Origin of the sequence: Nocardioides panacisoli (assembly GCF_019448235.1) — a bacterium.
In the GTDB taxonomy this organism is placed as follows: domain Bacteria; phylum Actinomycetota; class Actinomycetes; order Propionibacteriales; family Nocardioidaceae; genus Nocardioides; species Nocardioides panacisoli_A.
This window is the reverse complement of the sequence record NZ_CP080409.1, coordinates 2657049-2711293: the sequence shown is the minus strand read 5'-3', so window position 1 is coordinate 2711293 and position 54245 is coordinate 2657049. Positions and strand designations below refer to the sequence as shown.

Annotated in this window: 56 protein-coding genes and 1 tRNA gene (2 of these 57 cut by a window edge); 29 read left to right on the top strand and 28 right to left on the bottom strand. The window is 71.8% G+C overall.

What is annotated here, in order from left to right; all coding sequences use genetic code 11:
- Positions 1 to 1010: the 5' portion of a Na+/H+ antiporter NhaC family protein gene (locus KUV85_RS13105; protein ID WP_219960342.1), read on the bottom strand. 595 nt of this gene lie to the left of the window's left edge; 1010 of the gene's 1605 nt are visible here — the first part of the coding sequence; its start codon is at positions 1008 to 1010; the stop codon falls past the left edge of the window.
- 284 nt (positions 1011 to 1294) lie between these two features.
- Between KUV85_RS13105 and KUV85_RS13100 the strand changes: the two genes are divergently transcribed.
- The gene (locus KUV85_RS13100) at positions 1295 to 2671 is read left to right on the top strand and encodes a hemolysin family protein (protein ID WP_219960341.1); all 1377 of its coding nucleotides are present in this window, start codon (positions 1295 to 1297) and stop codon (positions 2669 to 2671) included.
- Complete coding sequence (locus tag KUV85_RS13095; protein ID WP_219960340.1) at positions 2671 to 3702, top strand: CNNM domain-containing protein; 1032 nt, start codon at positions 2671 to 2673, stop codon at positions 3700 to 3702. The genes KUV85_RS13100 and KUV85_RS13095 overlap by 1 nt, the downstream gene beginning before the upstream one ends.
- A gap of 80 nt (positions 3703 to 3782) precedes the next feature.
- On the opposite strand, the gene KUV85_RS13090 is transcribed toward KUV85_RS13095, so the two are convergent.
- Positions 3783 to 4661 carry a formate/nitrite transporter family protein gene (locus tag KUV85_RS13090; RefSeq protein ID WP_219960339.1) on the bottom strand — a complete coding sequence of 293 codons (879 nt, stop codon included), beginning with the start codon at positions 4659 to 4661 and terminating at the stop codon, positions 3783 to 3785.
- A gap of 250 nt (positions 4662 to 4911) precedes the next feature.
- Between KUV85_RS13090 and cynS the strand changes: the two genes are divergently transcribed.
- The 4 genes from cynS (at position 4912) to KUV85_RS13070 (ending at position 7921) form a co-directional block, all read left to right on the top strand.
- A complete protein-coding gene (gene cynS, locus KUV85_RS13085) occupies positions 4912 to 5361 on the top strand; it encodes a cyanase (protein WP_219960338.1) in 450 nt (149 codons plus the stop codon).
- Positions 5362 to 5395: 34 nt separating this feature from the next.
- Entirely contained in the window at positions 5396 to 6235 is an 840-nt protein-coding gene (locus KUV85_RS13080) for an SDR family oxidoreductase (protein WP_219960337.1), read from the top strand.
- A 71-nt stretch (positions 6236 to 6306) separates the two neighbouring features.
- Positions 6307 to 6579, top strand: coding sequence for a hypothetical protein (locus tag KUV85_RS13075; protein WP_219960336.1), 273 nt, complete (start codon positions 6307 to 6309; stop codon positions 6577 to 6579).
- Between the two features lie 73 nt (positions 6580 to 6652).
- The gene (locus KUV85_RS13070) at positions 6653 to 7921 is read left to right on the top strand and encodes an Nramp family divalent metal transporter (protein WP_219960335.1); all 1269 of its coding nucleotides are present in this window, start codon (positions 6653 to 6655) and stop codon (positions 7919 to 7921) included.
- A 62-nt stretch (positions 7922 to 7983) separates the two neighbouring features.
- Here KUV85_RS13070 and KUV85_RS13065 read toward each other — a convergent pair whose 3' ends face one another.
- The 3 genes from KUV85_RS13065 to KUV85_RS13055 all read right to left on the bottom strand — a co-directional run bounded on the left by KUV85_RS13065 (position 7984) and on the right by KUV85_RS13055 (position 10213).
- Positions 7984 to 8865 (bottom strand): FHA domain-containing protein, encoded by an 882-nt coding sequence (locus KUV85_RS13065; protein WP_219960334.1) that lies wholly within the window; start codon positions 8863 to 8865, stop codon positions 7984 to 7986.
- 14 nt (positions 8866 to 8879) lie between these two features.
- Positions 8880 to 9110: a hypothetical protein gene (locus tag KUV85_RS13060; protein WP_219960333.1), complete on the bottom strand. Its 231-nt coding sequence runs from the start codon at positions 9108 to 9110 to the stop codon at positions 8880 to 8882.
- A gap of 218 nt (positions 9111 to 9328) precedes the next feature.
- The gene (locus KUV85_RS13055) at positions 9329 to 10213 is read right to left on the bottom strand and encodes a cobalamin-binding protein (RefSeq protein ID WP_219960332.1); all 885 of its coding nucleotides are present in this window, start codon (positions 10211 to 10213) and stop codon (positions 9329 to 9331) included.
- 172 nt (positions 10214 to 10385) lie between these two features.
- Here KUV85_RS13055 and KUV85_RS13050 point away from each other — a divergent pair, with 172 nt between their 5' ends.
- Both KUV85_RS13050 and KUV85_RS13045 read left to right on the top strand, forming a co-directional pair.
- A complete protein-coding gene (locus tag KUV85_RS13050; RefSeq protein WP_219960331.1) occupies positions 10386 to 11828 on the top strand; it encodes a PepSY-associated TM helix domain-containing protein in 1443 nt (480 codons plus the stop codon).
- 41 nt (positions 11829 to 11869) lie between these two features.
- On the top strand, positions 11870 to 12679 hold the full coding sequence (locus KUV85_RS13045) for a siderophore-interacting protein (protein ID WP_219960330.1): 810 nt from the start codon (positions 11870 to 11872) through the stop codon (positions 12677 to 12679).
- Here the strand turns inward: KUV85_RS13045 and KUV85_RS13040 are convergent.
- Positions 12676 to 14028 (bottom strand): flavin monoamine oxidase family protein, encoded by a 1353-nt coding sequence (locus KUV85_RS13040; protein ID WP_219960329.1) that lies wholly within the window; start codon positions 14026 to 14028, stop codon positions 12676 to 12678. The genes KUV85_RS13045 and KUV85_RS13040 overlap by 4 nt on opposite strands.
- Positions 14029 to 14140: 112 nt before the next feature.
- Here KUV85_RS13040 and KUV85_RS13035 point away from each other — a divergent pair, with 112 nt between their 5' ends.
- Positions 14141 to 14740 carry a TetR/AcrR family transcriptional regulator gene (locus tag KUV85_RS13035; RefSeq protein ID WP_219960328.1) on the top strand — a complete coding sequence of 200 codons (600 nt, stop codon included), beginning with the start codon at positions 14141 to 14143 and terminating at the stop codon, positions 14738 to 14740.
- 15 nt (positions 14741 to 14755) lie between these two features.
- On the opposite strand, the gene KUV85_RS13030 is transcribed toward KUV85_RS13035, so the two are convergent.
- From KUV85_RS13030 to KUV85_RS13020, 3 genes are read right to left on the bottom strand one after another with little or no spacing between them, the layout of a single operon-like run.
- Entirely contained in the window at positions 14756 to 15427 is a 672-nt protein-coding gene (locus KUV85_RS13030) for a potassium channel family protein (RefSeq protein ID WP_219960327.1), read from the bottom strand.
- A complete protein-coding gene (locus KUV85_RS13025; protein WP_219960326.1) occupies positions 15420 to 16793 on the bottom strand; it encodes a TrkH family potassium uptake protein in 1374 nt (457 codons plus the stop codon). The genes KUV85_RS13030 and KUV85_RS13025 overlap by 8 nt, the downstream gene beginning before the upstream one ends.
- Positions 16790 to 16960, bottom strand: coding sequence for a hypothetical protein (locus KUV85_RS13020; protein ID WP_219960325.1), 171 nt, complete (start codon positions 16958 to 16960; stop codon positions 16790 to 16792). The genes KUV85_RS13025 and KUV85_RS13020 overlap by 4 nt, the downstream gene beginning before the upstream one ends.
- A gap of 113 nt (positions 16961 to 17073) precedes the next feature.
- Between KUV85_RS13020 and KUV85_RS13015 the strand changes: the two genes are divergently transcribed.
- The 3 genes from KUV85_RS13015 to KUV85_RS13005 are packed head-to-tail and all read left to right on the top strand — an operon-like array spanning position 17074 to position 19824.
- On the top strand, positions 17074 to 18150 hold the full coding sequence (locus tag KUV85_RS13015; protein WP_219960324.1) for a sensor histidine kinase: 1077 nt from the start codon (positions 17074 to 17076) through the stop codon (positions 18148 to 18150).
- On the top strand, positions 18147 to 18830 hold the full coding sequence (locus tag KUV85_RS13010; protein ID WP_337926629.1) for a response regulator: 684 nt from the start codon (positions 18147 to 18149) through the stop codon (positions 18828 to 18830). Before KUV85_RS13015 ends, KUV85_RS13010 begins: the two co-directional genes overlap by 4 nt.
- 31 nt (positions 18831 to 18861) lie before the next feature.
- Positions 18862 to 19824 carry a hypothetical protein gene (locus KUV85_RS13005; RefSeq protein ID WP_219960323.1) on the top strand — a complete coding sequence of 321 codons (963 nt, stop codon included), beginning with the start codon at positions 18862 to 18864 and terminating at the stop codon, positions 19822 to 19824.
- A 573-nt stretch (positions 19825 to 20397) separates the two neighbouring features.
- Here KUV85_RS13005 and KUV85_RS13000 read toward each other — a convergent pair.
- Positions 20398 to 20727, bottom strand: coding sequence for a TraR/DksA family transcriptional regulator (locus KUV85_RS13000; protein WP_219960322.1), 330 nt, complete (start codon positions 20725 to 20727; stop codon positions 20398 to 20400).
- A gap of 121 nt (positions 20728 to 20848) precedes the next feature.
- Between KUV85_RS13000 and arfB the strand changes: the two genes are divergently transcribed.
- Positions 20849 to 21250 (top strand): alternative ribosome rescue aminoacyl-tRNA hydrolase ArfB, encoded by a 402-nt coding sequence (gene arfB, locus KUV85_RS12995; RefSeq protein ID WP_219960321.1) that lies wholly within the window; start codon positions 20849 to 20851, stop codon positions 21248 to 21250.
- Between the two features lie 363 nt (positions 21251 to 21613).
- A complete protein-coding gene (locus tag KUV85_RS12990; protein ID WP_219960320.1) occupies positions 21614 to 23029 on the top strand; it encodes a DUF2971 domain-containing protein in 1416 nt (471 codons plus the stop codon).
- Between the two features lie 70 nt (positions 23030 to 23099).
- Here the strand turns inward: KUV85_RS12990 and KUV85_RS12985 are convergent, their stop codons facing one another.
- Entirely contained in the window at positions 23100 to 24461 is a 1362-nt protein-coding gene (locus KUV85_RS12985) for a short-chain fatty acid transporter (protein WP_219960319.1), read from the bottom strand.
- Positions 24462 to 24505: 44 nt separating this feature from the next.
- Positions 24506 to 26068, bottom strand: a complete 1563-nt coding sequence (locus KUV85_RS12980; protein WP_219960318.1) for a class I adenylate-forming enzyme family protein — start codon at positions 26066 to 26068, stop codon at positions 24506 to 24508.
- Between the two features lie 124 nt (positions 26069 to 26192).
- Between KUV85_RS12980 and KUV85_RS12975 the strand changes: the two genes are divergently transcribed.
- The 3 genes from KUV85_RS12975 (at position 26193) to KUV85_RS12965 (ending at position 28373) form a co-directional block, all read left to right on the top strand.
- The gene (locus tag KUV85_RS12975) at positions 26193 to 26819 is read left to right on the top strand and encodes a TetR/AcrR family transcriptional regulator (protein WP_219960317.1); all 627 of its coding nucleotides are present in this window, start codon (positions 26193 to 26195) and stop codon (positions 26817 to 26819) included.
- Positions 26820 to 27170: 351 nt separating this feature from the next.
- Positions 27171 to 28016: an SURF1 family protein gene (locus tag KUV85_RS12970; RefSeq protein WP_219960316.1), complete on the top strand. Its 846-nt coding sequence runs from the start codon at positions 27171 to 27173 to the stop codon at positions 28014 to 28016.
- Positions 28017 to 28025: 9 nt separating this feature from the next.
- Positions 28026 to 28373 carry a DUF3817 domain-containing protein gene (locus tag KUV85_RS12965; protein ID WP_219960315.1) on the top strand — a complete coding sequence of 116 codons (348 nt, stop codon included), beginning with the start codon at positions 28026 to 28028 and terminating at the stop codon, positions 28371 to 28373.
- 46 nt (positions 28374 to 28419) lie between these two features.
- On the opposite strand, the gene KUV85_RS12960 is transcribed toward KUV85_RS12965, so the two are convergent.
- The 3 genes from KUV85_RS12960 to KUV85_RS12950 all read right to left on the bottom strand — a co-directional run bounded on the left by KUV85_RS12960 (position 28420) and on the right by KUV85_RS12950 (position 30829).
- Entirely contained in the window at positions 28420 to 28965 is a 546-nt protein-coding gene (locus KUV85_RS12960; protein WP_219960314.1) for a hemerythrin domain-containing protein, read from the bottom strand.
- Positions 28966 to 29244: 279 nt separating this feature from the next.
- Positions 29245 to 30141 (bottom strand): phosphatase PAP2 family protein, encoded by an 897-nt coding sequence (locus tag KUV85_RS12955; RefSeq protein ID WP_219960313.1) that lies wholly within the window; start codon positions 30139 to 30141, stop codon positions 29245 to 29247.
- Between the two features lie 46 nt (positions 30142 to 30187).
- A complete protein-coding gene (locus KUV85_RS12950; protein WP_219960312.1) occupies positions 30188 to 30829 on the bottom strand; it encodes a hypothetical protein in 642 nt (213 codons plus the stop codon).
- Positions 30830 to 30954: 125 nt separating this feature from the next.
- Between KUV85_RS12950 and KUV85_RS12945 the strand changes: the two genes are divergently transcribed.
- Both KUV85_RS12945 and KUV85_RS12940 read left to right on the top strand, forming a co-directional pair.
- Complete coding sequence (locus KUV85_RS12945) at positions 30955 to 31464, top strand: peptidylprolyl isomerase (protein WP_219960311.1); 510 nt, start codon at positions 30955 to 30957, stop codon at positions 31462 to 31464.
- A 20-nt stretch (positions 31465 to 31484) separates the two neighbouring features.
- Positions 31485 to 32420, top strand: coding sequence for a rhomboid family intramembrane serine protease (locus tag KUV85_RS12940; RefSeq protein ID WP_219960310.1), 936 nt, complete (start codon positions 31485 to 31487; stop codon positions 32418 to 32420).
- Between the two features lie 251 nt (positions 32421 to 32671).
- Here KUV85_RS12940 and KUV85_RS12935 read toward each other — a convergent pair whose 3' ends face one another.
- Positions 32672 to 33190 (bottom strand): cell division protein CrgA, encoded by a 519-nt coding sequence (locus KUV85_RS12935; protein ID WP_219960309.1) that lies wholly within the window; start codon positions 33188 to 33190, stop codon positions 32672 to 32674.
- Between the two features lie 73 nt (positions 33191 to 33263).
- Between KUV85_RS12935 and KUV85_RS12930 the strand changes: the two genes are divergently transcribed.
- Positions 33264 to 34058, top strand: a complete 795-nt coding sequence (locus KUV85_RS12930; RefSeq protein WP_219960308.1) for a DUF881 domain-containing protein — start codon at positions 33264 to 33266, stop codon at positions 34056 to 34058.
- A gap of 119 nt (positions 34059 to 34177) precedes the next feature.
- Here the strand turns inward: KUV85_RS12930 and pknB are convergent, their stop codons facing one another.
- The 8 genes from pknB to KUV85_RS12890 all read right to left on the bottom strand — a co-directional run bounded on the left by pknB (position 34178) and on the right by KUV85_RS12890 (position 45015).
- Positions 34178 to 36091 (bottom strand): Stk1 family PASTA domain-containing Ser/Thr kinase, encoded by a 1914-nt coding sequence (gene pknB, locus KUV85_RS12925; RefSeq protein ID WP_337926641.1) that lies wholly within the window; start codon positions 36089 to 36091, stop codon positions 34178 to 34180.
- A 23-nt stretch (positions 36092 to 36114) separates the two neighbouring features.
- On the bottom strand, positions 36115 to 37605 hold the full coding sequence (locus KUV85_RS12920) for a serine/threonine-protein kinase (RefSeq protein ID WP_219960306.1): 1491 nt from the start codon (positions 37603 to 37605) through the stop codon (positions 36115 to 36117).
- Between the two features lie 5 nt (positions 37606 to 37610).
- Complete coding sequence (locus KUV85_RS12915) at positions 37611 to 39140, bottom strand: peptidoglycan D,D-transpeptidase FtsI family protein (RefSeq protein WP_219960305.1); 1530 nt, start codon at positions 39138 to 39140, stop codon at positions 37611 to 37613.
- A complete protein-coding gene (locus tag KUV85_RS12910; RefSeq protein WP_337926628.1) occupies positions 39137 to 40585 on the bottom strand; it encodes an FtsW/RodA/SpoVE family cell cycle protein in 1449 nt (482 codons plus the stop codon). Before KUV85_RS12910 ends, KUV85_RS12915 begins: the two co-directional genes overlap by 4 nt.
- A gap of 10 nt (positions 40586 to 40595) precedes the next feature.
- On the bottom strand, positions 40596 to 41885 hold the full coding sequence (locus KUV85_RS12905; protein WP_219960304.1) for a PP2C family protein-serine/threonine phosphatase: 1290 nt from the start codon (positions 41883 to 41885) through the stop codon (positions 40596 to 40598).
- On the bottom strand, positions 41882 to 42349 hold the full coding sequence (locus KUV85_RS12900) for an FHA domain-containing protein FhaB/FipA (RefSeq protein ID WP_219960303.1): 468 nt from the start codon (positions 42347 to 42349) through the stop codon (positions 41882 to 41884). The genes KUV85_RS12905 and KUV85_RS12900 overlap by 4 nt, the downstream gene beginning before the upstream one ends.
- Positions 42342 to 43058, bottom strand: coding sequence for an FhaA domain-containing protein (locus KUV85_RS12895; RefSeq protein ID WP_219960302.1), 717 nt, complete (start codon positions 43056 to 43058; stop codon positions 42342 to 42344). The genes KUV85_RS12900 and KUV85_RS12895 overlap by 8 nt, the downstream gene beginning before the upstream one ends.
- A 172-nt stretch (positions 43059 to 43230) precedes the next feature.
- Positions 43231 to 45015, bottom strand: a complete 1785-nt coding sequence (locus tag KUV85_RS12890; RefSeq protein WP_219960301.1) for a TIGR03767 family metallophosphoesterase — start codon at positions 45013 to 45015, stop codon at positions 43231 to 43233.
- A 17-nt stretch (positions 45016 to 45032) separates the two neighbouring features.
- Here KUV85_RS12890 and KUV85_RS12885 point away from each other — a divergent pair, with 17 nt between their 5' ends.
- The gene (locus KUV85_RS12885) at positions 45033 to 46229 is read left to right on the top strand and encodes a hypothetical protein (RefSeq protein ID WP_219960300.1); all 1197 of its coding nucleotides are present in this window, start codon (positions 45033 to 45035) and stop codon (positions 46227 to 46229) included.
- 55 nt (positions 46230 to 46284) lie between these two features.
- A tRNA-Leu gene (locus KUV85_RS12880) sits at positions 46285 to 46371 on the top strand.
- 47 nt (positions 46372 to 46418) lie between these two features.
- On the opposite strand, the gene KUV85_RS12875 is transcribed toward KUV85_RS12880, so the two are convergent.
- The gene (locus tag KUV85_RS12875) at positions 46419 to 46790 is read right to left on the bottom strand and encodes a DoxX family protein (RefSeq protein WP_219960299.1); all 372 of its coding nucleotides are present in this window, start codon (positions 46788 to 46790) and stop codon (positions 46419 to 46421) included.
- A gap of 88 nt (positions 46791 to 46878) precedes the next feature.
- Between KUV85_RS12875 and KUV85_RS12870 the strand changes: the two genes are divergently transcribed.
- The gene (locus KUV85_RS12870; protein WP_219960298.1) at positions 46879 to 47361 is read left to right on the top strand and encodes a MarR family winged helix-turn-helix transcriptional regulator; all 483 of its coding nucleotides are present in this window, start codon (positions 46879 to 46881) and stop codon (positions 47359 to 47361) included.
- Positions 47362 to 47675: 314 nt separating this feature from the next.
- The gene (locus tag KUV85_RS12865) at positions 47676 to 47816 is read left to right on the top strand and encodes a hypothetical protein (protein WP_219960297.1); all 141 of its coding nucleotides are present in this window, start codon (positions 47676 to 47678) and stop codon (positions 47814 to 47816) included.
- Positions 47817 to 47880: 64 nt separating this feature from the next.
- Here the strand turns inward: KUV85_RS12865 and KUV85_RS12860 are convergent, their stop codons facing one another.
- Together KUV85_RS12860 and KUV85_RS12855 are read right to left on the bottom strand one after the other, a co-directional pair.
- Positions 47881 to 48576, bottom strand: a complete 696-nt coding sequence (locus KUV85_RS12860) for a spermidine synthase (RefSeq protein ID WP_219960296.1) — start codon at positions 48574 to 48576, stop codon at positions 47881 to 47883.
- Positions 48577 to 48607: 31 nt separating this feature from the next.
- Positions 48608 to 49504, bottom strand: a complete 897-nt coding sequence (locus KUV85_RS12855) for a LysR family transcriptional regulator (RefSeq protein WP_219960295.1) — start codon at positions 49502 to 49504, stop codon at positions 48608 to 48610.
- Between the two features lie 133 nt (positions 49505 to 49637).
- On the opposite strand from KUV85_RS12855, the gene KUV85_RS12850 reads away from it, so the two are divergent.
- The 3 genes from KUV85_RS12850 (at position 49638) to KUV85_RS12840 (ending at position 52145) form a co-directional block, all read left to right on the top strand.
- The gene (locus KUV85_RS12850; protein WP_219960294.1) at positions 49638 to 50621 is read left to right on the top strand and encodes a YeiH family protein; all 984 of its coding nucleotides are present in this window, start codon (positions 49638 to 49640) and stop codon (positions 50619 to 50621) included.
- 64 nt (positions 50622 to 50685) lie between these two features.
- A complete protein-coding gene (locus tag KUV85_RS12845; protein WP_219960293.1) occupies positions 50686 to 51420 on the top strand; it encodes a FadR/GntR family transcriptional regulator in 735 nt (244 codons plus the stop codon).
- On the top strand, positions 51417 to 52145 hold the full coding sequence (locus KUV85_RS12840; protein WP_219960292.1) for a sterol desaturase family protein: 729 nt from the start codon (positions 51417 to 51419) through the stop codon (positions 52143 to 52145). Before KUV85_RS12845 ends, KUV85_RS12840 begins: the two co-directional genes overlap by 4 nt.
- A 48-nt stretch (positions 52146 to 52193) precedes the next feature.
- Here KUV85_RS12840 and KUV85_RS12835 read toward each other — a convergent pair whose 3' ends face one another.
- Entirely contained in the window at positions 52194 to 52988 is a 795-nt protein-coding gene (locus tag KUV85_RS12835; RefSeq protein ID WP_219960291.1) for a trypsin-like serine protease, read from the bottom strand.
- Positions 52989 to 53135: 147 nt separating this feature from the next.
- Between KUV85_RS12835 and KUV85_RS12830 the strand changes: the two genes are divergently transcribed.
- Positions 53136 to 53600: a nuclear transport factor 2 family protein gene (locus tag KUV85_RS12830; protein ID WP_219960290.1), complete on the top strand. Its 465-nt coding sequence runs from the start codon at positions 53136 to 53138 to the stop codon at positions 53598 to 53600.
- A gap of 25 nt (positions 53601 to 53625) precedes the next feature.
- Positions 53626 to 54245 carry the 5' portion of an L-2-hydroxyglutarate oxidase gene (gene lhgO / locus KUV85_RS12825; protein ID WP_425299349.1) on the top strand. It continues 580 nt past the right edge of the window, so 620 of the gene's 1200 nt are visible here — the first part of the coding sequence; its start codon is at positions 53626 to 53628; the stop codon falls past the right edge of the window.

Below are 54245 nucleotides of genomic sequence, written 5' to 3'. Positions count from 1 at the left end.
CGGCCCAGCACGCCGCGGTCGAAGTCCTCGTCGGGCGTGGTGTAGCGGAAGTAGTAGTAGAACGCGGACACCAGACCCAGCGCGGCGCCGATGATCAGCGCCAGCGTCACGTCGGCGTTGGCGAGCACGTCCAGCACCGACCACGACGAGCCCTCGGCGGTGCCGCCGCTCCACACCATGCCACCGACCACGCCGACGACCAGCGCGACGAACGGCACCACCAGCGCCCGCTTGTGGCCGGGCTCGTGCATCGGCAGGTCCTCAGTGAGCTCACCCGGCACCGTCTCGGCGCTGTCGAAGGTCTCGCCCTCGGCGATCGCGCGACGCTCCTCCCGCCGCATCGGCCCCAGGTCCAGCTGCAACGCGACCACCAGGCCGACGGTGAGCAGCGCCGCGATCGCGTAGTAGTTGTGCCCCGCCGAGAGGACGAAGACCTCGACGTCGCTGCGGTCCAGCGCCGCCTCGGCGATGATCGGGCTCATCAGCGTGATGATGTAGGCGCCCCAGCTCGAGAACGGCGCCAGCACCGCCACCGGCGCCGACGTCGAGTCGATCAGGTAGGCCAGCTTGGCGCGCGCCACGTGCATCCGGTCGGTGACCGGGCGGGCCACCTGGCCCACCGCGAGGGCGTTGAAGTAGTCGTCGATGAAGATCGCCAGCCCCAGCCCGCCGGCCATCCCCTGCGCACCCCGACGGCTCCGCACCCGCCGCGACGCCCACTCGGAGAACGCCGAGCTGCCGCCGCTCATCAGGATCACCGAGGCGATCACGCCCAGCGCCAGGGTGAAGAGCAGGATGTAGACCTTGCCGGTGTTGACCGCCCCGTCGACCCAGAACAGCTCCGCGAACGAGGCCCACACCAGCTCCAGCGTCCCCAGCGGGGCGTAGTCGGCCACGATGAACGCAGCACTGAGCACGCCGAGCCCGAGACTCAGCACCACCTGCCGGGTGGCGATCACGAGCGTGATCGCCAGCAGCGGTGGGATGACGGTGATGATCGAGTCGTCCATGGCGTCCTTCCCGAGACGAGACGCACGAGCCTAGTACCGGCGTACGGCGGCCGTCACCACGTGAGGCCCGCCCCACGGCCGCCGGGGACCGGGGACGTCGTGGACGGCCGGCTGGTGTCGCTCACGTACGCTGATGCTCCCGCCACCGTGGCGGCGACCACCGGACCAAGGAAGGGCTGCTGTCCTCGGATGGAGTACGACAGACCCTGGGTGGCGTCGCGCCGCCCACGCACTGACCTGATCCCGCGCCCCGGCAGCGGGTCCGCACCGCAGGAGGCGCGGCGATGACGGTGCTCATGCTGCTCGTCGGGATCCTCGCGATCCTGACCATCATCGCGGCGAACGGCTACTTCGTGGCCCAGGAGTTCGCCTACATGTCGGTGGACCGCTCCCGCCTCGGCGCGAGCGCCGACGCCGGTGACGCCACGGCACGGCGTGCGCTCGCGATCACCGACCGCACCTCGTTCATGCTCTCGGGCGCCCAGCTCGGCATCACCGTCACCGGCCTGCTCATCGGGTACGTCGCCGAGCCGCTCGTCGGCAGCGCCCTCGGCGAGCTCCTCGGCGGCGTCGGCGTCCCCACCGCGGTCGGCGTCTCGGTCGGCACCATCACCGCCCTCGCGGTCTCGACGATCGTGCAGATGATCGTCGGGGAGCTCTATCCCAAGAACCTGGCGATCGCCAACGCCGAGCCGATGGCCCGCGGCCTGGCCCGGTCCACGCAGATCTACCTCGCGGCGTTCGGCTGGCTCATCACCGTCTTCGACCACGCCGCCAACGCGCTGCTCAAGCTGGTCCGCATCGAGCCGGTCCACGACGTCGACTCCACCGCCACCCCGCAGGACCTCGAGCACATCGTCGCCGACTCCCGTGAGAGCGGCGACCTGCCCGAGGAGCTGTCGATGCTGCTCGACCGGATCCTCGACTTCCCCGACCAGGACGTCGAGCACGCGATGGTGCCGCACTCCCAGGTCGGCACCGTCCACAGCAGTACGACGATCGCGGAGGTCCGCGAGCGGATGGCCGTCGAGCACACCCGCTACCCCGTCGTGGATGACGACGGCGTGGCCGTCGGGCTGGTCGAGCTCGCCGACCTGCTCGCCAGCGACCTCCCCGACGAGGCCCCCGCCGAGCAGCTGATGCGCGAACCGGTGCTGGTGCCGACCGCGATGGCGCTGCCCGACGCGCTCGACCAGCTCGTCGAGGCCCGCACCGAGCTGGCCTGCGTCATCGACGAGTACGGCGGCCTGGCCGGCGTCCTCACCGTCGAGGACATGGCCGAGGAACTCATCGGCGAGGTCACCGACGAGCACGACCACGAGGCACCGCCGACCGTCGTCGCCGAGGACGAGCACACCTGGGTCGTCGACGGCGACGTCCCGGTCGACGAGGTCGAGCGCGCCATCGGCCACGACCTGCCCGCCGGGGACTACGAGACCATCACCGGGCTGCTGCTCGACGTCCGCGGCGACCTCCTCGAGGAGGGCGAGCAGGTCGAGGTCGAGCTGCCGCAGGACCCGGCCGAGCTGGCCGAGGACGAACCCACGCCCCGCACGCTGGTGGCCGAGGTGGTCGCCGTCGAGCGGCACGTGCCGTCCCGGCTCCGGCTCCACCTCACCGAGCAACCCGCGACCGCCGACGACCAGGAGGAGGTGGACTGATGGAACACCCCGTCACCGTGGCCGTCGCCACCGCCGCGATCATCGTGCTCAGTGCGCTCTTCGTCGTCGTCGAGTTCTCCCTGCTCGGCGCCCGGCGCCACCGGCTGGAGGAGTCCGCCGCCACGAGCCGGTCCGCCCGTGCCGCGCTGCGGTCGATGAACGAGCTGACCGTCATGCTCGCCGGCGCCCAACTCGGCATCACCGCCTGCACCCTCGCGCTCGGTGCGATCACCAAGCCGGCCGTGCACCATTGGCTCGAACCGGCCATCGCCACGATCGGCATGCCCGGCTGGGTCGCCGACGGCGTCGCCTTCGGCCTCGCGCTGCTGGTCGTGACCTTCCTGCACCTCGTGGTCGGCGAGATGGCGCCGAAGTCGTGGGCGATCGCCCACCCCGAGCTGTCGGCGTCGGCCATCGCGCTGCCCGCGCGTGCCTTCATCTGGGCGTTCCGTCCGCTGCTGGGCTGGATCAACACCCTCGCCAACCGCCTCGTGGCGGCCAGCGGCGTGGAACCGGTCGACCGCGCCGGCGTCGCCGGGTACGACGCCGCCACCATCCGGCACCTCGTCGAGCACTCGGCGGAGGCGGGCGTGCTCGAGCCGACCTTCCGCGAGCAGATCGCCCGCGCCATCGACCTGGAGTCCCTCGAGGTCGCCAGCCTCGTCCCCGCCGGGGTGCGCCCGACCGCGGTCGCGACGTCGGCGACCGTGGCCGACGTACGCGCCGCCTCGGTGCGGTCGGGGCACCTGCGGATCCTGCTGCACGACGACGGTCCGGGGGCGCCGCGGGTGGTGCACGTGCGCGACACCCTGCTCGAGCCCGACGACCGTGCGGCGGCCGACCTCGCCCGCGACCCGCTCCGGCTGGCGCGCGAGACGCCGGTGCACGAGGCGCTCGCCCAGCTGCGCGACGGCGGCGAGCAGCTGGCGGCGGTCATGGACGGTGACCGGCTGGTCGGCGTGGTGACGATGGCCGACATCCTGCGCCGCGTGCTGCCCCACGGCTCCGGCGGCGCGGAGGTGCCGGCGTGAGCGCGGCGTACTGACCTCGACCACCGCACGCACGATCGCCCGGGACCAGTGCCGGTCCCGGGCGATCTGGTGGGAGCACGTCAGTGCGCGGCGCCCACCGGGGCCGCCTCCTCGGTCCGGTCGGACCCGACGGAACCGGCGGTGTCCGCGGGCCGCGGGCGCTCCGGCGCCGTACGGCCGTGGGTGGCGTAGAGCATCAGGCCGACGAAGGTGAGGCCACCGACGAGGTTGCCCACCACGGTCGGGATCTCGTTCCAGACCAGGTAGTCACCGATGGTGAACTCGCCGCCGAGCATGAGGCCGGAGGGGAAGAGGAACATGTTGACGATCGAGTGCTCGAACCCCATGTAGAAGAACAGCATGATCGGCATCCACATCGCGATGACCTTGCCGGGCACGCTGTTGGACATCATGGCGCCCACGACGCCGGTCGAGACCATCCAGTTGCACAGCACGCCGCGGATGAAGAGCGTCAGCATGCCGGCGGCGCCGTAGTCGGCGTAGCCGACGGTGCGGCCCTCGCCGATGGAGCCGATGGCCTGGCCGACTTCGTTGGGGCTGGTGGAGAAGCCGTAGGTGAAGATGATCGCCATGAACAGGGCGGTGGTCATCGCGCCGGCGAGGTTGCCGAGGAAGACCCACCCCCAGTTGCGCAGCATCGAGCGCCAGGTGACGCCCCGGCGCTTGTCGAGCACGGCCAGCGGCACGAGCGTGAAGACGCCCGTGAGCAGGTCGAAGCCCATCAGGTAGAGCATGCAGAAGCCGACCGGGAAGAGCACCGCCCCGGCGAGCGGCTCACCGGTCTGCACGGTGATGGTCACGGCGAAGGCGGCGGCGAGGGCGAGGATCGCTCCGGCCATGTAGGCGCGGATGAAGGTGTCGCGGGTCGACATGAACGCCTTCTTCTCGCCGGCGTCCACCATCTGCTTCACGAAGTCGGGCGGGGCCACGTAGGACATCGGGGATCTCCTGGAGGGGTGTCGTTGCGGGCGCTCGGTACGACGACCCATCCTCCGCGCCGGGTGTTGCCCCGTGGTGACGCCGAGAGGTCGAGCTGCATCACGTTGTCCTCACCGCCTCACGGGGTCCGGGCGCACCGGATCACGACGGTGTTTCCGCGGCTGGGACGGCGTGAAGAGTGCGTGACAACTGCCCGCGGAGCCTCCTCGGGGGCGGCGCCCGGCCGCCGATCGGGGCATCGTGCGGGCCATGGAACCCATCATGGATCGACAGCAGGCGACCGAGCTCGTGCGCAGTGCCCGGATCCGCACCGACACCTCCTGGACGACGTTGGCCGAGAAGGTCGGCGAACCCGTCGTGTGGACGACCGCTGCGCTGCTGGGCCAGCACCCGATGAGTGCCGCGCAGGCCGCGGCCGCGTGCGAGCTGCTCGGGCTCGACGAGGACGTCGCCGAGTCGCTGCAGACCCAGCCGACCCGGGGCATCGACCCGGCCGCGCTGCAGGACCCGACGATCTACCGCTTCCAGGAGGCGCTGATGGTCTACGGCCCGGCGCTGAAGGAGCTGCTCCACGAGGAGTTCGGCGACGGCATCATGAGTGCGATCAACTTCAACGTCTCCTTCGGCCGGCGTGCCCACCCCGACGGGGACCGGGTGGTGGTCACCTTCGACGGCAAGTTCCTCGACTACCGCTGGTGAGGTGCGCCGTCGCGGCCCCCGTAGCGTGGGTGGCATGACGGTGGTGATGGCCGGATGCGGCGACCTCGGCACGGAGACCGCGCTGCGGTTCGCGGCGACCGGACGGACCGTGGTCGGGATGCGGCGTACGCCGGCGCACCTGCCCGAGCCGATCCTCGGGCAGGCGGTCGACCTGGCCCGCGAACGGCCGTCGTTCCCCGCCGACACCGAGATCGTGGTCGTCGCGACCAGCGCCGACGAGCGCACCGAGGCCGGCTACCGCCGCGCGTACGTCGACGCCGTCGACCACGTGCTGGACGCGGTCGAGCAGGCCGGGGCGGATCCGCGGATCCTGCTGGTCTCCTCGACCTCGGTGTACGACGCCTCCGACGGCCGCTGGGTCGACGAGGACACCGTGGTCAGCCCGCCGACGGACACGGCGCGGGTGGTGCTGGAGGCCGAGGAGCGGTTCCTGGCCCGCGCGGGTCGTGGCACGGTGCTGCGGCTGGGCGGCCTCTACGGCCCGGGGCGTGACCGGTTGATCTCGCAGGTCCGCGATGGCCGCGCCACGGTCGGTCCCACGCCACAGTGGACCAACCGCATCCACCGCGACGATGCCGCGGCGGCGCTGGTGCACCTCGCGACGCAGGTCGAGGCCCCGGGGCCCCGCTACCTCGGTGTCGACGACGAGCCGGCCGAACGCCGTGCGGTGATGGAGTTCCTCGCCGCCGAGCTCGGGGTGCCCGGCCCGGTCGAGGTCGACGAACCGGCCCGCAGCGCCGGCAAGCGCTGCCGCAACGACCGCCTGCGCGACACCGGATTCACCTTCGCCCACCCGACCTTCCGGGAGGGCTACCGCGCGGTGCTCGGTGGCGCGGGAAGTCGCCACCGTTGATTCGGCGAATCCGCGGACGGTCGCGCCGTCGGGGGTGTTGAATCCCACCACATGACTCGGGGAGGCAACTGATGGGGAGGGTCATCTCCTGTCCGGCGCACGAGCTGCGGCGGCAACGGCGTGAGTGGGCGCTGCGCCATGCCCACGTGCTCGGCTCCGTCGCCGTGCTCTTCGTCGCTGCAGGCGCGGTGCTCACGGTCGGCCTGATGCCGGTCGTGCCGCACCCGCTCGTCTTCTACGTCCTCGGTGCGCTGCACCTGGGGTTGGTCGGTGCGTGGTGGTACCTGGTGAACGCCTGGTTCCTCGCCCATCAGCGGGAGGCCGTGCGGCACCTGATGGGCTGATCCACATCGCCGTGCGACGATGATCGGCGGGCCGCGGCCCAGCAGATCCCACCCCGACTCGGCGAGGTGTCCCGTGACCGACCGTTCCTCCACGCCCACCGACCAGGTCAGCACCAAACGCTGGACCCCCATCGGCCCCGGGCTGATCGTCGCCGCGACCGGTGTCGGTGCCGCCGACCTGGTGGCCACCGTGATCGCCGGCCAGAAGTTCGGCTACGCCCTGCTGTGGGCGGTGGTCATCGGCTGCATCCTCAAGATCGTGCTGGTCGAGGGCGCGGGCCGCTTCACGCTCGCCACCGGCCGCACCATCTACGAGGGCTGGGCGAGCCTGGGCCGCTGGACCTCCTGGTACTTCGGCCCCTACATCGTCGTGTGGGGCATCGTGTACGGCGCCGCCGCGATGGCCGGCACCGGCCTGCCGCTGGCCTCCCTCTTCCCCGCCCTCTCGGTCACGACCTGGGGGATCCTGTCGGCGCTGATCGGCGCCGCCGTGGTGTGGGTCGGCCACTACAAGCTTCTCGAGCGGGTCTGCGCCGTCCTGGTCGGCATCATGTTCGTCACCGTCGTGCTCGCCGCCGCGCTGACCACCCCGAACCTGCCCGACCTGGTCGCGGGCCTCGTGCCGCGCATCCCCGACGGCGGCCTGGTCAACGTGCTCTCGGTCGCCGGCGGCGTCGGCGGCACCATCACGCTCGCGGCGTACGGCTACTGGGTCCGGGAGAAGGGCTGGCACCGGCCCGAGCACATGCGGCTGATGCGCCTGGACAACATCGTCGCCTACACCGTCACCGGCATCTTCGTCATCGCCACCCTCATCGTCGGCGCCGAGCTGCTCTACTCCGCGGGCATCGCGGTGGAGACCGGCGACGAGGGACTGCTCGACCTCTCCGAGGTGCTGCAGGCCCGCTACGGCACGTGGGCCGGCACGGTCTTCCTCGTCGGCTTCTGGTCGGCAGCGATGTCCTCGCTGATCGGCGTGTGGAACGGCGTCTCGATGATGTTCGCCGACTTCGTCGGCCAGGCGCGGGGCTTCGACCACGACCACCCGCAGACCCGCATCGGCGGTCCTTGGTACAAGGCCTACATCCTGTGGCTGACCTTCCCGCCGATCGTGCTCCTGCTGCTCGGCCGGCCGGTCTGGCTGATCCTGGCCTACGGCGTGCTCGGCGCGCTCTTCATGCCGTTCCTCGCCATCACGCTGCTGTGGCTGCTCAACACGGCACGTACGCCGGCCGGCTGGCGCAACCGGATCTCCTCCAACGTCGCCATGGGCCTGTGCGCGGTGCTCTTCGCCTGGCTCGCGTGGCAGCAGCTGAGCGACGCCGTCGCCGGCGTCCTCTGACCCCGCCTCAAGGGGGATTGGCGGAGCCAGAGGACGGATCTGTGGGCCGGCTGCTCGGCCGGTCAGCGGGCGGGGTCGGTCCCGCCGGTCGACTCCCAGTTGCTCGGCGGCGGCTGGGGACGCTGGTAGCCGATCTCGCCACCGAGGCGGCCGCCGTAGGGGCGCCCGTGGTCGGCGTACTCGTCGCGCATGTAGGTCAGCAGCCACTCCCCGACCTGCACGCGGGCACCGGACCGGAGCATCTGCTGGTCCACCGCCCGGCCGTGCACGAAGACACCACCGTCGCGGGAGTGGATGACGAGCTCGTCGCGCTCGTCGTGCACGACCACGGCGTGCTCGCCGGCGACGCCCGCGAGGCGGATGTCGCTGGACTCGTCCGAGCCGATGGTGGTGGTGCCGTCGGCGAGGTCGAAGACGTCCCACTGCAGCGCCTGCCCGCTGTCGGCGCGACCGGTGAGGACCAGTCGGGGGTGGCCGCCGCGGTGCGGGTCGTGGGTGGTGGTGATGGGCCGCCGCGGACGCCGGAGGAAGGTCGGCGCCAGCGGGAGCAGTGTGCCGGGAGGCATGAGCCGTGCGTCGGGGAGCACCGACTCCTCGCGGCGCTGGAGGCGACGCCGCCCGGGCTCCCACAGGCCCCGCAGGCCCTGGACCCGGATGTGGCGCGACCGGGTGAGCCGACGCTGCCACCACCGCGTCTTCACGTCGCCGAGCGTGACCAGCTCCTGCTGCTCGTCCACGACGCGGAGGCGGAGGCCCTGGGCTGCCAGGGCGTCGGCGACCGCGCGGATGGCGCCGGCGTCGCGGGTCCCGGCGAACGCGCCGGGATCGTCCACGGTGAGGAGGAGGTCGGGGCCGGACCCGTGCAGGTGGGCGTGGACCGGCTCCTTGCCCGGCCGGGCCACCTCCAGGTGCAGGTCAGCGGTGAAGCGCAGTGCCGTCGACACGGTGGTCGCCCTGATCAGCGCGACGCGTTGTCGTCGGTGGTGACCTGCAGTGTGCCGTTGAGCTTCCACACCGCACGGGGCGAGTCGCTGCCGGTGTCGCGCGGGACCTCGACCTCGAACTCCTCGAAGCGGTAGTTGATCGCCGCCTCACGCCCGGTGAGGAAGGACCACATGCGCTGCCCGAGCTCGGTCCAGTCCACCACCTCGCCGGTCGGCCCGTCCGGGCTGATGCCGTTCCTGCTCATGTCTGCCTCCTGAAACTTGAACAACAAATGTAGGTATTTGTTGAGGTTTCTACCGAGTGTGACGCGGCGCGGCGCTCCACACAAGGGCAGCGCGAGAAAAGGCTGGACGGGTCTCGACAGGCTCGACCAACGGCGGCGGCTCACCAACGGCGGCGGCTCGACCGACCGGGGTCTCGACAGGCTCGACCAACGACGGCGGCTCGGCCGACGAGCCGCAGTCAGGCGCGTACGTCGCGCGCGGCGGTGGGTGCCGGCGTTCCGCGGACCTCGGGGTGGCAGATCGCGGCGAGGGCCTCGACTCCGTCGACGACGCGGGGGCCCGGGCGGGCGAAGGAGGCGTTGGCGTCGACGGCCCAGACGGGGACGTCGGGGAAGTGCTCGAGCACCTGGCCGGCGAGGTCGGTGGCGGCCTCGAGGTCGTAGCCGCACGGCGCGCAGATCACGAGGTCGGGCTCGGTGGCGACGGCCTGTTCCCACGTGGTGCGGAAGGACTTCTCGCCCGCGGTGCCCAGCACCGGGTCCCCACCGGCGAGCGTGACCATCTCCGGGATCCAGTGGCCGGGCGCGAACGGCGGGTCGGTCCACTCCAGCACCAGCACCCGCGGACGTTCCCGGTCGGCGACGTCTGCGGCGACGGCGTCGAGGCGGCCGCGCAGGTCGGCGACCCACTGCTCGGCTTCCTCCTCGCGCTCGACCTGCTCGCCGAGCAGCAGCACGGAGTCGAGGATCTCGCTGATCGTGGCAGGGTCGACGGTGAGCACGTCGGCGCGGCAGCCGAGGAAGTCCAGCGCCTCGGTCACGTCGTCGGTGTCGAGGGCGCAGACCTCGCACAGGTCCTGGGTGACGACGAGGTCCGAGCCCAGTCCGGTCAAGGCGTCGGCGTCGAGGTGGTAGAGGTCCTCGCCCCGGGCGAGTGCCTCGGCGACGAAGGTGTCGATCTCGGCCGGCGAGAGCCCCTCCGGCATCGCCGAGGTGGACACGATCGGCCGGGTGCGGGCCTCGGGCGGGTGGTCGCACTCGAAGGTCACGCCGACCACGTCGTCGCCGGCGCCGAGCCCGAAGAGGATCTCGGTCGCCGAGGGCAGCAGGGACACCACGCGCATGCCCCGATCGTAGGTCCCCCGTCGGCACCACCTGTGTGGCGGATCGCTGTCACCCCGTGGCAGCAATCCTCCACACAGCGGGAACCAAACGGGCCCGAGCGCGGACCTTCTCCATGTGCGCGCGGCCACCCGTGGTCCGGTGCCGCGCCGGCGACCGACGAGGAAGGCTCCCATGACGAGCGTGCGACCCCTGCTCACCCGACTCCACTTCTACGCGGGCATCTTCGTGGCGCCGTTCATCATCGTCGCCGCGGCCAGTGGTCTGCTGTATGCGATCAGCCCCCCGCTAGAGCAGGTCGTGTACGCCGACGAGCTCACCACCGAGGCCCGCGGCGACACGCTGCCGCTGGACGAGCAGGTCGCCGCCGCGCAGGCCACGCAGCCGGACCTGTCCGTCCTCGCGGTGCGTCCCGCGCCGGAGGAGGGGCGGACGACGCAGGTGCTGTTCGACGACGGCCGCACCGAGGACTCGCGTCGGCTCGCCGTCTTCGTCGACCCCGTCGAGGGCGACGTCCACGGGGCACTCACCTCCTACGGCTCCAGCGGGTCGCTGCCCTTCCGGATCTGGATCGACGAGCTGCACCGCGGACTCCACCTGGGCGACCCGGGCCGGATCTACTCCGAGCTCGCGGCGTCGTGGCTGTGGGTGATCGCCTTGGCCGGCCTCGCCCTGTGGTGGAGCGGCCGACGCCGCGGACGCTCGCTGCGGCAGTGGGCCGCCGAGCGGCTCGACCCCCGCAGCGCGGCCGGCAGGAGTGCGCGGCGGCGTACGCTCACCTGGCACGGGGCGTTGGGCACCTGGCTGGTGCTGGGCATGCTGATGCTGTCGGCGACCGGCCTCACCTGGTCGCAGTACGCCGGCACGAACGTCAGCGAGCTGCGCACGGCGATGAGCTGGAACAGCCCGACGCCGGTGTCCGACCTCTCCGGCGACGACGGCGCCGCGGGCGCCCATGACGGTCACGCCGGCCACGGCGGCGGAGCGGGCACGCCGGGCGACCTCGCGTCGTACCCGACCACCTTCCAGGAGGTGCGGACCATCGCGGCCGCGCTCGAGGTGGACGCCGAGGTCGAGATCGTCGCGCCGGTCGGCGAGCACGGCGCCTGGGTGGTCACGGAGCTGGACAAGTCGTGGCCGACGCAGGCCGACGCGCTCTCGGTCGACCCGGCCACGGGCCAGGTGGTCGACGTGGTGCGCTTCGCCGACCACCCGTTCGTGGCCAAGCTGGCCCGCTGGGGCATCGACCTGCACATGGGGCTGCTGTTCGGCATCTGGAGCCAGGTCGGGCTGGCGCTGCTGGCGGCGGGCATCATCGCGATGACGGTGCTCGGCTACCGGATGTGGTGGCAGCGTCGCCCCACCCGCGATGCAGGCTTCCGCTTCGGCCGGCCGCCGCAGCGGGGAGCGTGGCGTGCGCTGCCGGCGCCGGCCGTCGCCGGCGTCGCCGTGGTCGCCGTCGGGCTGGGCTGGTTCCTGCCGGTGTGGGGCGTCAGCCTGGCGCTCTTCCTGGCCGTCGACCTGGCGCTGGGCGCCTGGCGCGGTCGCGGCGGCGGGTCCGCGCGGCCCGAGCAGGGGGCCACCGAGCCCGCCCTCGACCCGGTGGGGGAACACTGAGCCCAGGACGGCCGGACGGCCCCGAGCGCGGAAGGACGCAGATGTACGGAGAAGTGGTCAGGACCGAGCAGCTCACGCCCCAGCTGGTCCGGGTGGTGCTCGGCGGTCCCGGGCTGGACGGGTTCGCCGCGCCGGTCACGGCCGACGCCTACGTCAACTGCTCCTTCCTGCCGGCAGCGGCGGCGTACGACGTCCCGTTCGACGACGCGCAGGTGCGCGAGCTGCCGCGCGACCAGCGGCCCTTCCCGCGCCGGATCACGGTGCGGGGCTGGGACGCCGAGCGCGGTGAGCTGACGCTGGACATCGCCGCCCACGGCGACGTCGGGTACGCCGGCCGCTGGGCCCTGCACGCCGAGCCGGGTGACCGGCTGCAGTTCCGCGGCCCGGCCGACGGCTACCTGCCCGACCCGGACGCCGACGGCTACCTCTTCGTCGGCGACGAGAGCGCGCTCCCGGCGATCGCGGTGTGCGCGGAGTGGGCGCCCGCGGGCAAGCCGGTGACGGTGGTCGTCGAGGTGGAGGACGCCGCCGGCGAGGTCGAGCTGACCTCGCCCGGCGACCTGGCCGTCCACTGGGTCCACCGGGCCGACCGCGCGCACACCGACGAGGCGCTCGCCGACCTGCTGGCCGACACGGTCGCCGCCCTGCCGCGCCCCGACGGCGTGGTGAGCGCCTTCGTGCACGGTGAGGCCGCCGAGACCCGCGCCGTACGCCGCGTCCTGCTCCGCGAGCGGATCGTCGACCTCGACCACCTGTCCTGCTCGCCGTACTGGCGGCGCGGCCTGGACGACGAGCAGTGGCGGGCCATCAAGGGCGACTGGGTGCGCGAGGTCAACGCCGAGACCTTCTAGGCCACCTGGCCGGCCGCGAGGACCTCGCGTGCGGTCGCGCGGCCTGAACGGACCGCGCCCTCCATGTAGCCGACGAACTCGGTGGCGTACTCCGCGCCGGCCCAGTGGATCCGGCCCACCGGCTCGCGCAGCACGTCGCCGTAGCTGGTCCACACGCCCGGCCCGAAGTGCGCGCCGTAGCACCCGCGGGAGAACTCCTCGGCGGTCCAGTCCTTCTCGACGTACGCCGTCGGCTCGGCCGCCGCGTCGCCGACGTAGCGGGTGAAGCACTCCAGCACCGTGCGGCGTCGCTCGGCCTCGGGCAGCCGCTGCCAGCGCCGGCCGTCGCCGCCCTCGATGAAGCCGATGAGGATGCCGACCTCGCCGCCGGGGGGCGAGACGTCGAAGGTGACCTTGACCGGTCCGGTCTCGGAGATGGCCTGGCCGTTGAGCCCGGCCTCGCGCCAAAACGGGGTGGGGTAGGCGGCGAAGGCCTTGATCACGGTGCCGGCCGGGACGCGCTGCGTGAGCTGGTCGCGCCAGGCCGGGAGCACCGGGTCGTAGTCGAGGCGCCCGGCCAGCGTGGGCGGCACGGCGACGATGACGCGGTCCGCCTCGTGCACCTCGCCGTCACGGGTGGTCACCCGGACCCCGGTGTCGTCGTGGACGATGCCGGCGACCGGGCTGTCGAGACGCACGTCCAGGTCGGCGGCCATGCCTTCGGGGATGAGGACCGAGCCGCCGACGACGCGGTCCTGCTGGGCGCCCCGGTCGACGGAGACGAGGGTCTCCAGGTCGCCGTTGCCGGCGGTGTAGGTCAGCGCGTGGAGCAGGGAGATGTCGCTGGTGTCGGCGCTGAAGAGCGCCTCGGTCACGATGCGGAAGTAGGCGCGGCCGCTCGGGGTGCGCAGGTTGCGGCGTACCCAGGTCTCCATGGTCTGGCCGTCGAGTACGTCGGCGCGGCGGTGGGTCCAGGGCCGGACCGGGTCGACGCCGCGCACCAGGCGGTCGTAGCGCAGAAGTCCCTGGACCAGGTCGGCGAGCGCGAACGGGTTGAGCCGGGGTGTCGCGCCCTTGTGGCTCGGCAGCCGGACCTGCTTGCCGTGGAGCTGGAGCAGCAGCTCGCCGTCGTCGTTGAAGGTGCGGAAGGTGCGCAGGCCGAGCTCGTCGACCAGCCCGTACATGGCCGCATGGCCCTCCCCGATCCAGGTGCCGCCCAGCTCGATCGGGTGCCCGGCGATCTGGCCGCCCTCCATCCGCCCGCCGACGCGGTCGCGGGCCTCGAGGACGGTGACCTCGCCGCCCTGGTGCTGCAGTTCCCGCGCCGCGGCGAGGCCGGCCATCCCGGCGCCGATCACGATCGTCCTCATCACCATCACGCTCCAATTCAGTCAGTTGACTGACTGAGACGGTAGACCGCTCCTCCCGCCGTGGCAAGGGGATGTGCCAGACTTTCGGTCATCTGACCGAAATGGGGGACGCATGCCCTACGTCGAGGCCGCCGTACGCCGCGAGCAGTTCGTGGCCGCGGCGCGCACCGCCCTGGCCCGCGACGGTGTCGCCGGTACGTCGCTGCGCGCGGTCGCCGCCGAGGCCGGCGTACCCCTGGGGACGCTGCAGTACGTCTTCCCCTCCAAGGCGCAGCTGCTCGCCGCCGTCATCGAGGACCTCGGCGACGAGATCGCCGCGGTCCTGCGGGAGTCGGCGACGACCACCGGCGGGCTCGCCCACGCGCTGCGCGAGGGACTGATGAGCTTCTGGTCCCGCCTGGTGGGGGAGCACTGGGGACTGCAGCTGATGCAGTACGAGCTGACCAGCTATGCGCTGCGCAGCGACGGCCAGCAACAGCTGGCCCGGCGGCAGTACGAGCGCTACACCTCCGTCGTGACCGCCTGGTGCGAGGAGGCGACCGCCACTGCCGGCGAGACTCCGGCCGTGCCGTGCGACCAGCTCGCCCGGCTGGTCGTGGCCGGCGTCGACGGGCTGATCCTGCAGCACGTCACCTCGCCCGACGCCGCCCGTTCGCAGCAGGACCTCGCGGCGCTGGTGACGATGGTCGTGGCCCTGGCCGACGTCCGGTGACCGCTCGCCGACCGCTCAGTCGAGGGCGCTGAAGGCCTCCACCCGGTCGCGGGTGCCCGAGACGATGAAGACGTCACCGGGACGTACGACGGTCTCCGCGGTCGCGTAGGTGAAGTCCTCGCCGCGCCGCTTGATCGCGACGACGGTGATGTCGTGCTTGCGGCGGGCCTCGCTGTCGCCGAGCGAGAGCTCCCACATCCAGCGCGGCGCGTTGGTCTTGGCCATCGCGTAGCCGTCGTCGAACTCGATGTAGTCCAGCATCCGCCCCCGGATGAGGTGGGCGACGCGCTTGCCCATGTCGTGCTCGGGGCGGACGACGTGGTGGGCGCCGACCTTGCCGAGGATGCGGGCATGGGAGTGGCTGATCGCCTTGGCCCAGATGTCGCCGATGCCGGCGTCGACGAGCACCGAGGTGGTGAGGATGCTGGCCTCGATGTCGGTGCCGATGCCGACGACGACCTTGCGGAAGTCGCTGATGCCGAGCTGGTGCAGCGCCTCGTCCTGGGTGCTGTCGGCGCACACGACGTGGGTGAGCCGCCCGGAGAGGGCCTGGACGACGGCGGGGTCGGCGTCGACGCCGAGCACCTCGGCGCCCTCGCCCATGAGTTCCAGCGCGAGCGACTTGCCGAACCGGCCGAGTCCGATGACGGCGACGCTGCGGGTGAGTCGGTCGTGCCTGCTAGCCAATGATCGGCCTCTCCTCGGGGTGTTGGTAGAGCGTGCGGCGCTCGCGGATGGCGAGCGCGGTGACGAGCGTGATCGGGCCGAGCCGGCCCAGGAACATCAGCGCCACGAGCAGCAGGTCGCCGGCCGCAGGCAGTTCGGAGGTGATGCCGGTCGACAGCCCGACGGTGCCGAAGGCCGAGGTCACCTCGAAGAGCACCTCGGTCAGGGTGTGCTCGGTCAGCGAGGTCAACGCCAGCGTGGCGGTGACGATCGCGCCGACGGCGAGCAGCGCGACGGTGAGCGCCTGCCGCTGCACCCGGTGGTCGACGCGGCGGCGGAAGGCCTGCACCTGGTCCTCGCCACGCACCTCGGCGAGGATCACGAAGAGCAGCACGACGAACGTCGTCACCTTGATCCCGCCCGCGGTGCCGGCCGAGCCGCCGCCGATGAACATCAGGATCGTCGTACCGAACAGCGTGCCGTCCTGCATGTGGGCGACGTCGAGGGAGTTGAAGCCCGCGGTGCGCGGCATGATCGCGTGGAACCAGCCGGTCAGCAGTCGCCCGCGCGGCTCGAGCGCGCCCATGGTGGCGGGGTTGCGCCACTCGCTGGCGGTGATGAAGGCGAACGCCGCCACCAGCAGTACGCCGGTCACGGTGAGCGTCAGCTTGGTGTGCAGGCTCCAGCGGCGCGGCTCGCGCAGGTGGCGCCGCAGCTCCAGCAGCACCGGGAACCCGAGCCCGCCGACGATGACGGCCAGCCCGATCGGCACGCAGATCCACGGGTCGGTCGCGAACCCCATGAGGCTGTCGCTGAAGAGCGCGAACCCGGCGTTGTTGAAGGCCGACACGGCGTGGAAGAGGCCGAGGTACGCCGCCCGGCCGAGCGGCTCGTCGTACCCCACGGCGAAGCGGGCGGTCAGCACGACGGCGGTGGCGGTCTCGACCAGGACGCTCACCTTGAGCACGCCGAGCAGCAGGCCGCGCAGCTCGCCGATGCCGAGGCTCTTGGTCTCGGTGGCGGCCGACAGCTTCGAGCGCAGCCCGAGGCGGCGGGCGACGACGAGGCCGAGCAGCGAGGCGAGCGTCATGATGCCGAAGCCGCCGACCTGGATCAGCGCGAGGATGACGACCTCGCCGAAGGTGGACCAGTAGGTCGGGGTGTCGACGACGATGAGGCCGGTGACGCAGACCGCGCTGGTGGCGGTGAAGAGTGCGTCGGCCGGGGGTGCGGCGCCGTCGCCGGAGCGGGCGATCGGCAGCGAGAGCAGCAGGGTGCCGACTGCGATCACGGCGGCGAAGGCCGTCACCACGACCTGCGAGGGGTGGTGGAAGAGGCGACGTCGGCCGCGGGCGCGCAGCCCGCGCCGGTTGAGGGTCGTGCTCACTGGATCAGCCACTGGCCGCCGAGGAGGAGCGCGACCCCGGCCGCGATGGTCGCCAGCGTCTGCCAGCCCAGCGCCCGGGTGGTGCCGACCTCGCGGACGACGCCGACCAGCACCAGGCAGATCCCGGCGGCGAGCAGCACGGCGCCGATGACCGGGGTGGGGTCCATGCCTCCATCGTTGTGGCCTGCCCGGGGCGGCGGTAGTGGTGCGGGCGTGAAGGATGCGTCAAGAAACCGTCAGTGCGCCGTCAACGCGCGCGGCGCCGTGGGATCGTGAGCGCATGGTGGAGGTGATCCCCGAGCGCCGGCGGCGTACGGCGTGGCTGCTGGTGGTCGGTGGCCTCCCGCTGGGGACGGTGGCGCTGCTGCCGGTCCGGGACAGCTCCGCGCTGGAGGTGGTGCTGCTGCTCTACCTGCTCGCGGTGGTCGTCGTCGCCGTGGTCGGTGGGCTGGGGCCGGGCGTGGTGGGGGCGCTGGTGTCCTTCCTGCTGGCGAACTTCCTGCTCACCGAGCCCTACTACACGCTCCAGGTGGAGGTCTTCGAGCGACTGGTGGAGCTGTCGGTCTTCGTGGTGGTGGCGGTGCTGGTGAGCGCGGCGGTGGAGATCGGTGCGCGGCACCGGGTCGCCGCCGAGGCCAACCGCGACGAGGCCGACGCGCAGGCCGCGCGGGCGCGCGAGCTGGCCGAGACCGACCGGGTGCGGGCGGCGATCCTGGCCGCGGTCAGCCACGACCTGCGGACGCCGCTGGCCGGCATCAAGGCCGCCGTGTCCAGCCTGCGCCAGCCCGACGTCACCTGGCCAGAGGCCGAGCGGGCCGAGCTGCTCGGCACCATCGACGACTCCACCGACCGGCTCGACGAGGTGGTCACCAACCTGTTGGCCATGTCGCGCATCCGGGCCGGCGCGGTGTCGTTGCGCCCGGAGTCGGTGGTGCTGGACGAGGTGGTGGGCCGCGCGCTGCTCAGCCTCGGCCCGGCCGCCGCACCGGTCGAGGTCGCGGTGCCCGAGGACCTGCCCACCGTCACCGCCGACCCGGACCTGCTCGAGCGCGTCGTGGCGAACCTGGTGATGAACGCCGTCCGCGCCGACCCGCAGGGGCCGCGCATCACGGCGTACGCCGAGGGCGAGGGGCGTGTGCTGCTGGCCGTGGTGGACCGGGGTGCCGGCGTACCCGAGGAGCAGTGGGAGGCGATGTTCCAGCCATTCCACCGGCTGGACGAGCGCGACGCCGGCGCCGGGAGCGGGCTGGGGTTGGCGATCGTGGCGGGCTTCTGCGAGGTGATGGCGATCCCGGTGACGCCGTCGACGACGCCGGGCGGCGGGCTGACGATGACGCTCACGCTGCAGGCCGGGTGAGCCGGGTGCCCCGACTGCTGGTCGTCGAGGACGACACCGAGCTGGCGCGGACGCTGCGGATCAGCCTCTCGGCGCGGCAGTACGACGTCGAGGTGGCCGGCACCGGGGCGGAGGCGATCGCGATCGCCGAACGCCGGCCGGTGGATCTCGTGGTGCTCGACCTGGGGCTGCCGGACATGGACGGCGGCGCGGTGATCGACCGGCTGCGGCTCTCCAGCGGGGTGCCGATCGTGGTGCTGTCGGCGCGCGACGGGCAGGACGACAAGGTGACGGCGCTGGACTCGGGGGCCGATGACTACCTGACCAAGCCGTTCGGGATGGACGAGCTGTTGGCGCGGCTCCGGGCCGCGCTGCGGCGGGGTGCGCCGCCGGACGTGCCGAGCGTGGTGGAGACCGAGAGCTTCCGGCTGGACCTGGCGGCGAAGACCGCGCGGGGGCCGCGTGGCGAGGTGCGGCTGACGCCGACCGAGTGGCACCTGGTGGAGGTGCTGGTGCGCACGCCGGGCACGCTGGTGACGCAGCGGGACCTGCTGGCCGAGGTGTGGGGGCCGGTCTACCAACGGGAGACGAACTACCTCCGGGTCTACCTCGCGCAGCTGCGTCGCAAGCTGGAGGCGGACCCGTCGCGGCCGCGGCACCTGATCACCGAGCCGGGGCTGGGTTATCGCTTCGATCCGTGACGCGGGGGGCGCACGTGGCAGAATCCGGCCCGTGAGAAGTCGGCTCCTGCGCTCCACGGTGCTGGCTGTCGTGCTGCTCGGACTGGCGGCCTGCAGCGAGCAGGCCGAGCCGTTCTACGCGCCGAGCGGTGACGAGCCGCCGGTGCTGACGGCGTACGACCCGGCGCTGGAGCCGTCGGCGGCGGTGCTGCCGTTGGTGCCGCTGGACGCGCGGCGCCTCGAGGTCACCGACTTCGACCAGCTGCGGCTGACGCTGGGCTTCGGTGAGCTGGACGGGTCCTCGCCGCAGGGCGACCGGGACCGGTTCTGGCGGCGGCTGCCGCGGACGGCGGCGTTGACCGAGGGGCTGTTGCGGCCCTTCGAGGACCGGCTGCGGGAGAACTTCTCCCTCGGACAGGACGACGTGGCGTGGGAGGCGTCGTACTCCGACGGCGCGCAGGGCTGGGTGCTGGCCTTCCACGGCGACCTGCCGAGTGCACGGATCCGGCGCGCGATCCAGGCCGGCGTGGGGCCGCTGCAGGGTGCGACGCTCGATGCGAAGCACAACCTGGTGACCTCCGGTGAGGTGCCCGACGCGGAGTCGTCGTGGGGCAGCGACTCGGCGGCGGTGCTGCTGGGTGGCCGGGAGGCCAACGCGAGCTACCTCGAGCGGGGCTGCGTGCCGCTGGAGGACCTCTACGGCGACGACATCGTCGACCGGCTCGAGGGCAAGGCCGAGCGCGACGTCGCGAGCCTGGACGAGCTGGACCACTACGCCGTCCACCTGGGCCGCGAGCTGGCCACGGTCCGCCTCGGCGACGAGCGCGAGGACGCCTTCACCCGCCTGCGCCTCGCCTCCCACCTGCCGCAGCTGGACCCCGAGTTCGGCCGCGTCTTCGACGGCGGCGTCGCCAGCCCGTTGGACGGCGAGCTCGGCTACCGCATGACCCGCCCCGCCCGCGCCGCCTCCTGGGTCGAGGACCGCACCCTCCCCTTCGCCGCCTGCGAAACCTGACCCCCGCTGGTCGAGCCCGTCGAGACCCGACTGGCCTTGTTGGTCGAGGTGCGAGGAGCGCCAGCGACGAGCCTCGAGACCCTCGTTGGTCGAGCCTGTCGAGACCGTGCCCGCTCCGTTGGTCGAGCCTGTCGAGACCTCAGAGCACATACGTGTCGTCCGGTGTCACCGAGTGACACCAAATGACACAACAGACCCCACGCCGTACGCCGCCGCCGTCCCTCAGCGCCGGCGCATACGAAGACCGCGTGGTGGGTACTGCCGACCAGACCGGAACCACACCCCACCCCCAAGGCGGTCCCCATGCGCATCCTGCACTCGATCCTCGGCCTGCTCCAGGGCATCGTGACCCTGCCCATCCGCATCGTCCGCGCGATCCTCCCCGGCGGCGGCCCCAAGCCCCGACCCTGACCGCGGGCCGAGCTTCTCCGCGTTGGTCGGTCCCGCCGCGTCGCTCAAGCCCACGCGTTGGTCGCCCTGTCCCCGTTGGTCGACCCGTCCCGTTGGTCGAGCCTGTCGAGACCCCTTGCTTGTCGAGACCACCCAACGGGACGCGCCCAACCAGCGACCGTCTCAGCACGAGACACACGTCCGCGCCACCGGCCGGGCCTCGAGCCGAGCGGCGGGGATCGTGCGCCCACACCGCTCGCAGACGCCGTACGTCCCCGCATCGACCCGCGCGACCGCAGCGTCGAGCTCGTCGAGGTGCCGTCGGGTCTGCTCGATGACGGTGGCGACCTGGGAGCGTTCGAACGCGATGGTGGCGCCTTCGGGGTCGTGCTCGTCGTCGGCGTTGTCGTCGCGACTGGCGTCGACGATGTTGCGGTAGTCGCCGGTCAGTTCGGCCAACCGCGCCTGCACGCGCTCGCGTTCGGCGAGCAGCAGCTGACGGGTCGAGTCCACCGCACCAGTCTCCGCCCGGCGGCCCGCCCGGCGCGACCTGCCACGGGCATCATGGGCGGGTGACCACTGACGATCCCGCCACGCTGCCGGACCGGGCAGCGCGATCGGTCGGGTGTGCGTCGTGGTGATCGAGGTACGTGGCCACGTGATCCCCGATGCGGACCTCACGTGGCGCTTCTCGCGCTCGTCCGGGCCGGGCGGGCAGCACGTGAACACCACCGACACGAAGGTGCAGCTGGTCTTCGACCTGGCCGGCTCCGAGGCGTTCCCCGACGACCTGAAGCATCGCCTGGTCGCCCGGCTCGGCGCCGAGGTCACGGCGGTCGCGGCTGACCATCGCTCCCAGCACCGCAACCGTCGCCTCGCCGAGGAGCGCCTGGCGGAGCAGCTCGAACGAGCCTTGCGCCCACGCGCCCGCCGCCGCGTCCCCACCAAGCCGTCGAAGGCATCCCAACGCCGCCGGGTCACCAACAAGAAGAAGCGCGGCGAGACCAAGCAGTTGCGCCGCCGACCGAGTCTGTGACCTGCCGCAGGTTCACGCTCGCATCGCCATGTGGTCGCCGACAATCGCCGCGAGTGTCCTGTTGCGGACCGCTCTCGGTGCGAGCGCCCCCGGCTGTGCGCTCAGGGTGACAGCCGACCGTTGCGATGGCTTGGATGCGAATCCTGCAATCGACCGACGTGGACCGCCTACACCGCGCAATGCGCTGGCTCGGGGGATCGACCTTCTTCCTCGTACTCACATCAAGCGTCGACCATGCCCGCTTCGACGCGCCACTTCGAGGCGCTGGTGGGTTCCACGCGCGAGGATCGACTAGGCCAGATTGTCCGCGTGCCTCCAGCTCCACTCGGGCTCGTTCACTAGCCCGGCTGGTTGCATGGACTCATGCCGACCGACTACACCGCGTACCTCGAAGAGGAACTGCGCAACGCCCCGAAGAAAAGAACGGACGACCTGTACCACTACACATCCTCAGACGCGGCCATCCTTGGCATCTTGGCTACCCGGACCATCCGCCTGTCGCCATTCCACGGAACGAACGACCTGTGGGAATCGAGACCGCTATACCCAAGCCTGCAGGGTGAATCCGGACTCAGTTCGGAGGCGACGATGGAGTTGTGGCGGGAGATCGATCGCCACATCCGCATGCACTCCAAGGTCGCTTGCTTCACAAATGACTGGGACCTTCCGGAGGCAGTGTCCGATAGGAACGCGCTTCGTGGGTGGTCCCACCTCTCGCTCTGGGCCCACTACGGCCAACGTCATGCGGGACTGTGTCTGCGGTTCGATCGTCAGAAACTGTTGTCGGCGTTCGAAGCGGCGAAGTGTTCCGCCGTCCACCAGTTCAGCGGCGACGTCCGGTACCGCACGGTCAGTCTTGGCTCTGGCCCTGAGGCCATCAACTTGCGTCAAATACAGGAGTTTGGCGCAGACGCTGCTGCTCTTCGCTACTCCGAGACTCACCAGCAAGATTTGTTCTTCAGCAAACACATTGACTGGTCCAACGAGTCGGAGTTTCGTCTTGTTCGCACTGACCTTTCGCTCTCGCCGTTCAATCTCGATATAACTGACGCACTCAACGGCGTGTTTCTGGGAGATGAGTTCCCACAGGAGCGCATTGCCGCCTTGCAGGCAGTCTTGTGGCCACTTGGATCAGTTCCCACCTTCCAGCTTCGCTTCCACAACAGACATCTTGTGAGCTTCCCGGTCGACCTTGGGAACACGTCAATTGCAGACGTTGCAACGGAACCAGTCTCGAGTTTCGGTGCGCTACGCAAGGGCACGCTAGCCGCGCGACTCGAGGAGCTGAGGTCGGCGGAGCGCGAAGCCGATGCTTCATTAGCAGTCGCGCGTGAGGCCGCGCAGTCCGTAGCAGCGGTGCTAGCGGACGGCGTGGATACGGTCGCGGCCGTGCTGGCGGATTGGCCAGCAGCCCTCGTCCAGGTCCACTCGAGCATCACCGCAGTTCCGGAGGGGCAACGCCGCCGTGCGCCGGGTGCTGCAAGAGAAACAGTGGCGTTTGAGACGGGCCGCATGGTTGTAGCTGAGCACCAACCCCAGTACAGCGTCACGTTTGTCGCCGCCGTCGCGCTTCAGGTCTTGGGCGAACGAATCAGGATACATGCGATGATCTCGGTCGAGACCTGGTCGGACGCAGGCAACATGAAGGAGGAGCTCTGGCGCGAAGTTGAAGAGACTGATGTTGCAACCGCGCCCGCTCGCACGAAGCTCTTGCTGGATCGACTACGCGAGGCGTTGTCAGGTTCTCGTGAGGCATTTGATCGCGAGAGGGGAGTTTGACCTGTCGGCACTCCTACGCCCGACCTCTTCATCAGAGTTGACCGCCGCAGCGCAATCTGTCGACCCGGAGTCAGCCAGCCCCGAGAACCAGCAACGTCCCGGCGAAGACGACACCCGACAGGATCAGCGTGACGAACGTATAGCCGAGGATGTCGCGGACACGTAGCCCGGCGACGGCGAGGAGCGGGACGGCCCAGAAGGGCTGGATCATGTTGGTCCACTGGTCGCCGTACGCGATGGCCATGATGACGACCGACTGGTCGACGCCCTGGGAGTCGGCGGCACCGGCGAAGAGCGGCGCCATCAGCGCGAACTGGCCGCCACCGGAGGGGACGAACATGTTGAGCAGTCCCGCGGAGAGGAAGGCCAACAGGCCCAGCGTGCCGGGGCTGGAGATGTCGATGAAGAACTCACTGATGATCTCCACCAGGCCGGTGGCGCCCATCATGCCGATGATGCCGGCGTAGAGCGGGTACTGCAGGAGCACCTCACCGACCGTGCGGCCACCGCGCGCGATCAGCTCGGCCAGCTCCTTGGCGTTGCCCACCAGCAGCAGGATCAGCGCGAGGAAGGTCCAGTTGACCAGGTCCAGGTTGAGCGTGAAGCCGTTGTTGTAGAAGAACAGCACCAGGTAGAGCGACATGAAGACGCCCGCGATCAGCGTGACGCCGCGGAAGGTGTCGACGCGGTCCGCCGGAGTCTTCTCCACCTCGTGGTCGGTTGCCGCCGGCACGTCGGCCTCGGCCTTCTCGTCGTACACCGCGTCCGGGGCGGCGACGACCTCCTCATCCCGCGAGGGCGCCAGCGCCATCATCGCGACGGTGACCACGGCCAGGGTGACGATGGTGGCGATGATGTTCCACGAGGAGAACGTCGTCTCCGCGACGGGCACGATGCCGCCCGGCAGGTCGGTGTAGGCACCACCGTCGGTGGCGGCGTTCAGCGGACCCGAGCCCGAGTAGCCCATGTGCCACACCACGAAGCCCGAGTAGCCCGCCGCCACCAGCAGCGGATAGTGCAGCGGCCGGCCGCGGTCGCGGAACACCCGCGACACCTCCACGGCCATGACACCCGCCACGATCAGCCCCAGGCCGAAGCTGATCAGCGACGCGATGCCGCCCACCAGCGCCAGGAAGCCGTACGCCTGCCGCGGGCTCCGCGGCAGCGACGCCACCTTGATCAGCAGCCGGTGCACCGGCCGCACGTTCGCCAGCGAGTAGCCCAGCAGCAGCACCAGCGCCACCTGAGTCATGAACGCCAGCAGCCCGGTCAGGCCATCACCCCACGCCAGCACCACCTCATCGGCAGAGGCGTCGGTCATGGTCAGCGCCATCACCGCCACCACGGCGGTCAGCACGACCGCCAGCGCCAGCGGGCCAGGGATCCACCGCTCGACGAAGCGGCTCAACGGGCGGGACAACGTGGACAGCATTGGGATTCCTCTCGAGAAGTGTCGCGGCGTACGGCGTCGCGACGTCAGGACTCGCGCAGTGCGCGGCGTTGGATCTTGCCGGTGGCCGTGGTCGGCAACGCGTCGGTGAGCACCACCCGACGCGGCACCTTGTACGCCGCCAGCCGTTCACGGGCGAAGGCCACCAGTTCCTCGGCCGTCGCGGTCCCCCCGGAGTCGAGCACGACGTGCGCCACCACGGCCTCGCCGCGGTAGTCGTCCGGCTCCCCGACGACCGCCGCCTGGTGCACGTCGTCGTGCCGCGTCAGCACGTCCTCCACCTCACGCGGCCACACCTTGTAGCCGGAGGTGTTGATCTGGTCCTTGAGCCGGTCGACGATGTAGACCCAGCCGTCCTCGTCGACCATCGCGCCGTCACCGGACCGCAGCCGACCGCCCGGCATCGTCTCCGCCGTGGCCGCCTCGTTCTGCCAGTAGCCCGGCACGATGCAGGCGCCGGTGATCTCCAGCTCGCCGTGCTCGCGCGGCCCCAGCGGCTCGCCCGTCGGGTCCAGCACGCGCACCTCGACACCCGGGTAGGGCTTGCCGATCGCCAGCGACCCCGTCTCCGGGTCCACCGGCGCCTGCTCTCCCAACGGCACCGCGATGCACGCCGAGGTCGTCTCGGTCATGCCGAAGATGTTGTGGATGTAGGGCCCGAACGACTCCGCGAACCGCGCCACCGTCGCCGGCGGCACCGGCGCACCGCCCGACCACAGGTGCTTCACCGTCGCGAACGTGTCGCGGTCGACGCCCTCGGCCTGCGAGAGCCCGTGGTAGACCGTGATCGACCCGGTCGTCGTCGTCACCCCGTGCCGGGTGCAGGCCTCGGCGATCTTGTCCGGGCTCGTCCGCCCGACCAGTACGACGGCCGAGCCCGCCAGCAGCGGCGCCGCGGACGTGATCACCGCACCGGTGATGTGGAAGACCGGCGCCACGCACAGCACCCGGTCCTCGCCGCTCAGCCCCATCTGCTCGCGTACGCCGGCCGCCACCGCGAGCACGTTGCCGTGGGTGTTCATCGCGCCCTTGGGCGGACCCGTCGTGCCGGAGGTGTAGGTCAGCAGCGCCACCGTGTCGGTGTCGGAGTCGACCGGCGTCGGCGCCTGGTCGGCGTGGCGGTCGAGCACGTCGGCCAGCGCGGTCACGTCCGCCGGGACCGGCGGCTGGTCGTCGGTGCCGGTGTCGGTCGTGGCCCACACCGTCGCCACCTCGGTGCCGGTCGCGGCCTCGGCGAGCGTCGCGCACAGTGAGGAGTCGGTCACCACCAGCCGGGCACCCGAGTCGCGCAGCAGGTGGCGCAGCTCCTCGCCGGCGTACATCGGGTTGAGCAGGGCGACCGTCGCGCCGCGGCGCCAGGCGGCCAGCAGCGTGGTGAGTGCGTCGGGGACGTTCTGCAGCAGCAGGCCCACCCGGTCGCCCGGCGCGATGCCGGCGTCCTCGAGACCGGCCGCCATCGCGTCCACGCGGGCGTCCAGGTCGGCGGCTGACCAGGCGAGATCGCCGTGCAGCACGGCGGCGTCCTGCGGCGCCGCGGCGACACGGGCGCGCCACGCCGCGTCGAGACTCGCCACCTGCGAGGACTGCATCTCCCTGGGCCTCCCTGACCGTTCCGTGGACCGAGCGAGCGCTCGGTCGGACTGTGGCAGACTGTGCCAAGCCTCACACCGGGCGTCAAGGCCGGACCGCGAAATGGAGGGGGGGAGCACGACGGTGACCGACACCGAGGACGAGCCGCGGGACTGGCGCGCCCACGACCGCGACGACCTGCCCGCCACGTTGCGCGCAGCGCTCGACTGCTTCGTGCAGCAGGGCTACCACGGCACCTCGATCCGCGAGCTCGCCGCCGCCGCCGGCCTCTCCGTCGCCGGGCTCTACCACCACCACCGCAGAAAGCAGGACCTCCTCGTCGCCTGCCTGCGCCACGCCATGGAGGACCTGTGGTGGCGCAGCCTCGCCGCCGACGACCCCGACGCGGCGCCCGTCGACCGGCTCGCCGCCCACGTGGAGTGCCTCGTCCTCTTCCACGCCCGCCGCCAGGACCTCGCCTTCGTCGCCTGGAGCGAGATCCGCGGCCTCGAGGACACCGAACGCGCCGCCCACATCGAACGCCGCGACCGGCAGCAGTCCCTCACCGACGCCATCGTCACCGCCGGGTGCGAGTCCGGCGACTTCGCCCTCGACCACCCCGAGGACACTGCCCGCGCGCTCGTCACCATGTGCACCGGCGTCGCCCAGTGGTACCGCCCCTCCGGCGGACTGACCCCCGAGGACGTCGCCGACCGGTACGTCGCCATGGCCTTGGATCTGGTGCGGGCGCGTGGGGTGCGGTCGGCGTAGCGGCTGCGGAGGTCTCGACACGCCGCCGCTCGTCCCTCGCGGCGTCGGCTCGACCACCAAGGCCGGTCGGGCCAACGAGCCGGTCCCCTTGGTGGTCGAGGTGCGAGGAGCGGGTGCGGGGGTCTCGACACGCCGCCGCTCGTCCCTCACGGCGTCGGCTCGACCAACAAAGGGGGCCGACCCCTTGGTGGTCGAGGTGCGAGGAGCGCCAGCGACGAGCCTCGAGACCGGGCGAACCAGCGACGAGCCTCGAGACCGGGCGGACCAGCGACGACACCCGCCCGGCGACCGGGCGAAGGTCACGCCCGGGCGAATGCGGCGGCGTACGGGGTGGCTTCGTAGGCTGAGCGGGTGAGTGCACGCGGTTGGTGGACGCCCCGGATGGTGGGAGCGCACCTGCTGGCGCTGGTGTGCATGGCGATCGCGGTCGGGTTCGGCGTGTGGCAGTGGGACGCCTGGCAGGTACGCCGCGACGCCGAGCAGGTCGACCTCACCCAGCGCGACCCGGTCGCGTTGTCCTCCGTGCTCGGGCCCGACGACCCGTTCCCCGGGCAGAGCGTCGGCCAGCCCGTCCGCATCGACGGCACCTGGCTGCCCGACAGCACCGTCCTCATCGACGGCCGCGAGACCGGCGGCGGGCAGGTCGGCCGCTGGGTCGTCACCCCGCTCACCACCGGCGACCGCGACGACCCCGCCGTCCCCGTCGTCCGCGGCTGGGTCGCGCCCGACGAGGAACCGACCCCACCGCCGACCGGCACCGCCGAGGTCGTCGGCTGGCTCCAGCCCTCGGAGGGCACCGGCGCCATCGACGACGACCCGACCGACGACGTACTCCCGCAGCTGCGGGTCGCCGACCTCGTGCAGCGCACCCCCGGCGACCTGTACGCCGCCTACGTCGTCCTCGACAACGCCCGCACCCTCGAGGGCGGCGAGCAGAACACCGCCTCGGCCGAGATGACCGAGGCCACGCTGGACCAGCTCCCGCAGGTCGACCGCTTCACCGCGCTGCGCAACCTGCTCTACGCGATCGAGTGGTTCGTCTTCGCCGGGTTCGCCGGGTTCGTGTGGTGGCGCTACGTCCGCGACGAGCGCGCCCGCGACCTCGCCGTGGCAGCCGCCGCGGCCGAGGCTGACCGGCCCGAGGGTGACGCAGCCGACGAGGACACCGATGCCGCCCCGCGACCGGCCGAGCGCTAGGTTCTGGACGTGAGCCTGTTCCGCACCTACCAAGCACTCGCGATGGTCGTCGGCGTGCTCCTCGTGGCCGGCACGCTCGACGCGATCGCCAAGTACGGCTTCGCCGAGGGCAGCTCCGTGCAGCGCCTCGGCGAGGACTTCGACTGGATCTGGATGATCCACGGCTGGATCTACATCGTCTACGTCGTCGTCGCGTTCGTGCTCACCCAGAAGGCACTGTGGCCGTTGAGCCGGTTCCTGCTGCTGATGGTCGCCGGCCTCGTGCCCGGCCTGATCTTCTACGTCGAGCGGCAGGCCGCCCGCCAGCTCCGCGAGGAGAACCCCGAGCTCGTCGGAGCCTCCCCGCGGGAGGAGTGACCCCCGTCGGCTGAGGTCGGCGTACCTCCGCAAGGGCTCCTCGCACTCAGTCGTCGTCGAGCAGGCCCTCGCGGTCGGCCTGCTTCACGATGCGACGCAGGTTCTCCAGTGAGCCGCAGTTGGCGTCGAGCAGCTCGTTGCGCCGCGCCGCCCACTGCTTGCCCAGGTCACTGCGGACCCGCGGCCCGACCTCGGCCCGTGCCGGGTTGATGATGCTCAACTCCTCCTCGGCGAGGTGGTGCGCGACCAGGTTGCTCAGCTTCTCCACCGCCTCGTCGAAGGACTCGGTGTCGGTGCCCTTGAGCTCCATCACCTGCAGCAGCGCCTCGTTGCCCTCGGCGTGCTCCTCGTGGCCGTGGTGCACCTCGTGCTCGCCGATGTCCTCGGCCTTGCGCCGCAACTTGGGGTAGACGACCTCCTCCTCGGCCTCGCCGTGCGCGATCAGCACGTCGGCGAAGGCCCTGCGGACCGCGTCGCGGTCGGCGGTCGCGTCACGCAGCTGGCGCAGCATGACCTCGAAGAGGCGGTGGTCGTCGAGGATGAGGTCCAAGATGTCGCCCTCCACGGGGCGACCCACATCGATGGCAGTCATGCCGCGAGCCTAGACCCGTCGGCCACACCCGGGAGGCGCACGGGCGTCGCGATGCGCGGGCGTCGCGACGCCGTGTCCTCACACGACGAACAACACGATGACCAGCAGCACCGCGATGATCAACGCTGCGATGGCGATGGTGCGAGTGTCCATGACCCCTCCTCGAGTGGATGCGTCCGCGACGCGGTCGCTCCTCGAACCTAGTGCGACGACGAGGGCTCCCCATCCCCTGCTTGGGTGATGTTTCGCGGCCGCTGGGCCGCGGCATCGGACCGAGGCTCAGCGGCGTCCGGAGCCGGTCGGCACCGGCGAGGCGCCGGCCGCGGACTCCATCATCTCCAGCACCCGCAGCGTCACCAGCAGCACGCCCGCCAGCGCACCGAGCACCACGAGCGTCGCCGCCAGGAACGCCACCGTCTGGCCGAGTGCACTGTCGCGGAACGCGGCCGCCGCATCCAGCGTCAGTGCCACCACCAGGCCCAGCGCGAGCGCACCGGCCGTGGCCGCCCCCAGCCAGCGGGCGGCGTACGACGACCGCGCGGGCGCGTGCGTCGGCTCCTCCGAGACCGCGACCACCACCGTCGCTGCCAGCGCCGTCCAGCCGCCGACCACCAGGAACGCCGCCACCGAGTCGCCGGCGCGGTGCCAGCCGGCCGACATGGTGGCGACCGCGGTCAGGAAGACCAGCGCACCGCCGGCCGTCGCGACCGGCAGCCGCAGCCGGTGCGGCAGCACGAAGAGCACGGCGGCGAGCGCGGAGAGGACCGCCGTGCTGTGGCCGCCCGGGAGGCTGTTGAGCGTGACGGGCGCGTACTCCTCCAGGCCCACGTCGGGGCGGGAGAGCAGCGCCTCCTTGAGCACGAGCGTGCTGAGGTTCGCGCCGACCATGATGCCGACGGCGGCGAGGCCCGGGACCCGGGCGAGGCGCACCAGCGCGATGAGGGCGACGACGGCCAGCGCGCCGAAGAGGGAACCGACCGAGACGATGTCGAGGACGACGTCGGCGGCCTCGGCCACACTGGTCAGGACCGCACCGCGCAGGGCGGCGTCCTCGAAGGCGCGGCCCAGGTCGGTGCGGACGGTGAGGACGTAGACGAGTCCGAGCGCGACGGCGTACGCGAACGTGATCGCGGCCAGCACCACCAGCCGTCGGACCCGTTCCTCCCCGCCCGTCATGCCTCCATGATGACGGGCGGGTCGGAGCGAAGCGACTCGCCCTGGATCAGGGCTTGTCCTCCGGCGGGATCGGGTCGCTCAGCGGGTCCGGCTTCTGGCCGTCCTTGGCCTCAGAACCCTTGTCCTGGGCCTCCTCGCCGAGGCTCTCCTCGGCCATGTCGGTCGGCGGCGCACCCGGGGAGGACTGCACCGGGGCGGGCGGCGTCGGCGGGGTCCAGGCGTCCTGCGCGGCGCTGGAGCTGCCGCCGAACTTCTTCGCGGCGTACGCCGCCGCACCGCCGACCGCGCCCACGACGAGTGCGATCTTGAACTTGGAGCGCTTCTTCTTGCGCGGGCGACCGGCCGCCTCCGCGACCTGGTCGGCCAGCTGGTCCGCACGCTCCTGCGCCACCTCGGCCGCGTGCTCGGCGTGCTCGGCCAGGCTGGCCGCGCCGGCAGCGATGTAGGGCTGGGCGTTGTCACGGGCGTCCTGCAGCGCGGGGACCGCGCGGTCGTGCACGAAGTCGTCCATGGCTTCGCGCGCCGACTCCACGTGGGGGCGCATGGTCTCCACGACGTCCTCGGCCCAGTCGCGGGCGTCCTCCGCCCACTCACGGGCCTCGTCGGCGAACGTCTTCTTCTTGCGCAGCATCGTGGTGGTTCCTTCCACGTCCGAGGTGGCCTGGCGTCTCAAGCCGTACTGTTCCATGTCTACCATCCACAGGCGACCGCCCGCCCGCCGATCAGGCCGAGACCCGTAGGATCGCGACGACAGCGAACGACACCGCGGCCCCGTCCGGGGTCGGATCCTGACAGAGCGTGAGGCACCTCGGCATGGCGAACCAGCAGGCCACCTTCAAGACCAACAAGGGCGACGTCACCGTCGACCTCTTCCCCAACCACGCGCCGGAGACGGTCGCCAACTTCACCGGCCTCGCGACCGGCGAGAAGGACTACACCGACGACGCCGGCCGCTCGGGCGAGAAGTTCTACGACGGCCTGATCTTCCACCGGATCATCTCCGGCTTCATGATCCAGGGCGGCTGCCCCCTCGGCCAGGGCACCGGCGGCCCCGGCTACAAGTTCAAGGACGAGATCCACCCCGAGCTCGCCTTCACCAAGCCCTACCTGCTCGCCATGGCCAACGCCGGCCCGGGCACCAACGGCTCGCAGTTCTTCATCACCGTCGCCCAGACGCCGCACCTGACCGGCCGCCACACCATCTTCGGTGAGGTCGCCGACCAGGCCAGCCGCGACGTCGTCGACGCGATCGCCGCCGTGCCCACCGGTGCGATGGACAAGCCGATCGACCCGGTCGTCATCGAGTCGGTCGAGGTCAACTGACCCACCCCGTCTGACCAGCCATGTCCGAACCGTCCGGCGGGGTGCCGACCTGCTATCGGCACCCCGACCGCGAGTGCTACATCCGCTGCCAGCGGTGCGATCGCTCGATCTGCCCGGACTGCATGCACGAGGCATCGGTCGGGTTCCAGTGCCCCGCCTGCGTCGCCGAGGGCCGCAAGCAGACGCGGACCGGACAGACGCCGTACGGCGGCAAGCGTTCGGACAACCCCGCGCTGACGTCGTACGTCCTTATCGGGCTGAACGCCGCGGTCTGGCTGGCGATCATCGCCACCGGCTGGCGCACCAGTGACCTGATCAACCGGCTCGCGCTGAGCCCGGTCGGGGTGTGCAACTCCGCGGCCAGCCCGGACAGCTACTACCCCAGCGTCGACAGCGCGGGGCTGTGCACCAACGGCACGCAGGGCGACGGCGTGTGGTTCCCCGGCGTCGCCGACGGCGCCCTGTGGCAGATGATCACCAGCGCCTTCGCCCACGTCGACGTGTGGCACATCGGCGCCAACATGCTGGTGCTGTGGTTCATCGGGCCGCAGCTGGAGCGCGTGCTCGGACGGACGCGCTTCCTGGCGCTCTACCTCGCCTCGGGGCTCGCGGCCTCGGTCTGCGTCTTCTGGCTCTCCGCCGTCAACAGCCACACCCTCGGCGCCTCGGGCGCGATCTTCGGGATGCTCGGTGCGCTGCTGGTCGTGGTGTGGAAGGTCGGCGGCGACCTCCAGCCGTTGCTGATCTGGCTGGGCATCAACGCCTTCATCACCTTCACCATCCCCAACGTGTCCTGGCAGGGACACCTGGGTGGCTTCCTCGGCGGCGCCCTCATCGCCGCCCTCTTCGTGTTCGCGCCACGGGAGCGCCGCGGCTTGGTCCAGTGGGGCGGCCTGGCCCTGCTGGTCGTCGTACTCCTCGCCGCGACCGTCGCCCGCGCCGTCACCCTGCTCTGACCCCGCCTGCTGGGCGGCACGTTGGTCGAGCGGCGGCACGTTGGTCGAGCTTGTCGAGACCCGCCGCGGCCGTTGGTCGAGCGGCGATCCGGTGGTCGAGCCTGTCGAGACCCGTTTTCCACAGGTTTGTCCACAGTTGTGGGCGAATGACATGCGTGTAGTTATCCCCCGACTGTGGGAAACCCTGTGGAAAACCAAGCGACCCGCCTCGACGAACGAGGCGGGTCAGCAAGGAGTGATCGTGGGGTCGGCTACTCCCACTTGGTGGCGAAGGTGAAGCCCACCGCCATCAGTCCGATGCCCACGAAGAGGTTCTTCTGGGCCAGGTCGTTGAAGATCGGGATGTCCATCGGCGGCGAGGAGGTCTGCGTGACGTAGTAGACGCAGATCCACAGCACGCCCACGACGAAGCAGCCCAGCATGCCGGCGACGACGCCGCGACCGCGGCCGAGCGGCGTGGAGGGGTGCGCGGCGACGATCAGGCCGAGCGCGACCGCGCCGAAGCCGATCAGGTAGTTCCAGTCCTGCAGCTCCTGGATGAACATCGGACCGGAGCCGTCCTGGTCGGCCACCGGGGTCGCGGCGAACCAGCCGTCGGTGGGCCGCACGCCCAGGTAGTAGTAGGCGACCCAGGCGATGCCGCCGATCATGAGCACCAGCGCGAGCACGAACCGCACGGAGAACGCCGGCCCCTTGTCGGGCTCGAAGGCCTTCGCCAGCACGTCGTCGTCCTTCTTCGACGGGCGGGGCAGCTTCGGCAGCTTCGCCACGGTTTCTCCTCAACTCGGCGCTCGGTGCGGTGGCAGGTGCCGTCGTTGGATGACGCCACCTAGGCTAGACAGTATGACGGGTGCGGACGAGGAGACCACTCCGGGCCGCCGGTCGGCCGCATGGCGCTGGGGGACCCCGGTGGCCGGCGTACTGATCGGCGTCCTCTTCGTGTCCTCCGCGGTCAGCAGCGACGGCATCGACCTGCGTCCGCAGCGCTACCAGGACCTCGCCGGACTCGCCCAGGCCGAGACCGAGGAGTACGACGCCCTCGAGGCCCGCGTCAACGAGCTCGACGCCCAGATCGAGGACCTCACCAGCAACGTCGACGACGGCCGCGTCGAGCAGCTCCAGACCCAGGCCGACCAGCTCCACGACCCCGCCGGCATGACGCCGCGCAGCGGATCCGGCATCCGCGTGACGCTCTCGGACGGGCCCAAGGACCTCATGGACGTCGCGGTCGAGCGGCACGCCAGCGACAACCCCGAGGACCGCGAGTACCCCAAGCCCAACTGGTACGTCGTCCACCAGCAGGACATCCAGGCCGTCGTCAACGCGATGTGGGTCGGCGGCGCCGAGGCGATCACCATCGCCGGCCAGCGCGTCGTCTCCACCACCGGCATCCGCTGCCGCGGCAGTGTCGTGCAGCTGCAGGGCCGCCCGTACCCGCAGCCGTTCGTCATCGAGGCGGTCGGTGACCAGGAGGAGATCGCCGAGTCCGTCCGCGCCGACCCGTGGGTGCAGATCTACATGTCCGACGCCGAGGACGAGCGGATCCAGAAGGGCTGGGACCTCGAGGGCGTCGAGGAGATCCAGGCGCCGGCGTTCGAGGGCCTCATCGACCACCAGTACGCCGAGCCGCTCGCCTGACGCGGTGCCGAGTTGGCGCCGACTCGGCGGGTTCTTGAGCCGAGTTCACGCCGACTCGACCGGTTTCTGAGCCGAGTTCACGCCGACTCGGCACCTTCTTCGGCCGAGTTGGCGCCGAGTCAGTCGGGGACGAGCTCGTCGTCGTCGGTCGGGCCGCCGGGGACGTCCGGGTCGTTCGGGTCGGGGTCCTCGCCGTCGTCGACGCCGTCACCATCGGTGTCGGGCTCGTTGGGGTCGGTGCCGTCCTCGACCTCCTGGCCGTCCTGCACGCCGTCGCCGTCGGTGTCGGGCTCGTTGGGGTCGGTCCCCTGGTTCTCCTCCTGCTGGTCGGTCAGGCCGTCGTCGTCGCTGTCGGCCTTCGGGTCGTAGGTGGAGACGAAGAAGACCACGTCGTCGCCGTCGTCGGCCTTCTCACCCGCCTGCTGGATCTGCTCGACCACCTCGCCCTTGGGCCGCTCGGTGTCGTCCTCCTCGCGGGCCACCGGGTTGAAGCCGCGCTCGCGCAGCAGCTGCTCGGCCTCGTTCTGCCGCATGCCGACGATGTCGGGGATCGTCGCGCGGCCGTCGGAGACCCGCAGCTCGATGCTGGTGTCGGTGGTGATCGCGCTGCCGGGCTCGGGCCTGGTGGCGACGACGCTGTTCTTCGCCTCGTCGCTCTCGACGGTGCTGACGGAGATGTTGCGCCGCGGGATGCCCTGGTCGGTCAGTGACTGGATGGCCGGGTTGCGGCGCTGCCCGGTGAGGTTGGGCATCGCGAACTCGCACGGCCCCGTCGACACGACCAGCTCCACGGTCTCGCCCGGCGGGACGTAGTCGCCGCCGGCGGGCTCCTGGGAGGCCACCTGACCCGAGTCGTAGCGGTCGTTGTCCACGCACTCCTCGGTGTGGGTGACCTCGAGGCCCTCGTCGCCGATCTCGCTGCGCGCCTCGTCGCGCGACAGCCCGAGCACCTCGGGCACCTGCACGTCGGGCTCGGTGGTGTCGAACAGCCGCGGCCACACCAGGAACGCCGACACGATCAGCGCGAGCAGCAGCAGGCCGAGCAGCACCCAGAAGCCCACCTTGTTGCGGCGGTCGTCGCGACGGTCGCCGCCGTTGCCCTGCGCGGGCGTGGCGCCGGTCGCGTCGGCCACCGGGGCACCGACCACCGCGGTCGGCGGGTCCTCCGGTGGCGGCACCGGCGGTGTCACCACCGCCGCCACCGGACGGCCGGCCAGGTAGCGCTCGATGTCGTGGCGCATCTCCGCCGCCGACTGGTAGCGCTCGTCGATGCGCTTGGTCAGCGCCTTCATCGCGATCGCGTCCACCGAGTCCGGCAGGTCCGCGTCCAGGTGCGAGGGCGGCGTCGCCGGCTCCCGCACGTGCTGGACCGCCACCGCCACTGCCGAGTCGCCGACGAACGGCGGCTGCCCGGTGAGCAGCTCGTAGAGCAGGCAGCCGGCGGAGTAGACGTCGGAGCGGGAGTCGACGGACTCACCGCGCGCCTGCTCGGGGGAGAGGTACTGCGCGGTGCCGACCACCGCCGCGGTCTGGGTCATCGACGTGGCCGCGTCGCTCATGGCGCGCGCGATGCCGAAGTCCATCACCTTGACGTCGCCGGCCGGGGTCAGCATCACGTTGCCCGGCTTGATGTCGCGGTGGATGATCCCGGCGCGGTGGCTGTAGTCCAGCGCCGCCAGCACACCGCTGGTGATCTCCAGGGCCCGCTCGGGCAGGATCTTGCGACCCTCGCGGAGCACGTCGCGCAGGGTGCGGCCCTCGACGTACTCCATGACGATGTAGGGCTGCATGACGCCGTTGGTGGCGCGTTCCTCGCCGGTGTCGTAGACGGCGACGATCGAGGGGTGGTTCAGCGCGGCCGAGGACTGCGCCTCACGCCGGAAGCGTGCCTGGAAATTGTCGTCGGTCGCGAGGTCGGTGCGGAGCCGCTTGATCGCGACGACCCGGCCCAGCCGGGTGTCGACGGCCTTGCGCACCTCGGCCATGCCGCCACGGCCCAGCAGCTCACCGAGCTGGTAGCGGCCACCGATCATCGGCCCCTCGGGCGACTCGTCGTTCACGTGGTGCCCCCGTCAGTCGGCAGCGCGCTGCTGGGGCTGGTGGGCGTCCCCTGCCCCTGGGTCTGCGACTCCGACGGGCTCGGCGTGGGCGTCGGGGTCGGCGTCTCGGGCTCCGGCGGCGGGCCGTAGTGCTCGATGGTGATGACCGAGCCCTCCTCGACCGATCCGGTCGGGTTGACCGACGCGACGGTGTCCTCCTGCTGGGAGCCGTCGTTGTCGACCTCGGTGAGCGTGGTCTGCAGACCACGGTCGCGCAGCTCGGCCGCCACCTGGTCGACGTCACGGCCCAGGTAGTCGCCCTCGTTGACCTGCACCGTCGCGGGGGCGGTCTCGCTCGGCGTCGTCGGCTCCGTCGTCTCCGCCTCGGTGGTGGCGGGCTCGGAGGTCGTCGGCTCCTCGGTCGGCTCCTCGTCGTCGCCACCGGTGAGCAGCAGCCCCGCGATCAGCGCGATCGCCGCGACCAGCAGCACGACGAGCAGCACGATCGGCCACGCCTTCTTGCGGTCGTCCTTGTGGTCGGTGGCGTTGGTGGCCGTGGTCGGCTCGGGCTCCGGCTCGTACGCCGCCGGGGCGCCCAGGCGGTCCATCGGCTGATCCGGCTGGTGCATCGCGGTGGCGCCGGTCGCCGGCAGCACCGAGGTCGCCGGCGCGGCCGGGGGCATCGCGGAGGGATCGCGCAGCGCGGTGGCGAGCGCGGCGCCGTCGGCGAACCGCTCACCGGGCTCCTTGGCCATGGCGCGGCGTACGACGGCTGCCAGGTCGGCGGGGACCGAGTCGGGCAGCTCGGGCACCGGCTCGCGGGAGTGGGCCATGATCGTGGCGACCGGGGAGTCGCCCTCGAAGGGCCGCGCCCCGGTGAGCGCCTCGTAGGCGACCACGCCGAGGGCGTAGACGTCGGAGGCGGCCGTCGCGGGCTTGCCCAGCGCCTGCTCGGGCGCGAGGTACTGCGGGGTGCCCATCACGGCGCCGGTGCGGGTGATCTGCGCGGCGTCGCCGGCGCGGGCGATGCCGAAGTCGGTGACCTTCACCTTGCGGTCGGAGGTGACCACCAGGTTGGCGGGCTTCACGTCGCGGTGCACGATGCCCGCCCGGTGGGCGGTCGCGAGTCCGTCGGCGGTCTGCGCGAGCAGGTCCCGCACCACGTCCGCGTCCAGCGGACGCCCGCCGGCCAGCAGCGAGCTCAGCGGCTTGCCGTCGACCAGCTCCATCACCAGGAACGGCGCGCGGCCGTCGGTGGGGCTGGCGTCGTAGTCGAAGACGCCGGCGATGTTGGGGTGGTGCAGCGAGGCGGCGTTGCGGGCCTCGGTGTCGAAGCGGGCGCGGAAGGTCTCGTCGTCGGCGTACTCGTCCTTGAGGACCTTGACCGCCACCTCGCGGTGCAGGCGGGTGTCGGTCGCCCGCCACACCACGCCCATGCCGCCGGTCGCGATGCGGGAGTCGAGCCGGTAGCGCCGCGCCGCGTCGGCGTACTCCACGGGCTGTGCCATGTCGTTCATCGCAGGACCGCCTCCATCACGGCCTTGGCGACCGGGCCACCCAGCCCGCCGCCGGAAATCTCACGTCCGGGCGCCTCTTGGATCATCACCGCGACCGCGACCTCGGCGTCCTCCGCCGGCGCGAACGAGGTGAACCACGCGTACGGCGCGGCGCCCTCCACGCCGCGCTGCGCGGTGCCGGTCTTGCCGGCGACGCTGGTGCCGGGGATGCCGCCGGGGCTGGCGGTGCCGCCGTCGACGGTCTCCACCAGCAGGTCGGTCAGCTGGGACGCCGTCGAGGGCGAGATCGCGTCGCGCAGCTCGTCGGGCTCGAAGGACTCGATGAGCTGGTAGTCGGCCGACTGCACGTTCTCCACCAGCTGCGGGCGCATCAGCGTGCCCTGGTTGCCGATCGCCGACATCACCATCGCCATCTGCATCGGCGTGGCCTGCACGTCGAACTGGCCGAAGCCGGTGCGTGCGGTCTCGGCGTCGTTGAGCTCACGGGGCGCCTGCTCCTCGCCGTCCACGACGTCGGTGACGCTCTCGGGGTAGATCGAGGTCGCCTGACCGGGCAGGTCCTGGAACTGGGTGCTGTTGAAGCCGAACGCCTCCGAGCGCTCGCGCATCTCCTCGGGGCCGAGCTCCACGGCCATCTTCGCGAACGCGGTGTTGCACGACTGCGCCATCGCCGCGCCGAAGCTGATGTTCTCAGGCGAGCATCCGGTGCGGCCCTCGTTGTCGATGAGGTTCTGCTCCCCGGTCGTGCCCGGCGCCTGCCAGGTCGCGCCGGAGGGCACCTGGTCGCCGCCGTTGTAGAGGCCCGCCTCGATGGCGGCCGCGGCGGTGACGACCTTGAACGTCGAGCCCGGCGCGAGTCGCGTCTGGATCGAGCGGTTGAGCAGCGGCTGCTTCTCGTCCCCGTCGCCGTCGCTGGGGTCGAGCCGGTCGTAGGCGTCGGCCGCGGCGGAGAAGTCGTGCGTCGCGAGGTTGTTGGGGTCATAGGCCGGCAGCGACACCGACGCCAGCACCCGCCCGGTCTTGGGCTCGATGGCGACCACCGAGCCCTCGCCCTCGGGACCGATCGAGTTGCGCAGGGCGTCGTACGCCGCCTGCTGCGCGTCGGGGTCGAGGGTGAGGGTGACGTTGCCGCCCTTGTTGTCCTGGTTCTGCACCAGGTCGACCAGCCGGTCGACGAAGAGCCGCGGGTCCTGCCCGGAGAGGATCTCGTTCTGGGTGTTCTCGATGCCGGTCTGGCTGGTGAGCTGCAGGAAGCCGGTCGTGTGGCCGTAGACCAGCGGCTTGGGGTACTGCCGCAGGAACTTGTAGCGGTCGTTGCTCGGCTCGCTCAACGCGATCGGCTGCTGGTCGCCGACGAGGATCTGGCCGCGCTCGCGGCTGAACGCCTCCTCGGTGACGCGCCGGTTGTCGGCGCCGTCGGCGTTGTAGTCCTCGGCCTTCCAGAACTGCAGGTAGCTGGCGTTGACCATCAACGCGACGAACAGGAACATGCAGAACACCGCGACGGTGCGGATCGGCTTGTTCACGAGCCGCCACCTCCCGCGGTCGTGGTCTTGATGACCTGGGTGTGCACGTCGTCGGGCTCCTCGGGCTCCTCACCCAGCTGCGAGGGCAGCGGGCGGCGGGCCTGGTCGGAGATGCGCAGCAGCAACGCGATGATGATCCAGTTGGCCACCAGCGAGGAGCCGCCGTAGGACAGGAAGGGCGTCGTGAGGCCGGTCAGCGGGATCAGCCGGGTGATGCCGCCGATGACCACGAAGACCTGCAGCGCGAAGACGCCCGCGAGGCCGGTGGCCATCAGCTTGCCGAAGCCGTCGCGGGAGATCAGCGCCGCCCGCAGCGCCCGCTCCACGATGAGGCCGTAGAGGACCAGCACCGCGAGCACCGCGGTGAGGCCCAGCTCCTCGCCGATCGCGGCAAGGATGAAGTCGGTCTCCACCTCGGGGATGCGGCCCGGCATGCCCTCGCCGAAGCCGCGGCCGATCATGCCGCCCCACGCCATGCCGTAGAGGCCCTCGACGAGCTGGAAGCCGTCGCCGTTGCGGTCGGCGAACGGGTCGAGCCAGATCTCCACGCGCTGCTGCACGTGCCCGAAGAACAGGTAGGAGAACAGCGACCCGCCCAGGAACAGCAGCCCGCCGACGACCAGCCAGCCCGGCCGCTCGGTGGCGACGTAGAGCATGATCAGGAACAGGCCCAGGAAGAGCAGGCTGGAGCCGAGGTCGCGCTGGAGCACCAGCACCCCGAGGCTCACCACCCACACCATCAGCACCGGCCCGAGGTCGCGCCCGCGCGGGAAGTCGATGAAGAGCAGCCGCCGTCCGGCGAGTGCGAGCGCGTCGCGGTGCACCACCAGGTAGCCCGCGAAGGTGATGACCAGCAGCACCTTGGCCAGCTCGCCGGGCTGGAAGCCGACCGGGCCGAGGTCGACCCAGATCTTCGCGCCCAGCGTGCGTTCGGCGCCGATGACCGGCATCAGCGGCATCAGCAGCAGCACGATCGCCGCCAGCCCGGAGGTGTAGGTGAACCGCGCCAGCATCCGGTGGTCGGAGACCAGGATCAGCGTGCCGGCGAAGCCGACCACTCCGACGGTCATCCACACCAGCTGCTGGTCGGCCTTCTGGATGTCCAGTGCCTGGTCCAGCCGGTAGATCACCGCCAGGCCCAGCCCGTTGAGTGCTGCCACCACCGGCAGCAGCACCGGGTCGGCGTACGGCGCCACCATCCGGACCACGACGTGGGCGGCGACGGTGAGCGCCACCAGCCAGCCGCCGTACCCGATCAGGTTGGTCGGGACCTCGCCCTCCAGGCCGAGGCCGACCGTGGCGTAGGCGCCGATGCCGACGACGAGGGCGAGGATGAGCAGGAAGAGCTCCGCGCCCCGTCGCTGGCGGTGCACGAAGCCCATGAAGGCGGACTGGCTCGGCTGGCCGGACTGGCCGGCGCGCCGCGACTCGCTGGACTGACTCACCACGACCGCCTCACTCGCCGGCCTCGGAGGCGAGCTCGGCGAAGTTGCGGACCGTGTCGACGGCATCCTCGTAGTCCTCGGCGGCGATGCCGCTGCTCACGTCGGAGGAGACCGCGTCGGGCAGGTCGGCGGTGGGCAGGTCGCTGACCCGGTAGAGCTCGGAGAGGCCCGGCAGGCCGTCGATGCCGCGGTAGATCGCGACCTGGCCGTCGGACTCGCCGATGTAGTACTGCTGCTGGGTCCACCAGTACGCCGTCGCACCGACGATCCAGGCCAGGCCCAGCGCCACCGTCGCGGCGAGCACCCGGCGCACCCACAGGAAGCGCCGCGGCGGGCGCGGCGCGTAGCGGTAGGCCTCCTCGTCGATCGGCGGATCGTTCTGGATGACCCAGTCGACGCCGTCGGGGATCTCGTCCTCGATCGGCTCCAGCTCGCCGGTGTCGCCGGACCGGTGCCCGCGGAAGAGCCCGCGCGGCATGCGGCGCTTGGGGTCCGCGGCCGCACCGACCACCATCGGCTGGGGCCGCGCGGAGGTGGTGTCCTCCTCGGCGGGGCCGACGTCGGCGACCACGCACGTCACGTTGTCGGAGCTGCCCGCGTCGAGGCTGTTGCGGACCAGCTCGATCGCGGCGTACTCCGGCGACCCGTGGGAGAGGATCGCCGCCATCCGGTCGTCGGTGAGGACGCCGCACGCGCCGTCGCTGCAGACGAAGAGCCGGTCACCGGCGACCAGCTCGAGGGTGAAGACGTCCGGCTCCACGTCGTGGATGCCGTCGAGGGCCTTGAGGATCAGGTTGCGGTTGGGGTGGGCCCGCGCCTCCTCCTCGGTGATCCGGCCGTCGTCGATGAGGCTCTGCACGAAGGTGTGGTCGCTGGTGAGCTGCGACAGCTCCCCGTCGCGGTAGAGGTAGGCGCGGGAGTCGCCCACGTGGCCGATCCCGATCTGGGTGCCGTTGAAGGCCACCACCGTCGCGGTCGTGCTCGTGCCGCTCAGTGCCGGGTCGTGGTCGACGTGTCGACCGATCGCGAGGTGCGCCTCGTGGAGCGCGTCGTTGACGCGGGTGCCGAGGTCGCCCTCGGCCGGGCCGTCGTCGAGGGAGCGCAGCTCGGTGATCGCGGTGCCCGACGCGATGTCGCCGCGTGCGGCGCCGCCGACTCCGTCGCAGACCGCGAGCAGCCAGGGGCCGGCGTACCCGGAGTCCTGGTTGTCCTTGCGGACGCGGCCCACGTCGGAGATGGCATGGAAGTCCAGCCGCAGCGCAGCCGCGGCGGCCGTGGCCGGGGTGGTCGGCTCGGTCATTTCTTCAGCTCCACGACGGTCTTGCCGATGCGGACCTGGGAGCCGATGCCGATCTCCGCCGGTTGCGTGAGCCGCTGGCTGCCCAGGTAGGTGCCGTTGGTCGAGCCGAGGTCCTCGACGTACCACTGCTCGCCGGAGGCGGCGATGCGGGCGTGGCGGGTGGAGACGTAGTCGTCGTCGAGCCGGATCGCGGCGTCGTTGCCGCGACCGATGAGGATCGGCGCGTCCGAGAGCGACACGGTGATGCCGGCGTTGGAGCCCTGCACGACCTCGACCTTGCTGGGGGTGCCGCGGCGGCGCGGCGCCTTGGGCTTCTTGCCCTTCGGGTCCGGAGCGGCCTCGCGCGGGCTGGGCAGCCGCGCACCGAACATGTCCGAGCGGATCACCGAGATCGCCGAGAGCACGAAGATCCAGAGCACGGCCAGGTAGCCGAGCCGGATCAGGAACAGGGTCAGCTCAGACATCGGTGTCCTCCTCGGTGCGGACCACCAGGGAGGTGCGGCCGACCTGGACGCGGGAGCCGTCCGTGAGGTCCGCACGGGCCACCTTCTGCCCGTCGACCCGGATGCCGTTGGTCGATCCCATGTCGTGGACCTCGATGCGCAGGCCCCGGTCGCCGTGCGGCGCGGTCACGAGGAACTGCGCGTGCTGCCGGCTCACGCCGGGGTCGTCGATGCGGAGGTCCGCCTCCGAACCGCGCCCCACGATCAGGCCCGGCGGCGTCAGGGCGTGCCGGGTGCCGTTGACCTCGACCATCGCCCGCGTCGTGGTGACCGGCGCGGTGCGGTCGCGGCCCGTCACGCGGGCCTGGGCCTCGCTGCGCACCCGGAACCGGCCCGTGGTCAGGTCCGAGTCGGACTCGAAGTGGATCCGGATCGAGCCCGGGAAGGTGTAGTTCTGCAGCTCGGCGTGCTCCTCGAGCTGGTCGGTGAGCTCGGCCTCGAGCGTGGAGTCGTACGGCGAGAGCCGCGCCATGTCGGAGTCGGAGAGCTCGACGTGGAAGACGTTGGGCACCAGTCGGCGTGTCCGGGACACGATCTGGGCCTGGTTGTCGAGCTCACGCTGGAGCGCGGCGGCGATCTCGACCGGCTGCACGGCACTGCGGAAGGTGCGCGCGAAGACCCCCGAGATGGCCTGCTCGAGGCGCTGCTCGAAGCGCTGCAGACCGCTCAACGACAGACTCCTCTCGCGGATCGGGACCAACGGCTTCGCTCGATCGTATCGGCCCGGCCCCGCCGGAGTCCCATGGCGCACCGCCACCCGCCGGTCGAGCCGTCCCGTTGGTCGAGCCGTCTCCGTTGGTCGAGCCGTCTCCGTTGGTCGAGCCTGTCGAGACCCCCCGGCCTCAGGAGCGCGGGTCGGCCACGACGAGCTCGACGTTGCGGTCGGCGCGGGTGCCGGTGCCGCCGCTGTGGTCGTGCCAGTCGTTGAGCGCGAGCTCGCGGCCCAGCCCGGCGAGCCCCGCGGCGTCGGCCAACGCGCCGCTGCCGCCGGTGGCGGCCGGCCCGGCGTGGTCGACCATCGTGGTGAAGATCGACAGCGTGCCGTCGCGGTTGTCGGCCACCTCCAGCAGACGACTCTGCTGCGGCCAGTCGATGTGGGAGGCGGTCGTGATCTCCCACAGCCCGCCGCCGGAGGCGCGACGTCGGGCGGTGACCTTGTTGGCGTGGGTGTGGCCGTTGAGCCAGGCGATGACCTGCGCGTGGGCCAGCAGCAGCTCCAGCACCGCGTCGCCGGTGACCCGCTGCTGGGCGTCACCGCCGGTCAGCACGAGCGGGTTGTTCATCGTCTCCGAGGTGTGGTGGCTGGCCACGACGACCGGACGGTCACCGGCGTCGGCGAGCACCCCGGCGAGCCAGGCGAACTGGTCGGCGTCGATCGAGCCGTCGGCGTACCCGTTGGGGTTGACGGTGTCGAGCACGACGAACCGGATGCCGCTGCGGTCCACGGTGTAGTGGGCCGTGCCCTCGGCGCGGTTGGTCGCGGTGAAGCCGTGCCCCACGGGCTGGCCGCCGGTGGCGAAGTGCTCCTCGACGACCTCGGCGCGGGTCAGCAGGCGGCGGTCCGCGTCGGGCGTGACGCGGCGTACGCCGGGGCTCAGCGCGAGGTTGCCCAGCAGGCCACCGGTGCCACCGAGGCCGCCGAGCAGGTCGGAGGTGCCGGCGAGCACGTCGTCCAGCAGCGCGCCCGGGTGGAGCCCGACGGGGGAGATGACCTTCAACGGGCCGGTCGCGATCGCACCGAGGTGGAGGTTCTGCGGGAAGTTGCCCTGGACCAGGCCGTCGTGGTTGCCGAAGACCGAGAACCACTCCATGCCCAGCCCCTCGGCCTCGAACGGCCGGCGGGCGGCGTCCAGCAGGCCCGGCACCGTCGGGAAGCCGTAGCGCCGCCGCGGCAGGTCGTCGGGCCGTCCCCGGGGCGTGCCCTCGGGGTGCCAGTACGCCGGGTCGTAGTGCACCGGGTGGCTGTCGGCCACGCCCTCCCAGCGCGTGAGGTCCCCGGAGTCGAAGCGGACCGTGCCGCCGCCGAGGACGTCGATGTTCCAGCGGACCTCGTTGAACTGGGAGTTGTCGGAGTTGTCGCCGGTCTGGATGGCCAGTGCCAGCGGCTTGCCGGTCACCGGGCCGACGCCGATGTCGTTGAGCTGGCGCACCATCGAGTCGGCGATCTGGCCGCTGAGCATCTCGTGGGCGCGGTAGGAGGAGCTGAGCAGCCCGGTGCCGGGCAACGCCGAGGGGTCGTCGAGCCGGTCGAGGTACTCCACGCGCAGCGGCGACTGGGCGTCGACCACGTGCACGTCACTGAGCTGCACGAAGGCCGCCAGCGGCTTGTGGCGGCCGTGGTGACCGGGATCGGGCGTGACGCCGAGGTCGGTGCGCAGGCGGTGGGCCTCGCCCGCCACCCGCACCACCGGCCGGTAGCCGCCCCGGCCCGGAGCCCCGGGCACCAGCCGGGAGCCGAGGGTGGCTGCGCTGCTCGCGGTCGGCGCGGCGGCCACGGCCCCGGGGAGGCGCTGCCCGGCACCGGCGACGGCGGCCGCCGCCAGCCCGGTCGCCGCGCCCGCGCGGAGGAGATGACGTCGGGAGAGGTCCACGAAACCGTCCAACGATCCACGCGTGGCGCCGGTCACGGTGGGAGGATCGGCCGGTGATCCCGCGGCTCCGTCTCCTGCTCGCGCTCGCGGTCGTCGCGACCAGCGCCTCCTGCGGGCTGATCGCCTCGCTGGACGAGGTGTACGACTCCACCGTCGAACCGGTCGACCTCGCGCTGCCCGCGCCCACCGTCGCCGTCGCCACCCGCGACGGGCTGCTGCTGCGCGCCGGTGAGGTACGGCGCCTGGAGAAGCGGGCCACCGCCGTCGAGTGGCTGCCCGAGGGACGCGCGATCGTCTACTACCGCGACGGCGTACGGCTCTGGGAGCCGGCGACCGACGAGCTCGGGCCGCTGCGTCGGCTCGTCCCCGGCGAGCTGCCCGTGGGCCCCCGCGACATCAAGCGCTCGGTGACCCAGGTCGACGTGACCGTGAGCAGCTTCGGTGAGGAGGGTGCCACCGACGACGGCACCGACCTGGCTGCCCACGACCTGGACCTGGGCCTGCGGTGGCAGGTCGACCTGCCCGGTGTGCAGCACCTGGACGACGACGAGGTGTTCGACGCGACCCGCAGCTACGGGTTCGGCCACACCATCGACGGCATCACCTACCTGCCGTGGAGCGAGTACGACGCCACCGGTGAGGAGAGCGACCCGCACTACGGACTGCTGCGGGTCGGGCCTGGCGGCGAGGTGCTCGATGAGGTGCAGGTCAACGAGCGCATCAAGTCGATGTGGCTCGCGGCCGACGGGTCCGCGCTGCTGGCGACGCGGCGTACGTCGGGGGACCCGTGCGGCGGCTGCCAGGTCGAGCTGGAGCTGGTCGAGCTGGACCCGGCCACCGGTGCCGTGGTCGCGGAGTACGGCATGCCGAGTGACTACGGCAAGGAGTGGGACGTCGCCGACGTGGACAAGGTGGGGGACCGGGTGGCGATGCGCTTCCACGAGTTCCGCGACCCCGACGACGAGGACGACCCCTCCACGACGGAGCTGATGCGCGGCACGTGGGTGCTCGACGACGACGGCTGGACCCTGCTCGAGGGCAGCACCGAGGAGATCACCTGGTGGCAGGGGCCCGAGGACCGGATCGTCGCCCGCGTGGCCGACCGGCCGGGCACCGAGAACCTCGACTACGACCTCGTCTGGCTCCACGACGGCGAGGAGACGCCGCTGCGCGGCCGGATCGGGGAGTGGCCGCGGGGGAACTACCGGCAGGGCTCGGTGCCGGGGCAGCTGCTGCCGCCGGCCGGGTGACCGACCCGCGGTTTGGGCGTGACGAACCGGCTGGGATAACCTTGCCCGGCTGCACGCGCGAGTGGCGGAATAGGCAGACGCGCACGGTTCAGGTCCGTGTGTCCGAGAGGACGTGGGGGTTCAACTCCCCCCTCGCGCACCACACGTGAAAGGCCCCGGATCCACGAGGATCCGGGGCCTTTTGTTCGTTCAGAAGGCCTGCGGCCCGAAGCGCATCACCGCGACGAAGGCGGCCAGGGCGAGCAGGACCAGGTTGATGCCGATCATCGGCCACTCCTGGCGACGCGCGTGCGTGAGGGCGGCGAGCAGCATGGTGATCGCCAGACCTGTGGCCGCGAGGGGCGTGAGGACCACTGCGATGTCGAGGGCCGCCGGAAGCACGAGGCCCACGGCGCCCAGCAGCTCGAGGCCGCCGATGAGCTTGATGGTGCCGGCGGAGTAGTCCTCGACCCAGTCCATGTTCTCGGCGAGCTTCTCCTTGGGCTGGGTGAGCTTCATCAGGCCCGCCATCGCGAAGGCGGCGGCGAGGATGGAGGCGATGATCCACAGGGTGAGGTGCATGGTGCTTCCTTTGAGGTTGAACTTGACTGTTCAATAAGTGTGCGGGGCTGTACTTGAACTGTCAAGTTTCGAGCCGTAGGGTTCCCACATGACGAGTGGTGCCGACGACGTCCGATGGTTGTCGGCAGACGAGCGCGCGGCCTGGCAAGCGCTGACTGCCCTGGCCATCAAGTTGCCGGCGGCCCTCGACGCCCAACTCCAGGACGACGAGGGGCTGAGCTTCTTCGAGTACATGATCATGGCGATGCTCTCCGAGCAGGAGGACCGCACCCTGCAGATGAGCGAGCTCGCCGCCGCGACCTCGGCATCGCTCTCGCGGCTCTCCCACGCCGCCAAACGGTTGGAGTCGCAAGGATTCCTGCGTCGCGAGCGACTCCCGGGGCCCGGCCGTCGTACCCGCGCCGAACTCACCGATGCGGGCCACGACAAGATCGTCGCCGCTGCACCCGGCCACGTACGACGGGTGCGTGAGTTGGTGATCGACGGCGCGTCCCGTGCGCAGTTGCGAGCACTGCGCGAGGTCGCCGAGGACGTGATGCCGCGCATCGACCCGACCCGCGCCTGCGACTGAACCCACCGCACGAGGGGGAGGTGGGGTTGCCTCGGCGTGAACTGGGTGGACCTGCCGGCGCTCCCGTGGCGGGATGAACGAGCGGCGGACGCGCCGACGCGAACGGTGGTTGTGGGTTGCCGTCCTCGACATGACGCGACATGGGGGTCCGTTCGTCCGTGCTTCGATGCTGGTTCGGTGGTGTGCAGCTCTCGCGCTGTTCGCGATCGCCCTGGTGGGGTTGCCGGCCCCCGCGCAGGCGGGCGGCGACGCCGACGACATCTCGCTACACCGCCAACGGCTCGGGCGTGGCTCGGTTCACCGTCCGCGTGCCGATGTCTGCTCCCGCCGGCGACCACGTCGTCCGACTCGTGGGCATTGCCTCGCAGCTGCGCGCCGAGGCGGACCTGCGTGTCTCAGCGCCCGCCGAGGACGGCGATTCGGCTCCGGGGCCGAGCGCCGCGCCGGTCGACTGACCGCGGCGCGACCGGCACTGTGGGGAGGATCGCTGCCACCCGGTGACAGCAATCCTCCCCACAGTCAGCCGCGCCGCCCGAGGTAGACGGTGTTGCTCGAGGTGCCGCCCGTGAGCGGGTTGGCGAACTCGACGACGTGGGACGACGTGGCCGTGAAGACCTGCGCCAGGTGCGTCTCGAAGTCCGCGTCCGGCGGGTCGTCGGACCACAGCGTGAACACGCCGTCGGGGACGAGGTGGCGCGTCAGGTCGGTCAGTCCGGCGACGGAGTAGAAGCCCTCGTGGCTGTGGTGGAGCACGTGCCGCGGGGTGTGGTCGATGTCGAGCGCGATGACGTCGTACGCCGTCTCCGGCTCCCGGCGCATCCGCGCGAAGAAGTCGTCGTGGACCAGTGTGCAGCGGGAGTCCTCGGCGAGGCCGGCCACGTCGGGCAGCAGCCCGCGGCGGTGCCAGTCCAGCACCGGGGCGCTCGCCTCGACCACGGTCAGGTCCGCGACGCGGTCGTCCTCCAGCACGGCCGCCGCGGTGCAGCCCAGCCCGAGGCCGCCCACCAGCACCCGCAGCGGTGACCGGTCCAGGGCCGCGAGCCCGATCCGCGCCAGCTCGATCTCGGCGACGGTGAACAGGCTCGACATCAGGTACTCCTCGCCGAGCTTCACCTCGTAGACGTCGGCGTCGACCACGGGGTCGCGGCGCCGCCGCAGGCTGATCTCGCCCTGCGGGGTCTCCTGCCAGTCGATCTCCTCGAACCGCAGGCCCATCGCGGCCTCCTCTCCTCGCTCGGCGGCGTGCTCAGTCCGGCACCGACGCGGCCGCGATCACCACCAGGGTGTCCGCCGCGTCCACCAGCCGCTCGCCGGAGCGCCACACTGCCGTCAACGGGCGCCGCAGGTCCAGTTCGGTCGGCACCGCGGCCAGCCGGCCCCGCTCCAGGTCGTTGCGCACCGACATCGCCGAGACCACCGCCGGTCCCATGCCCGCGACCGCCGACCCGACCAGTGCGGTGGTCGACGCCGCCTCCAGCGCGATGCGCGGCTCCCCGCCCAGTGCGGCCTCGAAGGTGGTCCGGGTGCCGCTGCCCTCCTCGCGCAGCACCCAGTCGGCCGCCACCAGCTCCGCCGTCGTGAGCGGCGTACGCCGTCGCGCCCACGGGTGCCCGGGCGCGACCACGACGACCAGCCGGTCGTGCCCGACCGTGCGGTGGGTCAGGCCGGCGGGCAGGCGCGCGGACTCGATGAAGCCGACGTCGGCGGTGCGGTCGCGCACGGCGTCGGCGACGGCCTCGGAGTTGATCACCTGCAGCACGGGGCGTACGTCGGGGTGGCGGGCGTGCAGCTCGCCGAGCCAGCGCGGGACCAGGTGTTCGGCGACGGTCAGGCTCGCTGCCACCACGACGCCTGCCTTGCGGCGGTTGCTGAGCGCCTCGAGGCTGGCCTGCATCGTGTCGGCGGCGTGCACGACCTCCTGCGCCCAGGCGGCGACGGCCTCGCCGTCGGTGGTCAGTCGCGAGCCGCGGGAGGTCCGCCGCAGCACCGGCAGCCGCCACCGGGCCTCGAACTCGCGGATCCGTGCGCTCGCCGCCGGCTGGCTGATGCCCACCCGGGCCGCGGCGCCGCTGAGGCTGCCGGTCTCCACGACGGCGAGCAGCAGCCGGAGGGACTCCAGGTCGAGGTCGCTGCGCGCAGGCACGGACCCTCCTTCGACGTCGCCGACCGGCCGGGGGCATCGTCCCACAGGTACCGGGCCAGCCATAACCACAGGTTATGGATCGCCAGCGGAACGGGTCTTCTGCGTCCGGCCGCGAGGACGGAGGCTCGGGGACATGACCGATCTCCGCGCCCCCACCGACGCCCCCGGCCGCCTGGCGCCCCTCGCGCCGGCCGGGCTCGCGGCGGTGGCCGCGGTCGCGGTCAGTGCCGTGCTCCCACTGGTCGGTCCACTGCTGGTCGCGGTGGCGCTCGGCGCGGTGGTCGCCAACACCCGGCTGGTGCGGCTGCCCGCGCTGCGGGGCCACGAGGACGCCACGAAGCTGCTGTTGCGCCTCGGGGTGGTGCTGCTGGGCCTCCAGTTGCCCGTCCAGCAGGTGCTCGGCATCGGCGGCGCCGGACTGGTCGTCGTTCTCGCCACCGTCGTGACGACGTACGCCGCCACGGTGGTGATCGGCGACCGGCTCGGCCTGGAGCGGGACTTCGTCACGCTGCTGGCGGCCGGCTTCTCCATCTGCGGCGCCGCCGCGATCGCCGCGGTCGACGACGCGGTGCGTGCCAAGCAGCGCCACGTCGCGCTCGCCGTCGCCCTGGTGACCATCTTCGGCAGCGCGATGATCCTGCTGGTCCCGTGGGTCGCCGACCTCACCGGACTCACCGACCAGCAGGCCGCCGTCTGGGCGGGCGCCAGCATCCACGAGGTCGCCCAGGTGGTCGCGGCCGCCTCGCTCGTGGGACCTGCCGCGCTGGCCGTCGCCACCACGGTGAAGCTCGGCCGGGTCGCCCTGCTCGCGCCGATGTACGCCGTCGCCGCCCGCCGCAGTGCCGGGTCGGGCACGTCCGTGCCGACGCTGCCGTGGTTCGTCGTCGGCTTCGCGGTCGGCGTCGCGCTCCGCTCGGTCCTCCCGCTGCCGACGCTGCTGCTGGACACGGCAGCGTCGGCCACCACGCTGCTGCTCGCGGCCGCGATGTTCGGGCTGGGCCTGGGGATCCGAGCGGCCGAGCTCTGGCCGGTGCCGCGCAACGCGTTGCTGCTGGCGGTCGCCTCGACCGCGGTGGCGGCGGGAACGTCGTACGGGCTGGTCGCCGTGCTGCTCTGATCCCCTCCAACAAACTGGTCTGACCACTTGACCACTGGCCGATGCGAGACCTAGCATCGCGGCCATGCCGCTGCAGCCCGTGGAACGACGTTCGGTGCCCGACGAGGTCTTCGACCAGATGGTCGGCGAGATGCTCGACGGCGGCTTCGGAGCGGGGGAGTCGCTGCCCAGCGAGCGCAAGCTCGCCGAGGCGCTCGGCGTCTCCCGGCCGGCCGTGCGTGAGGCGCTGCAGCGCCTGGCGCAGAGCCGCCTGGTCGAGGTGCGCCAGGGTGGCGCGACCACGGTGCGCGACTTCCAGCGCCACGCCGGCCTCGACCTGCTGCCACGACTGCTCTTCCGCGGCGGACAGCTCAACGCCGCGGTGGTCCGCAGCGTCCTCGAGGCCCGGCTCGCCGTCGGCCCCGGCGTCGCAGCGCTCGCGGCCGAACGCGGCGGGGAGCAGATCGAGGACCGGCTGTCCGGACTGGTCGACGAGCTCGAGGCCAGCGAGGACGACGTCGCGCGCCAGGTGCACGCCCTCGCCTTCTGGGACGTCGTGGTCGACGCCGCCGACTCGATGGTCTTCCGGCTGATGTTCAACAACCTGCGCGCGGCGTACGAGCCGGCACTGGAGGTGCTGGCGCCCGCGATGGCCGGCGAGGTCAGCCAGGTGCGGGCCTACCGCGTGCTCACCGCCGCCATCGCTGCCGGCGACCCCGACACCGCCAAGGCCGCGGCCGACCGGCTGCTGCGACCCGCCACCGAGAACCTGACCGCCGTCCTCACCGCGTTGGACGAGACCCCGGAGGAGTCGCGATGACCAAGCCCACCCCCGAGGTCGAGGCCCTCGCCGCCGAGCGCCTCGCCCGCGACGAGGCCCGGATGACCGGCAACCGGCGCCGCAGCCTCTCGCTCGGCGGAGCGTGGCGGCAGTTCTGGAGCCACCCCAGCCCGTTCCTCATCACCGGCACCCTCGTCGTCGCCGGCACCCTGCGCCTCGTCGTGGGCGGCCGCGACTGGTGGGAGGCCCTCGTGCCGGTCGCCCTGGTCGCGACCTTCCCCTTCACCGAGTGGCTGATCCACGTCGCGATCCTGCACTGGAGGCCCCGCCAGGTCGGTCCGATGCGGCTGGACCCCCTCGTCGCGCGCAAGCACCGCGAGCACCACGCCGACCCGCGGGACCTGCCCCTGGTCTTCATCCCCTGGCAGGTGCTGTGCTGGCTGCTGCCCGGCCTGGTGCTCGTGACCTGGCTGGCCCTGCCGACCACGGCCAGCATGCTGACCACCCTGGTCTCGATCGCCGCCATCGGGTTCGGCTACGAGTGGACCCACTACCTGATCCACAGCGACTACCGGCCGCGGTCGCGGTGGTACCGCGCCGTGTGGCGCAACCACCGGCTGCACCACTACAAGAACGAGCACTACTGGTTCTCGGTGACCACCAGCGGTACGTCGGACCGCGTCCTGGGCACCTACCCCGACCCGGCCGACGTACCGACCTCGCCGACGGTCAAGGACCTGCACGCCGCAGAGGCGCGCGGCTAGCGCAACTGCGGGGTGGCCCGGCCGGTCTTCGGCCGGGCCACGTCCGGCTCAGAGTTGGTCGCCGAAGGTCTCGGTCACCCAGCCCAGGCTCCACTCGCGGTCCATCCGGAAGACGCCGCCGGTGCCACCACAGGTGCTGTTGAGGCCGAACGACGTCACGCCGGCCACCACGTTGGAGTCACCGAGGAAGTTCGGCCCGCCGGAGTCACCGAAGCAGGTGCCGCCGGTCCGGGCGTTGTTGGACAGCAGCATCGAGTAGTCCTTGGTGAAGCCGGTGTTGATCTGCAGCAGGTGCGGCTCGGCCTGCATCCGGACCCGGTCGGCCTGCTCCTTCCACGCCGCCGCCGACGGGAACGCCTTCTGCAGTCCGTAGCCCACCGAGGTGAAGGTGGTGTGCCGACGCGGCTTCAGCGCGTCGAGCTGGTCCAGCTCGGGCAGCGCGCCGTAGGTGTCCATCGCGACCGGCTCGTCGAGCACGACCACGCCCACGTCGCGGACGAAGAAGGCGTCCGTGTCGTAGTCGGGGTGGGTGTACGGCGTACCGCCGACGTCACCGGTGAAGGGGTAGCCGTTGTCCGGGATGCCGCTCTCGACGTCGGCGTCGAACCAGATCTCCACGTGCGCCGCCGGTGCCTCGGTGCAGTGGCCGGCGGTGAGGTAGATGGTGGGCGAGATCAGCGTGCCGCTGCAGCGCGACAGCGGGTTGCCGTCGGCGTCCTGGGCGACCATCAGCCCGACGTAGGGGTGGTCGTCCCCGTCCGGCTCGCCGTCGGTGACGGCGTGGGCGGGTGCGGCGAGGGCGAGTGACATCAAGGCTGCGAACAGGGTGAGCAACCGCTTCATGGCGAGTACCTCCGCGAGAACCCCGGCCGGATCTCGGTCGGGCGTCCCAACCTAGGGCGCGCCGACACGCGTGGGAAGGTCCGACACGACGGGGCGTCGCGCGGCGGTGGCGCGCCAGCGTCGCCCGTTCGGCCTACGGTGACCGCCATGGCGACCGACGACATCGCAGCGCTCGAGCGACTCAAGTACCGCTACCTGCGCACGCTGGACACCAAGGCGTGGGACGAGTTCGCCGCGTGCTTCGTTCCGAACGCGACCGCCGACTACAACGGCCTGGCCTTCGGTGACCGCGAGGCGCTGGTCGGCTACATGCGGGACAACCTGAGCGAGGGCGTGCTGACCATGCACCACGCCCACCACCCCGAGATCGACCTCGACGCGAGCGACCCGGACCGCGCGAGCGCCACGTGGTACCTCCACGACAAGGTGATCGTCGACGCGTTCCGCTACGCCCTCGAGGGCGGGGCGATCTACACCGACCGCTACGTCCGCACCGCCGAGGGCTGGCGGATCCAGCACACCGGCTACCGGCGGACCTTCGAACTGACCTGGAACCTCGACGACCCCGGCGGCGTCACCGTCCACGGCCCCGAGGCGCGCTCACGCCACTGATGACGCCCCGCGCCCGCCTGCGAGCATGGTCCGCGTGAGCGAGCAGACCGTCGGCATCGTCGGCGGCGGCATCCTCGGGCTCGCGATCGGCCGCGAGTTCTGCCGTCGCCGCCCCGGCACCCGCGTGGTGGTGCTGGAGAAGGAGCACGCCCTCGCGCAGCACCAGACCGGCCACAACTCCGGCGTCGTCCACGCCGGCATCTACTACCCGCCGGGCAGCCTCAAGGCCGCGCTGTGCACCCGCGGCCGGCTCCTGCTGCGCGACTACTGCGCCGAGCACGACCTGCCCTACGAGGAGTGCGGCAAGCTCGTCGTGGCCATCGACCGCGACGAGCTGGACCGGTTCGACGCACTCGAGGAGCGCGCCCGTGCCAACGGGGTCCCCGACCTCGCCCGCATCGACGGCGACGCCATCGCCGAGCTCGAGCCCCACACCCGCGGCCTGGCCGCGTTGCACTCCCCGCGCACCGCCATCACCGACTTCCCGGCGATCGCCCGCAGTCTCGCCCGCGAGATCGAGGCCGCCGGCGGCACCGTGCGACTGGGCGCCGAGGTGAGCGGCGTACGCCGCGCCGGGCGCCTGGAGGTCTCCCACACCGGCGGCATCGACCGGGTCGACCGGCTCGTGGTGTGCGCCGGCCTGCA

What these genes read in the sequence shown, in the direction of transcription:
- KUV85_RS12955 (WP_219960313.1), bottom strand. Translation starts at nt 30,141, where the DNA reads ATGACGGGCGGGGAGGAACGGGTCCGACGGCTGGTGGTGCTGGCCGCG.
- KUV85_RS12940 (WP_219960310.1), top strand. Translation starts at nt 31,485, where the DNA reads ATGTCCGAACCGTCCGGCGGGGTGCCGACCTGCTATCGGCACCCCGAC.
- KUV85_RS13075 (WP_219960336.1), top strand. Translation starts at nt 6,307, where the DNA reads ATGGGGAGGGTCATCTCCTGTCCGGCGCACGAGCTGCGGCGGCAACGG.
- KUV85_RS12920 (WP_219960306.1), bottom strand. Translation starts at nt 37,605, where the DNA reads ATGGCACAGCCCGTGGAGTACGCCGACGCGGCGCGGCGCTACCGGCTC.
- KUV85_RS12865 (WP_219960297.1), top strand. Translation starts at nt 47,676, where the DNA reads ATGTCTGCTCCCGCCGGCGACCACGTCGTCCGACTCGTGGGCATTGCC.
- KUV85_RS12985 (WP_219960319.1), bottom strand. Translation starts at nt 24,461, where the DNA reads ATGCTGTCCACGTTGTCCCGCCCGTTGAGCCGCTTCGTCGAGCGGTGG.
- KUV85_RS12950 (WP_219960312.1), bottom strand. Translation starts at nt 30,829, where the DNA reads ATGGAACAGTACGGCTTGAGACGCCAGGCCACCTCGGACGTGGAAGGA.
- KUV85_RS13090 (WP_219960339.1), bottom strand. Translation starts at nt 4,661, where the DNA reads ATGTCCTACGTGGCCCCGCCCGACTTCGTGAAGCAGATGGTGGACGCC.
- KUV85_RS12875 (WP_219960299.1), bottom strand. Translation starts at nt 46,790, where the DNA reads ATGCACCTCACCCTGTGGATCATCGCCTCCATCCTCGCCGCCGCCTTC.
- KUV85_RS13060 (WP_219960333.1), bottom strand. Translation starts at nt 9,110, where the DNA reads ATGAGCAGGAACGGCATCAGCCCGGACGGGCCGACCGGCGAGGTGGTG.
- KUV85_RS13020 (WP_219960325.1), bottom strand. Translation starts at nt 16,960, where the DNA reads ATGGACCCCACCCCGGTCATCGGCGCCGTGCTGCTCGCCGCCGGGATC.
- KUV85_RS12990 (WP_219960320.1), top strand. Translation starts at nt 21,614, where the DNA reads ATGCCGACCGACTACACCGCGTACCTCGAAGAGGAACTGCGCAACGCC.
- KUV85_RS12830 (WP_219960290.1), top strand. Translation starts at nt 53,136, where the DNA reads ATGGCGACCGACGACATCGCAGCGCTCGAGCGACTCAAGTACCGCTAC.
- cynS (WP_219960338.1), top strand. Translation starts at nt 4,912, where the DNA reads ATGGAACCCATCATGGATCGACAGCAGGCGACCGAGCTCGTGCGCAGT.
- KUV85_RS13080 (WP_219960337.1), top strand. Translation starts at nt 5,396, where the DNA reads ATGACGGTGGTGATGGCCGGATGCGGCGACCTCGGCACGGAGACCGCG.
- KUV85_RS12900 (WP_219960303.1), bottom strand. Translation starts at nt 42,349, where the DNA reads ATGTCTGAGCTGACCCTGTTCCTGATCCGGCTCGGCTACCTGGCCGTG.
- KUV85_RS12845 (WP_219960293.1), top strand. Translation starts at nt 50,686, where the DNA reads ATGCCGCTGCAGCCCGTGGAACGACGTTCGGTGCCCGACGAGGTCTTC.
- KUV85_RS12840 (WP_219960292.1), top strand. Translation starts at nt 51,417, where the DNA reads ATGACCAAGCCCACCCCCGAGGTCGAGGCCCTCGCCGCCGAGCGCCTC.
- KUV85_RS13050 (WP_219960331.1), top strand. Translation starts at nt 10,386, where the DNA reads ATGACGAGCGTGCGACCCCTGCTCACCCGACTCCACTTCTACGCGGGC.
- KUV85_RS12960 (WP_219960314.1), bottom strand. Translation starts at nt 28,965, where the DNA reads ATGACTGCCATCGATGTGGGTCGCCCCGTGGAGGGCGACATCTTGGAC.
- KUV85_RS12870 (WP_219960298.1), top strand. Translation starts at nt 46,879, where the DNA reads ATGACGAGTGGTGCCGACGACGTCCGATGGTTGTCGGCAGACGAGCGC.
- KUV85_RS13040 (WP_219960329.1), bottom strand. Translation starts at nt 14,028, where the DNA reads ATGAGGACGATCGTGATCGGCGCCGGGATGGCCGGCCTCGCCGCGGCG.
- pknB (WP_337926641.1), bottom strand. Translation starts at nt 36,091, where the DNA reads ATGATCGGTGGCCGCTACCAGCTCGGTGAGCTGCTGGGCCGTGGCGGC.
- KUV85_RS13045 (WP_219960330.1), top strand. Translation starts at nt 11,870, where the DNA reads ATGTACGGAGAAGTGGTCAGGACCGAGCAGCTCACGCCCCAGCTGGTC.
- KUV85_RS13055 (WP_219960332.1), bottom strand. Translation starts at nt 10,213, where the DNA reads ATGCGCGTGGTGTCCCTGCTGCCCTCGGCGACCGAGATCCTCTTCGGG.
- KUV85_RS13015 (WP_219960324.1), top strand. Translation starts at nt 17,074, where the DNA reads ATGGTGGAGGTGATCCCCGAGCGCCGGCGGCGTACGGCGTGGCTGCTG.
- KUV85_RS13095 (WP_219960340.1), top strand. Translation starts at nt 2,671, where the DNA reads ATGGAACACCCCGTCACCGTGGCCGTCGCCACCGCCGCGATCATCGTG.
- KUV85_RS13100 (WP_219960341.1), top strand. Translation starts at nt 1,295, where the DNA reads ATGACGGTGCTCATGCTGCTCGTCGGGATCCTCGCGATCCTGACCATC.
- KUV85_RS13035 (WP_219960328.1), top strand. Translation starts at nt 14,141, where the DNA reads ATGCCCTACGTCGAGGCCGCCGTACGCCGCGAGCAGTTCGTGGCCGCG.
- KUV85_RS12980 (WP_219960318.1), bottom strand. Translation starts at nt 26,068, where the DNA reads ATGCAGTCCTCGCAGGTGGCGAGTCTCGACGCGGCGTGGCGCGCCCGT.
- KUV85_RS12905 (WP_219960304.1), bottom strand. Translation starts at nt 41,885, where the DNA reads ATGACCGAGCCGACCACCCCGGCCACGGCCGCCGCGGCTGCGCTGCGG.
- KUV85_RS12945 (WP_219960311.1), top strand. Translation starts at nt 30,955, where the DNA reads ATGGCGAACCAGCAGGCCACCTTCAAGACCAACAAGGGCGACGTCACC.
- KUV85_RS12835 (WP_219960291.1), bottom strand. Translation starts at nt 52,988, where the DNA reads ATGAAGCGGTTGCTCACCCTGTTCGCAGCCTTGATGTCACTCGCCCTC.
- KUV85_RS12930 (WP_219960308.1), top strand. Translation starts at nt 33,264, where the DNA reads ATGACGGGTGCGGACGAGGAGACCACTCCGGGCCGCCGGTCGGCCGCA.
- KUV85_RS12860 (WP_219960296.1), bottom strand. Translation starts at nt 48,576, where the DNA reads ATGGGCCTGCGGTTCGAGGAGATCGACTGGCAGGAGACCCCGCAGGGC.
- KUV85_RS12850 (WP_219960294.1), top strand. Translation starts at nt 49,638, where the DNA reads ATGACCGATCTCCGCGCCCCCACCGACGCCCCCGGCCGCCTGGCGCCC.